Annotated in this window: 53 protein-coding genes (2 of these 53 running past the window's edge); 36 read left to right on the plus strand and 17 right to left on the minus strand. The window is 71.9% G+C overall.

The genetic code is table 11. The features are described 5' to 3' along the window. Both AB5J73_RS35495 and AB5J73_RS35500 read right to left on the minus strand, forming a co-directional pair. Positions 1–380 carry the beginning of a glycoside hydrolase family 2 TIM barrel-domain containing protein gene (locus AB5J73_RS35495; RefSeq protein ID WP_370963179.1) on the minus strand. Its footprint begins 1,936 nt before the window's first position, so only the first 380 of its 2,316 coding nucleotides appear in the window; the start codon lies at positions 378–380; its stop codon lies off the left edge, out of view. A 65-nt stretch (positions 381–445) separates the two neighbouring features. Further along, the gene (locus AB5J73_RS35500; protein ID WP_370963180.1) at positions 446–1,483 is read right to left on the minus strand and encodes a LacI family DNA-binding transcriptional regulator; all 1,038 of its coding nucleotides are present in this window, start codon (positions 1,481–1,483) and stop codon (positions 446–448) included. Between the two features lie 150 nt (positions 1,484–1,633). Between AB5J73_RS35500 and AB5J73_RS35505 the strand changes: the two genes are divergently transcribed. From AB5J73_RS35505 to AB5J73_RS35545, 9 genes are read left to right on the plus strand one after another with little or no spacing between them, the layout of a single operon-like run. Next, positions 1,634–3,151 carry a sugar ABC transporter ATP-binding protein gene (locus AB5J73_RS35505; RefSeq protein WP_370963181.1) on the plus strand — a complete coding sequence of 506 codons (1,518 nt, stop codon included), beginning with the start codon at positions 1,634–1,636 and terminating at the stop codon, positions 3,149–3,151. Then, positions 3,148–4,188, plus strand: coding sequence for an ABC transporter permease (locus AB5J73_RS35510; RefSeq protein WP_370963182.1), 1,041 nt, complete (start codon positions 3,148–3,150; stop codon positions 4,186–4,188). Before AB5J73_RS35505 ends, AB5J73_RS35510 begins: the two co-directional genes overlap by 4 nt. Further along, positions 4,181–5,176, plus strand: a complete 996-nt coding sequence (locus AB5J73_RS35515; protein WP_370963183.1) for an ABC transporter permease — start codon at positions 4,181–4,183, stop codon at positions 5,174–5,176. Before AB5J73_RS35510 ends, AB5J73_RS35515 begins: the two co-directional genes overlap by 8 nt. A 5-nt stretch (positions 5,177–5,181) precedes the next feature. Continuing rightward, the gene (gene rhaS, locus AB5J73_RS35520; protein ID WP_370963184.1) at positions 5,182–6,243 is read left to right on the plus strand and encodes a rhamnose ABC transporter substrate-binding protein; all 1,062 of its coding nucleotides are present in this window, start codon (positions 5,182–5,184) and stop codon (positions 6,241–6,243) included. Next, a complete protein-coding gene (locus AB5J73_RS35525; protein WP_370963185.1) occupies positions 6,243–6,578 on the plus strand; it encodes an L-rhamnose mutarotase in 336 nt (111 codons plus the stop codon). The genes rhaS and AB5J73_RS35525 overlap by 1 nt, the downstream gene beginning before the upstream one ends. Then, positions 6,575–7,738 (plus strand): L-rhamnose isomerase, encoded by a 1,164-nt coding sequence (gene rhaI / locus AB5J73_RS35530; RefSeq protein ID WP_370963186.1) that lies wholly within the window; start codon positions 6,575–6,577, stop codon positions 7,736–7,738. The genes AB5J73_RS35525 and rhaI overlap by 4 nt, the downstream gene beginning before the upstream one ends. Positions 7,739–7,740: 2 nt before the next feature. After that, complete coding sequence (locus AB5J73_RS35535) at positions 7,741–9,759, plus strand: bifunctional aldolase/short-chain dehydrogenase (RefSeq protein WP_370963187.1); 2,019 nt, start codon at positions 7,741–7,743, stop codon at positions 9,757–9,759. Positions 9,760–9,767: 8 nt separating this feature from the next. Then, on the plus strand, positions 9,768–11,189 hold the full coding sequence (locus AB5J73_RS35540; RefSeq protein WP_370963188.1) for an arabinose isomerase: 1,422 nt from the start codon (positions 9,768–9,770) through the stop codon (positions 11,187–11,189). A gap of 44 nt (positions 11,190–11,233) precedes the next feature. After that, the gene (locus AB5J73_RS35545) at positions 11,234–12,592 is read left to right on the plus strand and encodes a rhamnulokinase family protein (protein WP_370973433.1); all 1,359 of its coding nucleotides are present in this window, start codon (positions 11,234–11,236) and stop codon (positions 12,590–12,592) included. Here AB5J73_RS35545 and AB5J73_RS35550 read toward each other — a convergent pair. Continuing rightward, positions 12,582–12,926, minus strand: coding sequence for a hypothetical protein (locus AB5J73_RS35550; RefSeq protein WP_370963189.1), 345 nt, complete (start codon positions 12,924–12,926; stop codon positions 12,582–12,584). The genes AB5J73_RS35545 and AB5J73_RS35550 overlap by 11 nt on opposite strands. A 158-nt stretch (positions 12,927–13,084) precedes the next feature. On the opposite strand from AB5J73_RS35550, the gene AB5J73_RS35555 reads away from it, so the two are divergent. Then, a complete protein-coding gene (locus AB5J73_RS35555) occupies positions 13,085–13,840 on the plus strand; it encodes an NPP1 family protein (RefSeq protein ID WP_370963190.1) in 756 nt (251 codons plus the stop codon). 35 nt (positions 13,841–13,875) lie between these two features. On the opposite strand, the gene AB5J73_RS35560 is transcribed toward AB5J73_RS35555, so the two are convergent. The 3 genes from AB5J73_RS35560 to AB5J73_RS35570 all read right to left on the minus strand — a co-directional run bounded on the left by AB5J73_RS35560 (position 13,876) and on the right by AB5J73_RS35570 (position 15,883). Next, on the minus strand, positions 13,876–14,322 hold the full coding sequence (locus AB5J73_RS35560) for a hypothetical protein (protein ID WP_370963191.1): 447 nt from the start codon (positions 14,320–14,322) through the stop codon (positions 13,876–13,878). Between the two features lie 128 nt (positions 14,323–14,450). Continuing rightward, the gene (locus tag AB5J73_RS35565; protein ID WP_370963192.1) at positions 14,451–15,059 is read right to left on the minus strand and encodes a response regulator; all 609 of its coding nucleotides are present in this window, start codon (positions 15,057–15,059) and stop codon (positions 14,451–14,453) included. Further along, positions 15,056–15,883, minus strand: a complete 828-nt coding sequence (locus tag AB5J73_RS35570) for a sensor histidine kinase (RefSeq protein WP_370963193.1) — start codon at positions 15,881–15,883, stop codon at positions 15,056–15,058. The genes AB5J73_RS35565 and AB5J73_RS35570 overlap by 4 nt, the downstream gene beginning before the upstream one ends. Before the next feature lie 13 nt (positions 15,884–15,896). Here AB5J73_RS35570 and AB5J73_RS35575 point away from each other — a divergent pair, with 13 nt between their 5' ends. Further along, on the plus strand, positions 15,897–16,049 hold the full coding sequence (locus AB5J73_RS35575; protein WP_370963194.1) for a hypothetical protein: 153 nt from the start codon (positions 15,897–15,899) through the stop codon (positions 16,047–16,049). 84 nt (positions 16,050–16,133) lie between these two features. On the opposite strand, the gene AB5J73_RS35580 is transcribed toward AB5J73_RS35575, so the two are convergent. Then, entirely contained in the window at positions 16,134–16,514 is a 381-nt protein-coding gene (locus tag AB5J73_RS35580; protein WP_370963195.1) for a hypothetical protein, read from the minus strand. A gap of 120 nt (positions 16,515–16,634) precedes the next feature. On the opposite strand from AB5J73_RS35580, the gene AB5J73_RS35585 reads away from it, so the two are divergent. The 4 genes from AB5J73_RS35585 (at position 16,635) to AB5J73_RS35600 (ending at position 21,398) form a co-directional block, all read left to right on the plus strand. Then, positions 16,635–17,666, plus strand: coding sequence for a LacI family DNA-binding transcriptional regulator (locus AB5J73_RS35585; protein WP_370963196.1), 1,032 nt, complete (start codon positions 16,635–16,637; stop codon positions 17,664–17,666). A 16-nt stretch (positions 17,667–17,682) separates the two neighbouring features. Beyond that, a complete protein-coding gene (locus tag AB5J73_RS35590) occupies positions 17,683–17,808 on the plus strand; it encodes a hypothetical protein (RefSeq protein WP_370963197.1) in 126 nt (41 codons plus the stop codon). After that, complete coding sequence (locus tag AB5J73_RS35595; protein WP_370973435.1) at positions 17,809–18,063, plus strand: DUF664 domain-containing protein; 255 nt, start codon at positions 17,809–17,811, stop codon at positions 18,061–18,063. Positions 18,064–18,182: 119 nt separating this feature from the next. Beyond that, positions 18,183–21,398 (plus strand): TIM-barrel domain-containing protein, encoded by a 3,216-nt coding sequence (locus AB5J73_RS35600; protein ID WP_370963198.1) that lies wholly within the window; start codon positions 18,183–18,185, stop codon positions 21,396–21,398. A gap of 90 nt (positions 21,399–21,488) precedes the next feature. Here AB5J73_RS35600 and AB5J73_RS35605 read toward each other — a convergent pair whose 3' ends face one another. Both AB5J73_RS35605 and AB5J73_RS35610 read right to left on the minus strand, forming a co-directional pair. Next, the gene (locus tag AB5J73_RS35605) at positions 21,489–22,028 is read right to left on the minus strand and encodes a DUF305 domain-containing protein (RefSeq protein ID WP_370963199.1); all 540 of its coding nucleotides are present in this window, start codon (positions 22,026–22,028) and stop codon (positions 21,489–21,491) included. Beyond that, a complete protein-coding gene (locus AB5J73_RS35610; protein ID WP_370963200.1) occupies positions 22,025–22,957 on the minus strand; it encodes a DUF1996 domain-containing protein in 933 nt (310 codons plus the stop codon). The genes AB5J73_RS35605 and AB5J73_RS35610 overlap by 4 nt, the downstream gene beginning before the upstream one ends. Before the next feature lie 215 nt (positions 22,958–23,172). Here AB5J73_RS35610 and AB5J73_RS35615 point away from each other — a divergent pair, with 215 nt between their 5' ends. Continuing rightward, positions 23,173–25,299, plus strand: coding sequence for a discoidin domain-containing protein (locus AB5J73_RS35615; protein ID WP_370963201.1), 2,127 nt, complete (start codon positions 23,173–23,175; stop codon positions 25,297–25,299). A 9-nt stretch (positions 25,300–25,308) separates the two neighbouring features. On the opposite strand, the gene AB5J73_RS35620 is transcribed toward AB5J73_RS35615, so the two are convergent. Further along, positions 25,309–25,659, minus strand: coding sequence for a VOC family protein (locus AB5J73_RS35620; protein WP_370963202.1), 351 nt, complete (start codon positions 25,657–25,659; stop codon positions 25,309–25,311). Between the two features lie 358 nt (positions 25,660–26,017). On the opposite strand from AB5J73_RS35620, the gene AB5J73_RS35625 reads away from it, so the two are divergent. The 4 genes from AB5J73_RS35625 (at position 26,018) to AB5J73_RS35640 (ending at position 29,095) form a co-directional block, all read left to right on the plus strand. Further along, positions 26,018–26,545 carry a helix-turn-helix transcriptional regulator gene (locus AB5J73_RS35625; protein ID WP_370963203.1) on the plus strand — a complete coding sequence of 176 codons (528 nt, stop codon included), beginning with the start codon at positions 26,018–26,020 and terminating at the stop codon, positions 26,543–26,545. Positions 26,546–26,961: 416 nt separating this feature from the next. Further along, positions 26,962–27,396, plus strand: coding sequence for an XRE family transcriptional regulator (locus tag AB5J73_RS35630; RefSeq protein ID WP_370963204.1), 435 nt, complete (start codon positions 26,962–26,964; stop codon positions 27,394–27,396). A 19-nt stretch (positions 27,397–27,415) separates the two neighbouring features. After that, positions 27,416–28,006, plus strand: coding sequence for a hypothetical protein (locus tag AB5J73_RS35635; RefSeq protein ID WP_370963205.1), 591 nt, complete (start codon positions 27,416–27,418; stop codon positions 28,004–28,006). 9 nt (positions 28,007–28,015) lie between these two features. After that, positions 28,016–29,095, plus strand: coding sequence for a hypothetical protein (locus AB5J73_RS35640; RefSeq protein ID WP_370963206.1), 1,080 nt, complete (start codon positions 28,016–28,018; stop codon positions 29,093–29,095). Positions 29,096–29,144: 49 nt separating this feature from the next. On the opposite strand, the gene AB5J73_RS35645 is transcribed toward AB5J73_RS35640, so the two are convergent. After that, the gene (locus AB5J73_RS35645; RefSeq protein ID WP_370963207.1) at positions 29,145–29,657 is read right to left on the minus strand and encodes a 2'-5' RNA ligase family protein; all 513 of its coding nucleotides are present in this window, start codon (positions 29,655–29,657) and stop codon (positions 29,145–29,147) included. 16 nt (positions 29,658–29,673) lie between these two features. Next, on the minus strand, positions 29,674–30,093 hold the full coding sequence (locus AB5J73_RS35650; RefSeq protein WP_370963208.1) for a hypothetical protein: 420 nt from the start codon (positions 30,091–30,093) through the stop codon (positions 29,674–29,676). Between the two features lie 154 nt (positions 30,094–30,247). Here AB5J73_RS35650 and dinB point away from each other — a divergent pair, with 154 nt between their 5' ends. After that, complete coding sequence (gene dinB, locus AB5J73_RS35655; RefSeq protein WP_370963209.1) at positions 30,248–31,438, plus strand: DNA polymerase IV; 1,191 nt, start codon at positions 30,248–30,250, stop codon at positions 31,436–31,438. A 65-nt stretch (positions 31,439–31,503) separates the two neighbouring features. On the opposite strand, the gene AB5J73_RS35660 is transcribed toward dinB, so the two are convergent. Beyond that, the gene (locus AB5J73_RS35660; protein WP_370963210.1) at positions 31,504–32,355 is read right to left on the minus strand and encodes a class I SAM-dependent methyltransferase; all 852 of its coding nucleotides are present in this window, start codon (positions 32,353–32,355) and stop codon (positions 31,504–31,506) included. Between the two features lie 218 nt (positions 32,356–32,573). Here AB5J73_RS35660 and AB5J73_RS35665 point away from each other — a divergent pair, with 218 nt between their 5' ends. The 3 genes from AB5J73_RS35665 to fdhD all read left to right on the plus strand — a co-directional run bounded on the left by AB5J73_RS35665 (position 32,574) and on the right by fdhD (position 35,504). Beyond that, a complete protein-coding gene (locus tag AB5J73_RS35665) occupies positions 32,574–32,984 on the plus strand; it encodes an Lsr2 family protein (protein WP_370963211.1) in 411 nt (136 codons plus the stop codon). A 377-nt stretch (positions 32,985–33,361) separates the two neighbouring features. Continuing rightward, on the plus strand, positions 33,362–34,672 hold the full coding sequence (locus tag AB5J73_RS35670; protein ID WP_370963212.1) for an OFA family MFS transporter: 1,311 nt from the start codon (positions 33,362–33,364) through the stop codon (positions 34,670–34,672). A 1-nt stretch (position 34,673) separates the two neighbouring features. Next, positions 34,674–35,504 (plus strand): formate dehydrogenase accessory sulfurtransferase FdhD, encoded by an 831-nt coding sequence (gene fdhD, locus AB5J73_RS35675; RefSeq protein ID WP_370963213.1) that lies wholly within the window; start codon positions 34,674–34,676, stop codon positions 35,502–35,504. On the opposite strand, the gene AB5J73_RS35680 is transcribed toward fdhD, so the two are convergent. Genes AB5J73_RS35680 through sucC form a run of 3 tightly spaced genes read right to left on the minus strand, consistent with a single transcriptional unit; the run spans position 35,495 to position 38,772 of the window. After that, on the minus strand, positions 35,495–36,742 hold the full coding sequence (locus tag AB5J73_RS35680; protein ID WP_370963214.1) for a LysR family transcriptional regulator: 1,248 nt from the start codon (positions 36,740–36,742) through the stop codon (positions 35,495–35,497). The genes fdhD and AB5J73_RS35680 overlap by 10 nt on opposite strands. Position 36,743: 1 nt before the next feature. After that, a complete protein-coding gene (gene sucD / locus AB5J73_RS35685; protein WP_370963215.1) occupies positions 36,744–37,625 on the minus strand; it encodes a succinate--CoA ligase subunit alpha in 882 nt (293 codons plus the stop codon). Between the two features lies 1 nt (position 37,626). Then, a complete protein-coding gene (gene sucC, locus AB5J73_RS35690) occupies positions 37,627–38,772 on the minus strand; it encodes an ADP-forming succinate--CoA ligase subunit beta (protein WP_370963216.1) in 1,146 nt (381 codons plus the stop codon). 267 nt (positions 38,773–39,039) lie between these two features. Between sucC and AB5J73_RS35695 the strand changes: the two genes are divergently transcribed. The 5 genes from AB5J73_RS35695 (at position 39,040) to AB5J73_RS35715 (ending at position 47,071) form a co-directional block, all read left to right on the plus strand. Further along, positions 39,040–40,776, plus strand: a complete 1,737-nt coding sequence (locus tag AB5J73_RS35695; RefSeq protein WP_370963217.1) for a thiamine pyrophosphate-binding protein — start codon at positions 39,040–39,042, stop codon at positions 40,774–40,776. A gap of 14 nt (positions 40,777–40,790) precedes the next feature. Beyond that, a complete protein-coding gene (frc, locus tag AB5J73_RS35700; RefSeq protein WP_370963218.1) occupies positions 40,791–42,020 on the plus strand; it encodes a formyl-CoA transferase in 1,230 nt (409 codons plus the stop codon). Next, positions 42,021–44,147 carry an acetate--CoA ligase family protein gene (locus AB5J73_RS35705; protein ID WP_370963219.1) on the plus strand — a complete coding sequence of 709 codons (2,127 nt, stop codon included), beginning with the start codon at positions 42,021–42,023 and terminating at the stop codon, positions 44,145–44,147. Positions 44,148–44,250: 103 nt separating this feature from the next. Beyond that, complete coding sequence (locus AB5J73_RS35710; protein WP_370963220.1) at positions 44,251–45,630, plus strand: OFA family MFS transporter; 1,380 nt, start codon at positions 44,251–44,253, stop codon at positions 45,628–45,630. A gap of 61 nt (positions 45,631–45,691) precedes the next feature. Further along, on the plus strand, positions 45,692–47,071 hold the full coding sequence (locus AB5J73_RS35715) for an OFA family MFS transporter (RefSeq protein ID WP_370963221.1): 1,380 nt from the start codon (positions 45,692–45,694) through the stop codon (positions 47,069–47,071). Between the two features lie 27 nt (positions 47,072–47,098). Here the strand turns inward: AB5J73_RS35715 and AB5J73_RS35720 are convergent, their stop codons facing one another. After that, positions 47,099–47,836, minus strand: coding sequence for a GntR family transcriptional regulator (locus AB5J73_RS35720; protein WP_370963222.1), 738 nt, complete (start codon positions 47,834–47,836; stop codon positions 47,099–47,101). Between the two features lie 181 nt (positions 47,837–48,017). Here AB5J73_RS35720 and AB5J73_RS35725 point away from each other — a divergent pair, with 181 nt between their 5' ends. The 7 genes from AB5J73_RS35725 to gcl form a co-directional block, all read left to right on the plus strand. Beyond that, complete coding sequence (locus AB5J73_RS35725) at positions 48,018–49,013, plus strand: 2-dehydropantoate 2-reductase (RefSeq protein ID WP_370963223.1); 996 nt, start codon at positions 48,018–48,020, stop codon at positions 49,011–49,013. Positions 49,014–49,026: 13 nt separating this feature from the next. Then, positions 49,027–50,949 (plus strand): molybdopterin oxidoreductase family protein, encoded by a 1,923-nt coding sequence (locus tag AB5J73_RS35730; protein ID WP_370963224.1) that lies wholly within the window; start codon positions 49,027–49,029, stop codon positions 50,947–50,949. Position 50,950: 1 nt separating this feature from the next. Next, entirely contained in the window at positions 50,951–52,696 is a 1,746-nt protein-coding gene (locus AB5J73_RS35735) for an NAD(P)H-dependent oxidoreductase subunit E (RefSeq protein ID WP_370963225.1), read from the plus strand. Beyond that, positions 52,693–53,550: a 2Fe-2S iron-sulfur cluster-binding protein gene (locus AB5J73_RS35740; protein ID WP_370963226.1), complete on the plus strand. Its 858-nt coding sequence runs from the start codon at positions 52,693–52,695 to the stop codon at positions 53,548–53,550. Before AB5J73_RS35735 ends, AB5J73_RS35740 begins: the two co-directional genes overlap by 4 nt. Before the next feature lie 140 nt (positions 53,551–53,690). Then, on the plus strand, positions 53,691–54,497 hold the full coding sequence (locus AB5J73_RS35745; protein ID WP_370963227.1) for a hydroxypyruvate isomerase family protein: 807 nt from the start codon (positions 53,691–53,693) through the stop codon (positions 54,495–54,497). Continuing rightward, on the plus strand, positions 54,494–55,381 hold the full coding sequence (locus AB5J73_RS35750) for a 2-hydroxy-3-oxopropionate reductase (protein WP_370963228.1): 888 nt from the start codon (positions 54,494–54,496) through the stop codon (positions 55,379–55,381). Before AB5J73_RS35745 ends, AB5J73_RS35750 begins: the two co-directional genes overlap by 4 nt. A 1-nt stretch (position 55,382) precedes the next feature. Then, a protein-coding gene (gene gcl, locus AB5J73_RS35755) for a glyoxylate carboligase (protein ID WP_370963229.1) crosses the window boundary here: on the plus strand, positions 55,383–56,667 show its 5' portion. It continues 404 nt past the right edge of the window; only the first 1,285 of its 1,689 coding nucleotides appear in the window; it begins with the start codon at positions 55,383–55,385; its stop codon lies beyond the right edge, outside the window.

Below are 56,667 nucleotides of genomic sequence, written 5' to 3' on the forward strand. Positions count from 1 at the left end.
TGGTGGGTGGCCAGGAGCGTCCCGTTGAGGTGGACCGCCGCGTTCGTCATGACGCCGTCGAAGCGCGCCCGGTACCGGCCGGCCGCGCTCGCCGTGAAGTGCTTGCGGTAGACCCACCGGTCCTGCCACGACGCCGGGTCCCAGCCGGTCCAGGAAAGCGGTGTCACGCAGTGGGGCAGCTGGACCGGGTCGAGGTCGGTCTCGTCGAACCCGGCGTCGGCGCAGCCGTCGGTGTACCGCCCGAACAGCCAGAAATCGGTCAGCAGCCCGGTTTCCGGGTCGGGCGCGGCCAGTCCCGACGAGCCCGCGACGGCGGCGCCGAGCAGCGCGGCCCCGCTCGCGGCGAGGAACCCGCGCCGCGAAAGCCGCGGACCGGCCATGGCGACCTCCGTACTCCGGCTGGACGTCCCCAGTGTGTCCCACCGGGACACTCGCCGGCACGGGTTCAGCGCAACGTCGAAGCGCGGACCACCAGTTCGGGCGTGAAGACGACCTGCCGGTGCTCGTGCTCCGGCTCGGTGGTCTCGGCCAGCAGCAGCTCCGCGGCGGTGCGGCCCAGCCGCCGCCGGGGCTGGCGGACGGAGGTGAGCGGGACCGCGGCGGCCGCGGCGAACTCGATGTCGTCGTAGCCCACGATCGCCAGGTCGTCCGGGACGCCCATGCGCAGGTTCGCGCAGGTCTGCAGCAGGCCGAGGGCGACGAGGTCGTTGGCGCAGAACGCGGCGGTGGGGCGGAGCGCGGCGGGCAGTCCCGCCAGCCGTTCGCCCGCGCCGCGGCCGTCGGCCACGGTCAGCGCCGTGGTGGTCAGGTCGACCAGCCGGTCCGGGGCGAGGCCCGCGGCGTCCAGCGCCTTCAACGCGCCGAGCCGCCGGTCGCGGACCTGGCCCACCGTCGTGTGGTTGCCGATGAACGCGATCCGCTCGTGTCCCTGCTCGATCAGGTGCCGCACGGCGATCTCCCCGCCGTAGACGTCGTCGACCGCGACCGAGCAGTGCGTGGTGCCGCCGGGCGTGCGGTCGACGACGACCACCGGCGTGCCGCGCCGCGCGATCTCGTGCAGCAGCGGGGCGTCCGGGGCGACCGGGGTGATCAGGATGCCTTGCACGCGCTGCTGTTCGAGGCGGCCGAGGTAGGCCGCCTCCCGCGACGGCTGGTGCGCGCTGTTGCAGAGGAACAGCGAGAGGTCGCCCGCGTCGGCGGCGTCCTCCATGCCGGCCGCGACGTCGGTGAAGAACGGGTTGCTGCCGTCGAGCATGACGTAGGCCAGCACGCGGCTGCGCCCGGCCCGCAGCTGCCGCGCGGATTCGTTGCGCACGAAGCGGAGTTCGGCCATCGCGGCTTCGACCTTCGCGCGGGTCGCGGGGCTGACCCGGTCGGGCCGGTTGAGCACGTTCGACACCGTGCCGAGGGAGACGCCGGCCGCCGCGGCGACGTCCTTGATGCCCGCCGCCCTCGGCTCGGCACCGGACTCCTGGACCGTCATCGGACCCCCTCATTGAAACGTAATATCGCCACCAACTGCCGGTGTACGAAGCCGTTCGGCCACGGTTCGGCCGATTCATTGACTTGCTCTTCCGTCGCATAGTAGCGTCACCGCGCCAGGTTTGTGAAACCTTTCAATCCGGAGGTCGCGATGACGCGGCAGGACCCGGGCCCAGCCCCTCTGCTGGAGGTGCGCGGCGTGACGAAGTCGTTCGGCGCCGTCGCGGCGGTCGCCGGCGTGAGCTTCGGCCTGTACGCCGGCGAAGCCCACGCGCTGGTGGGGGAGAACGGTGCCGGCAAGTCCACGATCGTGAAGATGCTCGCCGGGGTGCACAAGCCCGACGACGGCACCTTGCTCCTGGACGGCCGGCCGGTCGAGTTCGGCTCCCCGGCCGCCGCGAAAGCCGCCGGCATCGCGGTGATCTACCAGGAACCCACGCTCTTCCCCGACCTCTCGGTCGCGGAGAACATCGTGATGGGCCGCCACCCCCGCGCCGGCCTCGGCCGGATCGACCGGGCGGCGATCCGCGCCGAGGCCGAGCGCCTCTTCGCCCGGCTCGGCGTCCGGATCGACCCGGCCCGCCCCGCGCGCGGCCTCTCCATCGCCGACCAGCAGATCGTCGAGATCGCCAAGGCGCTCAGCGCCGACGCCCGCGTGCTGGTGATGGACGAGCCGACCGCGGCACTTACCCAGATCGAGGTCGAGCGGCTCTTCGCCGTCGCCAGGACACTGCGCCAGGAAGGCGCGGCGATCATGTTCATCTCCCACCGCTTCGAGGAGATCACCGCGCTCTGCCAGCGCGTCACGATCATGCGCGACGGCCGGCACGTCTCCACCGACCTGCTCGAAGACGTCACGGTCGACGAGATGGTCAAGCGGATGGTCGGCCGCGACCTCGACGCGCTGTTCCCCAAGCAGGACGTCGAACCCGGCGCGGTCGTCCTCGAAGTCGAGGGACTGGCCAGGGCAGGCGTCTTCCGCGACATCTCCTTCTCGGTGCGGGCGGGCGAGATCGTCGCGTTCGCCGGCCTGGTCGGCTCCGGCCGCTCCGAGGTAGTCCAGGCCGTCTTCGGCGTCGACGAGCGCGACGCGGGCGTCGTCAAGGTGAGCGGGAAGAAGCTCAAGCCGCACTCGTCGCGGGCCGCGATGGGCGCCGGCATGGCCCTCGTGCCCGAGGACCGGCGCCAGCAGGGCCTGATCATGGACCTGTCGATCGAACGGAACGTGACGCTGCCGCGGTCGCGCGCCCTGGCGAAGCTCGGCTTCCTGACCGGCGCGAGCGAACGGCAGGAAGCCCGCCGCTGGACCGAACGCCTGCGCACCAAGTACCGCCGCCTCGGCGACCCGGTCGGGACGCTGTCGGGCGGCAACCAGCAGAAGGTCGTGCTGGCCAAGTGGCTGGCGATGGCGCCGAAGGTGCTGATCGTGGACGAACCGACCCGCGGCATCGACGTCGGCACGAAGGCCGAGGTGCACCGGCTGATGTCGGCGCTGGCCGCCGAAGGCGTCGCGATCGTCATGGTCTCCTCGGAACTGCCCGAGGTGCTCGGCATGGCCGACCGCGTCCTCGTGATGCGGGAAGGCCGGATCGTGGCCGAGCTCCCGCGCGCCGACGCGACCGAAGACGCCGTCATGTTCGCCGCGATGGGCCAGGGAGCCGCCGCATGACCGCGACCAAGGAGGCACCCGTGACCAGGGAGCCGGCTGTCCACTCCGGACGATCGTGGGCCGCGAACGTCTTCAAGGCGCGCGAATCCGGCATCGTCCTCGCCCTGATCGTGCTCGTTGCGTTCACCGCGACGCAGAACTCCCGGTTCCTGTCCGGGCAGAGCATCCGCGACATCCTGCTGGGCACCGCGATCCTGGCGGTGCTCGCCGTCGGGCAGGCGGTCGTGATGATCACCCGCAACATCGACCTGTCGGTCGGCTCGGTGCTCGGCCTGTCGGCGTTCGCGGTCGGCACGCTGATGAAGGACAACCCGGGCCTGCCGGTGCTCGTCGCCGTGCTGGCCGGCCTCGCCGTCGGCGCGGTGTGCGGGCTCCTCAACGGCGCGCTCGTGCGGTTCGGCCAGGTGCCCGCGCTGGTCGTCACCCTCGGCACGCTCTACGCCTTCCGCGGCGTCAGCTACTTCTGGGCCGGCGGCCAGCAGATCAACGCCGACAAGCTGCCGGCGTCCTTCCTGGACTTCGGCACGGCGTCGGTGCTCGGTGTGCCGTGGCTGGTCCTCATCGCGCTGCTGGTGCTGGTGGCCGCCGGGATCGTGCTGCGCAGCTACCCGGCCGGGCGCGAGCTGTACGCGATGGGGTCGAGCCCGCAGGCCGCGGAGCTGGCCGGCATCCGGGTCGGGCGCAACACCATCGCCGCGTTCCTCGTCAGCGGCGCCCTCGCCGGGCTCGCCGGCGTCCTGTTCGCGGCCCGGTTCGGCACCGTGGACGCGGCCGCCGGCACCGGCTACGAGCTCAACGTCGTCGCCGCGGCGGTCGTCGGCGGGGTCGCGGTGTTCGGCGGCAGCGGCTCGGTCTGGGGCGCCGGCCTCGGCGCGCTCCTGCTGACCGTCATCGGCAGCGCTCTCGCCGTCCTCGACATCAACCAGTTCTGGCAGCAGGCGATCGTCGGCGCGCTGATCCTGCTGGCCATCGGCGCCGACCGGCTGGTCGCCGTGCGCGTCGCCAAGGCACTGAAGAAGAGGGATTCCCATGTCTGACCAAGGGAACCGGCTCGGCCGGCTGTTCAGCTGGGACGCCGCCGTGGTGCTGGTGACGGTGATCGTCCTGGTCGTGGCCTCCGGCGCGGTCGAGAACTTCGGCACCAGCCGCAACTTCACCTTCCTGCTGCTCGACCTGCTCCCGATCGCGCTGGTCGCGCTGCCGATGACGTTCATCATCGTCACCGGCGAGATCGACCTGTCGGTGGCGAGCACGCTGGGGCTGACGTCCGCGGTGCTGGGCTCGCTGTGGGACGCGGGGCTGTCGATCGAGACGATCATCCCGCTGTGCATCGTGCTCGGCGCGGTCCTCGGCGCGCTGAACGGCTTCTTCGTCACCGTGCTGAAACTGCCTTCGCTCGCCGTCACCATCGGCACCCTGGCGCTGTACCGCGGCCTGGCCTTCGTGGTGCTCGGCGACGGCGCGGTCGCCGACTTCCCCCGGGCCTACACGAGCTGGGTCACCGGGACCATCGGCGACGGCCCGGTCCCGAACGTCCTGATCCCGCTGGTCGTGGCGGCGGTCATCTTCGGGGTCGTGCTGCACGCGACCCCGATCGGCCGCGGCGTCTTCGCGGCCGGGGCCGGCGAACAGGCGGCCCGGTTCGCCGGCATCCGCACCGGGCGGCTCAAGTTCTGGCTGTACGTCGTGAGCGGCGCGGTCGCGGGGCTCGCCGGGGTGCTGTGGACCCTGCGGTACTCCAGCGCCCGCGCCGACAACGGCTTCGGCCTCGAACTCGCCGTCGTGGCCGCCGTGCTCCTCGGCGGCGTGTCCATCTTCGGCGGCAAGGGCACGCTGCCCGGCGTGCTCGCCGGGGTGGTCCTGCTGGCGTCCCTGCAGAACGCGCTGCGCCTGCAGGACGTGTCCAACGAGGCCCTCAACATCGTGACCGGCGTGCTCCTCATCGTGTCGGTCCTGCTCCCCAACATCGTGTCCTCGGCCCGCACGGCAGTGCGGCGCCGTCGGCAGGTAACTCCGGAAAGGTGACGAAGATGTCCCGACGGTTCCTCACCGGCGCAGTGTCGGCCGGGCTGGTGCTGGTCCTGGCCGCCTGCGGCGGCACGACCAAGAACGACAACGCCGGTTCCGGCGCGAGTGCGTCCACGGCCGCGGCGAACCCGAACGCCGCGGCGCAGGAGGGCGTCAAGATGGCGTTCCTGCCCAAGCAGCTCAACAACCCCTACAGCGACATCGAGGTCAGCGGCGGCAAGGAGGCGCTGGGCGAGCTGAAGGGCGAGTACAAGCTGGTCGGGCCGAACGACGCCAGCGCGTCGTCGCAGGTCAGCTACATCAACACGCTGATCCAGCAGCAGCAGGACGTCATCGGCATCGCCGCGAACGACCCGAACGCCGTGTGCCCGTCGCTCAACCAGGCCCGCAGCGCCGGCATCAAGGTCGTCGCGTTCGACTCCGACGCGGCGAAGGACTGCCGCGACGTCTTCATCAACCAGGCCACCACCCAGGGCATCGGCGAGGCGCTGGCGAAGCAGGCGAAGGACCTCTCCGGCGGGTCCGGCGAGATCGCGGTCCTGTCCGCGACGCCTAACGCCACGAACCAGAACGCCTGGATCGAGGTGCTGAAGAAGGAACTGGCCAAGCCGGAGTACGCGGGCATCAAGCTGGACAAGGTCGCCTACGGCAACGACGACGACCAGAAGTCGTTCCAGGAGGCCCAGGGCCTGCTGCAGTCGTTCCCGAACCTCAAGGTGATCGTCTCGCCGACCACCGTGGGCATCGCGGCGGCCGCGCGCTACGTCAGCTCGTCGAGCTACAAGGGCAAGGTCGCGGTGACCGGCCTGGGTACGCCGAACCAGATGCGCGCCTTCGTCAAGGACGGCACCGTGAAGCAGTTCGCGCTGTGGAACCCGGCCGACATCGGCTACCTCGCCGCGTACGCCGGGGTCGCGCTCAAGTCCGGCCAGATCACCGGCAAGGAAGGCGAGAAGTTCAAGGCGGGCAAGCTCGGCGACTACACGATCGGCGCGAGCGGTGAGATCGTCCTCGGCCCGCCGACGACGTTCGACGCGAACAACATCGACAAGTTCAACTTCTGATGCCACGGTACTGCTTCTGCCTCCAGGTCAAGCCCGACCGGAAAGCCGAGTACGCCGAGCGGCACCGAGCGGTGTGGCCGGAGATGCGGCAGGCCCTGCACGACACCGGCTGGCGCAACTATTCGCTGTTCCTCCGCGACGACGGCCTGCTGATCGGGTACGTCGAGGCGGACGACCTCGAAGCCGCGCGGGCCGCCATGGCGGAGACCGACGTCAACACCCGCTGGCAGGCGGAGATGGCGGAGTTCTTCACCGGTCTTGACGGCGCCGCGCCGGATGAAGGGTTCCAGCTGCTCGACGAGGTCTTCCACCTCGACGTCCGGGAAGGACAGTGATCGCCGTGGATGTCAAAGCGGCCCTGCGGGCCCAGCGCATCGAGACGCCGTCGTGGGCGTACGCGAACTCGGGCACCCGGTTCAAGGTGTTCCCGCAACCCGGCGTCCCGCGCACGGCGGAGGAGAAGATCGCCGACGCCGCGACGGTGCACCGGTTCACCGGGGTCGCGCCGAGCGTGGCGCTGCACATCCCGTGGGACCGCGTCGACGACTTCGGTGCCCTGACCGCGTACGCGCGGGACCTCGGCATCGAGATCGGCGCGATCAACACGAACGTGTTCCAGGACGAGGACTACAAGCTCGGCTCGGTGACCAACCCGGACGCCGGGATCCGCCGCAAGGCGACCGACCACCTCCTGGAAGCCATCTCCATCATGGACGCGACCGGGTCGCGGGACCTGAAGCTGTGGTTCTCCGACGGCATCAACTACCCCGGCCAGGACGACATCCGCGACCGGCAGGACCGGCTCGCGGCGGCGCTTCGCGAAACGTACGAGCGGCTCGGGGAAAACCAGCGGATGCTGCTGGAGTACAAGCTCTTCGAGCCCGCGTTCTACGCCACCGACGTCCCGGACTGGGGCACGTCGTACGCCCACTGCGTCGAGCTGGGGGAGAAGGCGACGGTGTGCATCGACACCGGCCACCACGCCCCGGGCACGAACATCGAGTTCATCGTGGCGTTCCTGCTGCGGGCCGGGAAGCTGGGCGCGTTCGACTTCAACTCGCGCTTCTACGCCGACGACGACCTGATGGTGGGCGCGGCGGACCCGTTCCAGCTGTTCCGGATCATGTACGAGATCGTCCGCGGTGAGGCCCTCGACCCGTCGTACGGGATCGCGTTCATGCTCGACCAGTGCCACAACATCGAGGCCAAGATCCCGGCGATCATCCGGTCGGTGATGAACGTCCAGGAGGCGACGGCCAAGGCTCTGCTGGTCGACCGCACCGCATTGCGCGCGGCCCAGCAGGCGGGCAACGTCCTGGAGGCCAACGCCGTGCTGATGGACGCCTACAACACCGACGTCCGGCCGCTGCTGGGCGAGCTGCGCGCGGACGCCGGGCTCGACCCGGACCCGGTCGCGGCCTACCACCGCAGCGGGTACCAGGAGAAGATCGTGGCCGAGCGCGCCGGCGGCACGCAGGCCGGGTGGGGAGCATGAGCATGACCGTCCCGGAAGAACTCGTCGCGCGCAGCAACGCGCTCGGCGCCGACCCCCGGAACACCAACTACGCCGGCGGCAACACCTCCGCCAAGGGTTCGGTCACCGACCCGGTCACCGGCACGCCGGTGGACCTGCTGTGGGTCAAGGGTTCCGGCGGCGACCTCGGCACGCTGACCGAGGCCGGTCTCGCGGTGCTGCGGCTGGACCGGCTGCGGTCCCTGGTGGACGTCTACCCGGGGGTCGAGCGCGAGGACGAGATGGTCGCCGCGTTCGACTACTGCCTGCACGGCCGGGGCGGCGCGGCGCCGTCGATCGACACGGCGATGCACGGTCTCGTGGAGGCCGCGCACGTCGACCACCTGCACCCGGACTCGGGCATCGCGCTGGCCACGGCGGCCGACGGCCCGGCGCTGACGAAGGAGTGCTTCGGCGACCGCGTGGCGTGGGTGGACTGGCGCCGGCCGGGGTTCCAGCTGGGCCTCGACATCGCCGCGGTGAAGGCCGCCAACCCGCAGGCCATCGGTGTCATCCTCGGCGGGCACGGCATCACCGCGTGGGGCTCGACCTCGGAGGAGTGCGAGCGCAACTCCCTGGAGATCATCCGCACCGCCGAGGAGTTCCTGGCTTCCCGGGGTGCTCCGGAGCCGTTCGGACCGGTCGTTCCGGGGTTCGGGGCGCTGCCGGAAGCCGAGCGGCACGCACGCGCCGCGGCGCTGGCCCCGGTGATCCGCGGGCTGGCTTCGACCGACCAGCGCGTCCTCGGCCACTACACCGACAGCGACGTCGTGCTGGAGTTCCTTTCGCGCGAAAAGCTCGGTGCCTTGGCGGCCCTCGGTACGTCGTGCCCGGACCACTTCCTGCGCACCAAGGTCCGGCCCCTGGTGGTGGACCTTCCCGCGACCGCGCCGCTCGAGGACGTCGTCGCGCGGCTGAAGGAACTGCACGCTTCCTACCGCGACGAATACCGCGCCTACTACGAGCGGCACGCGGTGGCCGATTCGCCGGCGATGCGCGGCGCGGACCCGGCGATCGTGCTCGTCCCCGGCGTGGGGATGTTCTCCTTCGGCCGCGACAAGCAGACCGCGCGGGTGGCGGGGGAGTTCTACGTCAACGCCATCAACGTGATGCGCGGCGCGGAGGCCGTTTCGTCGTACGCGCCGATCCCGGAGAGCGAGAAGTTCCGGATCGAGTACTGGGCGCTGGAAGAGGCGAAGCTGCAGCGGATGCCGAAGCCGAAGCCCCTGGCCGGGCGGATCGCACTGGTGACCGGGGCCGGGTCGGGCATCGGCAAGGCCATCGCCGTCCGGCTCGCGGCCGAGGGCGCCTGCGTGGCGATCGCGGACCTGAACACCTCCGCAGCGGCCGAGGTGGCCGCGGAGATCGGCGGCATCGCGGTCACCGCCGACGTCACCGACGCCGGCGCGGTCCAGGCCGCGGTGGACGCGACCGTGCTCGCCTTCGGCGGCCTCGACCTGGTGGTCAACAACGCCGGGCTGTCCATCTCGAAGCCGTTGCTGGAGACCACCGAACGCGATTGGGACCTCCAGCACGACGTGATGGCGAAGGGGTCCTTCCTGGTCGCGCGGGCGGGCGCGAAGGCGATGATCGACCAGGGCATCGGCGGGGACATCGTCTACATCTCGTCGAAGAACGCGGTGTTCGCGGGCCCGAACAACGTTGCCTACGGGGCCGCGAAGGCCGACCAGGCGCACCAGGTGCGGCTGCTGGCCGCCGAGCTCGGCGGGCACGGGATCCGCGTCAACGGCGTGAACCCCGACGGCGTCGTCCAGGGCTCGGGCATCTTCGCCGGGGGCTGGGGCGCCCAGCGCGCCGCCGTCTACGGCGTCCCGGAGGAGAAGCTGGGCGAGTTCTACGCCCAGCGCACGATCCTCAAGCGCGAGGTGCTGCCCGAGCACGTCGCGGCCGCGGTGTTCGCCCTGACCGGCGGCGACCTCACCCACACCACCGGGCTGCACGTGCCGGTGGACGCCGGGGTGGCCGCCGCGTTCCTCCGGTAGGAGATCCGATGACACTCGACCGCATCACCCCGCGCCGCACCCGCGTCGGCCTCGTCTCCGGCGGGCTCGGGGCGTACTGGCCGCAGTTCCCTTCGCTGCTGCCGCAACTGGAGGCGTCGGCGCGCCGCGTCTCTTCGCGACTGTCCGAACTGGACTGCGAGGTCGTCGACGCCGGGTTCGTCTCGGACGCGGCCGAAGGCGCGGCCGCGGCGGAGAAGCTGCGCGTCGCCGGGTGCGACCTGATCATCGGGTTCCTCACCACGTACCTGACGTCCAGCATGCTGGCACCGGTCGCGCAGCGCTCGGGCGCGCCGGTGCTGCTGCTCAACCTGCAGCCGACCGAGTCGATGGACCACGAGTCCTTCGACACCGGCGCCTGGCTTGCTTACTGCGGTGCCTGCCCGCTGCCGGAGATGGCCAACGCGTTCCGCCGGCTGGGCGTCGAGTTCCGGTCGGTGTCCGGGTACCTGGAAGACCCCCGGGCGTGGACCCGGATCGAACGCTGGATCAAGGCGGCCGGAGTGCGCGCGGCGCTGCGCCACGGCCGCCACGGCCTGCTCGGGCACCTCTACCCGGGCATGATGGACGTCGCCACCGATCCGACCCTGGTCTCGGCCCAGCTCGGCGGGCACGTCGAGATCCTGGAGGTCGACGACCTGCGGGTGCGGGTGGAGAAGGTGTCCGACGACGAGACGGCGTCGCGGGTCGAGCTGGCCCGCGAAGTGTTCACCGTGGACGATTCCGTCGTGGCCGAAGACTTCGCTTGGGGCGCCCGGGTTTCCGTGGCGCTCGACCGGCTCGTCGAGGACTTCTCGCTGGATTCGCTGGCCTACTACCACCGCGGTCTCGACGGCGAAACGCACGAGCGCGTCGGCGCCGGCTTCATCCTCGGCGCGTCCCTGCTCACCGCGCGCGGCATCCCCGCGGTCGGCGAGTACGAGCTGCGCACGTCGCTGGCCATGCTGATCATGGACCGGCTCGGCGCCGGCGGTTCGTTCACCGAGCTGCAGGCGCTGAACTTCCACGACGGCGTCGTCGAGATGGGCCACGACGGCCCGGCGCACCTCGGGATCAGCGCCCGCAAGCCGCTGCTGCGCGGCCTCGGCGTCTACCACGGCAAGCGGGGCTGGGGCGTGTCGGTGGAGTTCGACGTCAAGCCCGGCCCGGTCACCCTGTGCGGGCTCGGCCAGCGGCGCGACGGGACGTTCTCGCTGATCGCGTCCGAAGGCACGGTCGTACGCGGACCACTGCTGCGCATCGGCAACACGACCTCCCGCGTCGACTTCGGCTGTGACCCGGGCGAGTGGACCGACGCCTGGTCGGCCAGCGGCATCGCGCACCACTGGGCCCTGGGCACCGGCCACCGCGCCGCCGAGCTGACGGCCGTCGCGGACCTGCTCGGCCTGGAGCTGACCGTGGTGCGCCCGTGAAGCGCGTCGCGGCCGTCGACCTGGGTGCGTCCAGCGGGCGCGTGATGGCCGGCACCGCCGGCCCGTCGACGCTGAGCCTCGAGGAGGTGCGGCGCTTCCCGAACGGCGGCGTCCGCGCCGGCCCGGCGCTGTACTGGGACGTCCTGGGGCTCTACCGCGAGACCCTGACCGGGATCCGCGACGCGGGCGCGGTGGACGGCGTCGGCATCGATTCGTGGGCGGTCGACTACGGCCTCCTCGACGACCGCGGCGCCCTGCTCGGCAACCCGATCTGCTACCGCGACCCCCGCACGGACGGCATCCCGGCGAAGGTGGCGGCGACGGTGTCCGCCCGCGAGCTGTACGACGTCACGGGGTTGCAGCAGCTGCCCTTCAACACGCTGTACCAGCTGCTGTCCGAGGGCGACCGGCTCGAGGCGGCGTCGGCGATGCTGCTGATCCCGGACCTGCTGAACTACTGGCTGACGGGCTCGATCGGGGCGGAGCGCACCAACGCGTCGACCACGCAGCTGTACGACGTGCGCGCGCGGACGTGGGCGCTTTCGCTGGCCGCACGCGTCGGGATCCCGCCGGCTTTGCTGCCCCCGCTGCGCGACCCCGGCACGGTGGTCGGCACGGCTTCGGAGCTTTCCGGGCTCCCCGTGATCGCGGTGGGCTCCCACGACACCGCGTCGGCGGTGGTGGCGGTCCCGGCGTCTCCGGGGGAGAACTTCGCCTACATCTCGTCGGGCACGTGGTCGCTGGCCGGCCTGGAGCTGCCCACACCGGAGCTGAGCGACGCGGCCCTGGCGGCGAACTTCACGAACGAGGGCGGCGTCGACGGCACGATCCGCTTCCTGCGCAACGTGATGGGCCTGTGGGTGCTGTCGGAGACGCTGCGCACGTGGTCCACTTCGGACTTGCCCCCGCTGCTCTCCGCCGCGGCTTCTTCACCGGCGCTGGCGGCGGTGGTGGACATCGACGCCCCGGAGTTCCTGCCACCGGGCGACATGCCCGCCCGGATCGTCGCCGCCTGTCACGCGACGGGGCAACGCCCGCCATCGGACCGGCCCGCGATGGTCCGCTGCATCGTGGACAGCCTGGCCCTGGCCCACCGCCGCACGATCCGCTCGGCCGCCCAGCTGACCGGACGTCAGGTGGACGTGGTCCACCTGGTGGGCGGCGGCGCCCGCAACGAACTGCTCTGCCAGTCGACGGCGGACGCGTGCGGGGTTCCGGTCCTGGCGGGCCCGGTGGAGGCGGCGGCGCTGGGGAACGTGCTGGTCCAGGCCCGGGCGCTGGGGGAGGACTTGCCGGACCTGGCAGCGATGCGGGCGCTGGTGCGGGAGACGCAGGAGATCCGGCGCTACGAGCCGTCGGGCACGGGGGACTGGGACGCCGCGGAGGCCCGGCTCAAAGGTTGATGTTGCCGTGCACGTCGCCGGCCTGGATGACCTTCCCCGTCACGTTGCCGGTCACCGTGTTGTGCACGCCGCCGTACGTCGCCCCGCTCTCCGGGAGCTTCCGCCACTCCGTCCGCAGCTCCTCGGCGAACTCCCGGTCCTGGGCCTCGGCCGTCTCCAAGCGCTCGGCCAGCGCGCGGATCGGCTGGGTGTCCGTCGGGGCCACCGACGCCGCCTCCAGTTCCGCGAGGGCCGCGGGGTTCTTGGCGAACTTGCGTTTCACCACGTCGTACAGGCCGGTCGCACCCTTCGCCGCCAGGGCGGCGGCGATGGAGATCAGGATCGGTTCGGGCATGCTCCCAACCTAGCCGTGGCCCGGCCGGGGAACCAGGGTTGCGCGTTCGTGCCCCACGGAAAGCGGCAGCCGGGCAGACTCCTGCCACCGCGGTTGCCGATCCGGGGCAACCCCGCGAGCCTGGTCGGAAATTCACCGACCCACGATCAGGAGCCGCGATGGCACCCCGCACCCTGGCCGCCGCTGCCGCCGGCGCGCTGGCCTTCTCCGTCCTCTTCCCGGCCACGGCTCGGGCCGACCCGCCCGGCGCCCTGCCCGTCAACGCGACCGACTTCGAAAAGACGTTCCAGCCGGCCTTCGACTACGACCGGGACGGCTGCTACCCGACCCCCGCCATCGGCCCCGACGGCACCCTCGCCCCCGGGCTGGCGCTGGGCGGGGACACCAACGGCCACTGCCGCGACTCCTGGGACCTCGACACCACCAACTCCTACTCGCGCCAGAAGTGCGACAACGGCTGGTGCGCGGTGATGTTCACCCTCTACTTCGAAAAGGACCAAGCCTCGCTCGGCCCGGGCAGCGCCGGTCACCGGCACGACTGGGAGCACGTCGTCGTCTGGGTCAAGGACAACCAGGTCGAGTACGTCGCCACCTCCCAGCACGGCGGCTTCGCCGTCCACGACCGCGCGAGCCTGCGCTTCGAAGGCACGCACGCGAAGGTCGTCTACCACAAGGACGGCGGCTCGACGCACTGCTTCCGCGCGGCCAACGGCAACGACGACCCGCCCGAGAACCACCAGGGCACCTGGCAGTACCCGGCGCTCGTCGGCTGGGACGGCTACCCGGCCGGCCTGCGGGACAAGCTCGTCCAGGCCGACTTCGGGAGCGCGACCTTCGGCATCAAGGACGACCAGTTCGCCGGCAACCTCGCCAAGGCCAAGCCGGCCGGGATCCCGTTCGACGAGAACTCCTAGGGCACGCGCCGGCCGCGAACGGCCGGTGGCTTCGGTCAGGTTCGCTTGCGGCGCGCGATCTCGTCGGAGAGCTGCCGCACACGGGCGGGGTCGGCGTCCCGGGCCACGGCGACGTAGTGGTCCATGACGGCCGGCCGGTAGCGCACGGGCAACGTCTGTCCCGGGGCGAGCCGGGTGAGCTCGGTGATCGTGAGGTCTTCGTCCGCGATACCGCGGAACGAGCGGCCGTCGGCGGTCTCCACGTCGAACATCAGGACCACGCGCGGATTGCTGTTGACCTCCCGCCAGTCGACGAGAACGCCGAGCGCGAGCGCACCGGTACGCAGTTCCGCGTTGCGCTTCCTCGCGTCACCGCTCAGGAGCGGGTTCGGGGCGACGCCCGGGAAGGCGGGCCCGACGCCGAGCGATTCCCGGCCGAGGTCAGGCCTGAGCTGCTCCAGCACATTGTCGAGGTGGCCGGGCTTCTTCTTCCGACCGAACACCCTGCCCCCTCCGCACGCCGTGCCGGAAGTTCGGCCTGGCCTTCGTCCTCGCCGCGATCATACGTTGCGGCCCTTCCCGGCCTCCGCTGCATCGCCCGGTCCCGAGGGGGCCAGCCGTCGGACCCGCGCTAGAGCCAGCCCCGCTCGTCGGCGATCCGGACCGCCTCCACGCGGTTCCGTGCGCCGGTCTTCGTGATCGCCGCGGAGACGTAGTTGCGGACCGTGCCTTCGGACAGGTAGAGCCGGGACGCGATCTCGGCGATCGTCGCGCCGGTCCGCGCGGTGATCAGGACGTCGCGTTCGCGGGCGGTGAGCGGGGACTCGCCCGCCGCCAGGGTGGCGACCGCCAGCGCCGGGTCCACCACCCGCTCGCCGGCCCGGACGCGGCGGATCGCGTCGGCGAGCACCTCGGCCGGCGCGTCCTTGACCACGAACCCGGCCGCGCCCGCCTCCATCGCGCGGCGCAGGTAGCCGGCCCGGCCGAACGTCGTGAGCATGACGACCCGGCAGTCCGGCACCTGCGCGGCGAGCACCGCCGCGGCGGCCAGGCCGTCGAGGCCCGGCATCTCGATGTCGAGCAGCGCGACGTCGGGCCGGTGTTCGCGGGCCGCGGCGACGACCTGGTCGCCGCGGCCGACCGACGCGACCACCGCGAAGTCGTCCTCGAGCGCGAGCAGCGCGCACAGCGCCTGGCGGACCAGTTCCTGGTCGTCGGCGAGCAGCAGCCGGATGGTCACACCGTCACCCGCAACCGCCAGCCGCGCGGATCCGCCGGTCCCGCGGCGAGGGACCCGCCCGCCGCCGTGACGCGTTCGCGGAGCCCGGCGAGCCCGGAGCCGTCCGCCGGCGAGCCGCCCACGCCGTCGTCGGCGACCTCCACGGTGGACGCCGACAGCGTCACCGCGCACCGGCTCGCCCGCGCGTGCCGGGCCACGTTCGTCAGCCCTTCGCGCACCACCCAGCCGAAGAGCTCTTGGTGCGCGGGCGCGACGACGTCGGTGGCCGTGGGCAGGTCGGCGGTGACCCCGCAGGCGCGCAGCAGCTCGCGGCCGCGGGCGAGCTCGCCGGCGAGCGAGACTTCCCGGTAGCCCGACACGGCCGCGCGGACCTCGGTCAACGCCTGGCGGGCCAGCGTTTCCACCGCGGTCATCTCCTCGCCCGCGCGGGCGCCGTCGGCGTCGAGGAGCCGCCGGGCCAGGGTGCTCTTCACGGTGATCGCGGTGAGCGAGTGGCCGAGCAGGTCGTGCAGGTCCCGGGCGATCCGGGCGCGTTCGGCCTCCGACGCCAGCCGCGCGACCTCCGCGCGGGCCGCGACCAGCGCCGTGTTGGCCCGGATCGCCTCGGCGAACGCGCCGACCATGAGCACGGTGAACACGAGCGCGACCGCCTGCGTCCAGCCCGGCCCGCCCGGCCACGGCACGACGACGGCGGCGAGCGCGGCCACCGCCACCAGGACGACCGCGACGTACCGAGGGAGCCGGGGCACGGCGAGGGAGAGGACGACCGCGGCGAGGAAGAACGCGTCGGCGTGGGCGAAGGGGAGCGCGACGGCGAACAGCACGGCACAAGTACCCGTGAGCACCCAGAACGGCCGCGTGGCCCGGCGCGCCGCCGCGGCCGCGGCGAGGAGGTACCCGGCGGCGAACGCGGCCACGACCCCGCAGCCCACCACCGCGGTGGTGCCCGCAGAGTGCTGCAGCACGCCCGCCAGCGTCACCGCCGGGTAGACGAGCATGCCCGCGTCGAGCAGCCGCAGCCGCCAGCCGCGCACCCAGCGCTGCACGTCCGTCGCCCCGTCCACCGGCACGACGCTACCGCGCCCGCCGCCGGGTGATCAGCACGGTGACGCCGAGGAGGAGCAGGCCGCAGACGCCCTGTTCCAGCCGCAGCCACAGCGGGAACAGCCCGGGCAGCGCGACGATGACGGCGATCGCCACGAGCATCACCGCCGAGACGATCCGCAGCCGCAACAGCCCCTTCCGCGAGCCGCGGGCGGCGCTGCGGGCGAAGCCGAACGTCAGCAGCGAGCTGGCGACGACGAGCGTGGCGCGCACCCACACCGCGTCGGTCACCACCGCCGGGTGGTTCCGGAACAGGACGATCACGGCGAGCGTGAGCACGGAGAGCGCGGCGTAAGCGCCGGTGAGCAGCAGCACCGGCCGGAACCCGGCGGTGAGAGTCGTGGTGGTCATGCCGGAAATGCTCGTGCGCGGGCCGCCGCCGGGGCAGTGCCGTCCCGCACCGGGCCGTCATGACATTTGTCATCGGCGCGGTACTGGGAGAGCGCTCTCACAGCGTGCTACAAAGGACGGGTGACGACGCAGCCGCCCACCCTGGAGGACGTCGCGCGGGTCGCCGGCGTCTCGCGGGCCACGGTGTCCCGCGTGGTCAACAGCGTCCGCAACGTCGACCCGAAGCTGCGCGAGACGGTCGAGCGCGCGATCGCCGACACCGGCTACGTCCCGAACCGGGCGGCGCGCTCGCTGGTCACCCGGCGCACGGGCGGGATCGCACTGGTGGTGTCGGAGCCGGAGCGGCACGTCGAAGCGTTCACCGGCGGCGTCTTCGGCGACCCCTTCTTCGGCCGCGTCGTCGAGGGGGTCGTCTCCTGCCTGCGGCCGCACGGGCTGCACCCGCTGCTGATGCTCGTCGACAGCGACACCGAACGCGCCAAGCTGGTCCCGAAACTGCGCCAGGAGCAGGTCAGCGGCGTCCTGCTGATTTCCCTGCACCCGGCGGAAGACCCGCTGCCGAGCACGCTGACCGACGCGGGTGTGCCCACGGCGCTGTTCGCGCGGCCCGCCCGCCCGGCGCCGGTGTGCTACGTCGACGTCGCCCACCAGGACGGCGCCCGGCTCGCGGCCGAGCGGCTCGTTTCGCGCGGCTGCCGGCGCGTCGCGACGATCGCGGGCCCGGCGGGCACCCCGGCCGGCCAGGACCGGCTGGCCGGGTTCCGCGACGCCATGGCCCGCCACGGCCACGCGTACGTGGCGGTCGCCGAGGGCGATTTCACCGAGCACGGCGGCGAACGGGCGATGGAACGCCTGCTGGCCGAGGAACCGGCCCTCGACGGGCTCTTCGTGGCCAACGACCTGATGGCCTACGGCGCGCTGACGGTGCTGCGCGAAGCCGGCCGGCGCGTCCCGGCCGACGTGGCGGTGGTCGGCTTCGACGACAGCCGGGTCGCGCTGAGCTGCCGGCCCCGGCTGACGACGGTCCGCCAGCCGGTCGAGGCGATGGGCGCGGCGATGGCCCGGATGGTCCTGGACCGGATGGCCGACCCGGACCTGCGCGCCGAATCGGTGATCTTCGACCCGGAACTGGTGGTTCGCGACTCGGGCTGAGCACCGCGGTGGGCCCGTGGCCGAGACCCGGCGGAAACCGGTGCCGCGCAACGACGGCGGCGAGCTCGACACCGCGACGGCGTTCCTGACCTTCGCCCGCGAGTCCGTCCTGAAGAAGACCGACGGGCTGACCGATGAGTAGCTGCGCGAGGTCCTCGTCGGGTCCGGCACCACGCTGCTCGGGCTCGTCCACCACCTCACGCTCGCCGAGCGGGTCTGGTTCGGGCACCACGTCGCCGGCGGCGAAGACCCCGGCGACGTGGACATGACCGTCCCCGTCGAGGGCACCGCCCACACCCTCCGGTGGGTGCTCGCGCACATGACGTCCGAGACCGCCCGGCACGCGGGGCACGCCGACATCCGGCGCGAGCAGCTCGACGGCGTCACCGGCCGCTGATCTGTCCGGACAGTTCCGCTCACTGGTCTGGACATCACCCACTGGGTTGTGCTCAGATCGGCGTGGCTTTTCCAACGTTGTAAAACCGCGAGTCCCCTTACCGGAACGGAGTTTCCGCCGTGCGGACGAGAACAGCGAGAGCCCTCCGGCTGACGTGCGTGGCCGCCGTCGCCGCGGCCACGGTGACCGTCGCGACCCCCGCCACCGCCGCCCCGCGGGGCCAGACCGTCACCGCCGGGAACGCGCGCTTCCAGGTGCTGTCGCCGACGGTGATCCGGACCGAGTACGCCGGCGACGGCCGCTTCACCGACGCCGCCACCTTCAACGCCGTCGGCCGCGGCGCGTTCACGCCGACGCCGTACAGCTCCACGGTTTCCGGCGGCGTGCTCACGATCCGGACGAGCGCCACGACCCTGACCTACCGGCTGGATTCGGGCCCGTTCGACGGCGGGAACCTCGAAGTCCGCACGACCGCCGGCACGGCCCCGGTGCTCGCCGCGCCCTGGCGCCACCTGACCTGCCGGACCGGCGCGCTGTGCGAGGCCGAAGACCTGACCGCCGACGGGCTCGGCGTCGCCACCGACCACCGCGGCTACACCGGCGAAGGCTTCCTCGCCGGCTTCGAAAGCACCGGCACATCGGCGACGGCGGACGTCGAGGCCACGGCCGCCGGGACGTACTCCCTGGCCGCCCGCTACGCCAACGGCCAGGGCGGGGACGGCCAGCACGTCACGCGCACCCTGAGCGTTTCGGTCGACGGCGGCGCGCCGCGGCAGCTCACCCTGCCGGTGACGGCCGACTGGGACACCTGGGCGGTCGCGTCCGTCCCGCTCACCCTCGGCGCCGGCCACCACAGCGTCCGCCTGCAGCGGACCGCGGCCGACTCCGGCAACGTCAACGTCGACGCCCTCGCGGCGCTCCCGGCCGGTGCGGCCTTCCCGCCCGCGTCGGCCCGTGCCTACACCGGCTGCCCGGCCGGTGTGAGCTGCGAGGCGGAAGCCGGGCTGCGGACCGGCTCGGCCGTCGTCGCGACCGACCACCCGGGCTACGCCGGGCGCGGCTTCGTCGCCGAGCTGAACCGGGGTTCGGCGCTGACGCAGCGGATCACCGACGTCGCCACCGCCGGCACGTACCTGCTGCACGTGCGGTACGCCAACGGCACCGGCGGCGACGGGCGCCACGAGACGCGCACCGCGTCCGTCGCGGCGAACGGCGTCACCCGCACGCTGAGCCTCCCGGTCACCGACAGCTGGGACGCGTGGAAGAGCGCTTCGGTCCCGGTCGACCTGAAGGCCGGCGCGAACGACGTCGTGCTCGGCTGCCCCGACGACGCCAGCTGCCACGTCAACATCGACACCGTCGCGGTCACGGCGTCGGGCGCGGCCGCCCCGCAGCCGCACCTCGCGCTCGGCGGGTACCGGCGCGGCCTCGACGGCGTGAACGGCGACAACGGCACGCCGTCGCTCACCGAAGGGCTCTTGCACCAGGACGGCTGGTACCTGCTCGACGACAGCCCTTCGGCCTGGTACGACACCGCCACCCGCAAGGTCACGCAGCGACCGTCGCACGGCGGGAGCCCGTACCAGGACGGCTACGTCTTCACCTTCGGGCACGACTACAAGGCCGGGCTCCGCGACCTCGCGACCCTGACCGGGCCGCCCGAGCTGCTGCCGCGCTGGGCGTACGGCGTCTGGTACTCGGAGTACATCGACCGCACCGCGGCCGACTACCGCGACACGATCCTGCCGCGCTTCCGCAGCGAGGGCGTGCCCCTCGACGTGCTCGTCACCGACACCGACTTCAAGGCGCCCGACACCTGGAACGGCTGGCAGATCGACACGGACAAGTTCCCCGACCCGGCGGGCTTCTTCGCGTGGTCGAAGGCCCAGGGCCTGCACAACACCCTGAACACCCACCCGAGCATCATGGGCTCGGACCCGCAGTTCGCCCGCGCGCAGGCGACGGCGAAGGGCAAGCTGGCCAAGTCCGGCTGCGGCACCGACTGCTACGTCTTCGACTGGGGCGACCCCGACCAGCTGACGGCCTACCTCGACCTGCACGCCGGGATGATGCGGCAGGGCAACGACTTCTGGTGGCTGGACTGGTGCTGCGACGGGTCGAAGTCGAGCCTGCCGGGCGTCACCCCGGACGCGTGGATCAACCAGCAGTACGCCGACCTGGCCGCCCCGGCGACCGGCCGCGGCTTCGTCACCTCGCGGGCCTACGGCTCGCTGCAGGCCGGTGGCTACGGCGGCCCGATCGGGCTGTCGACGGGACCGTGGGCGGACAAGCGCAGCACGCTGCACTTCACCGGTGACACGTCCTCGACGTGGGGCACGCTGCGGATGGAGGTCGGGATCACCCCGGCCGAGTCGGCCGCGACGGGGATGTCGGCGATCAGCCACGACATCGGCGGGCACAACGACACGACCGGCCTGCGTGGCAGCGAGACCTACACCTCGGGCGGGCAGCAGCGGCAGACGGCCAAGCTGCCCGACGACATGTACGCGCGCTGGGTGCAGCTCGGCACGTTCCAGCCGATCGACCGCCTGCACAGCAACCACAGCGACCGGCTCCCGTGGCAGTACGGCGACGCGGCGAAGGCGTCGGCGACGAAGTTCCTGAACCTGCGGGAAAACCTGGTGCCCTACACCTACACGCTGGCCCAGGAGGCCGCGACGACGGGAGTTCCCGTGGTGCGGCCGACGTACCTGGAGTACCCGGACGAGCCGGCCGCCTACGCGGCGGCCTCGAGCGAGTACTTCTACGGGCCGGACCTGCTGGTGGCGCCGGTGACCACGCCGGGGACGTCGGCGACGACACCGGTCTGGTTCCCGCCGGGGCAGTGGACGGACTACTTCAGCGGCAAGACCTACGCGGGCGGGACGACCCAGCAGGTCACTTCGGACCTCGGCACGATGCCGGTGTTCCTGCGCGGTGGCGGCATCACCGCGACCCGGACGGCGGATGTGCCCGACGACGTCCAGAGCCCGCTGGACAAGGTGACGGTGACGGTCGCGCCGGGCGGCTCCGGGTCCTTCTCGCTGTACGAGGACAACGGGACTTCGTCGGCGCAGAGCTCGACCACGAAGATCACCTACGCCGAGCGCGGCGGGTCGCGGACGGTGACGGTGGCGCCGCCGCAGGGCCGGTACCGGGTCGCGGACCGCGAGTGGACGGTGAAGTTCCTCGGCGTTCCCGCGGCTCCCAGCCGGGTGAAGGTCGGTGGCGGGTGGGCCCCGGCGTCGGCGTGGAGCTGGGACGCGGCCACGCAGACGTTGACGGTGAAAGCCCCGGCCCGCCCGGGCCGGGCCCCGGTCACCGTGTCGTACTGAGCCTCCGGCGGGCTGAAGGGGACGTTCCTCTCGTCTGGTGAGCTGAAGGGGACTTTCCTCGCATGTGATGCGAGGAAAGTCCCCTTCAGCTCACTTCGGCAGCAGCGCGGTTTCGCGGGTTCCTTCGGCGCTCAGTTCCCCGGCGAGCGCCCGGGTCTCCGGGTCGGCGCCGGAGGTCTGCTCGCCCCGGGCGAGCACGACGACCTGTGCCGCGTTCGCCCGCAGCAGCGCGATCAGGCGCCGGTCGAACTCGGGGCCGGTGTCGGTGCGCAACGCCGCCAGGTCGGCCGGCGTGACCATGCCCGGCATCCGATGTCCACTGTGGACGTCGGCGTCCGGCAGCCCCGCGCGGTCGCGCACCGCCTCCAGCCGCGTCAGCAGGCGTTCCGACGGCGCCACCACGGCGTTCGCCGCCGCTCGCACCGCCGCGCTCCCGGCCCGCTCCGGGGCGAGCCGGGCCGCGGTGAGCGCGTTCGACGTCATCGGCACCACGAGCTGCAGCCAGGCCACGTCCGTCGGGTTGAAGGCGGTGGTGGCCGGACTGATGGCCGGCCCGGGGGCGGGGCCGGTGGTGGCGCACCCGCCCATGGTCAGCACCACCACCGCCGCCCCCAGGGCCAGCCCCCTCACGGGCGGCCGGGCAGCCGGTAGTTCGGCCCGAGCACGGTGCCGCGGTCGGGTTTGTACAGGTCGAACCCGCGCGGGTCGCACTGCAGCCCGCCGTTGATGCAGTGGGTCACCAGTGCGGCCAGGGTTTGCGGGTCCCACGCATTGAAGAAGTCGTAGTGCCACGAGTACCCGCGCCCGCTGGCCAGGTGCACCCCGGACATGTTCCCGCTGACCGGGAACGCCATCTTGAACTCCAGCATCGGCACCGCCACCGGGTGGTCGGCGGGGCACGTCAGCGTGGCCCGGTCCGGGTACGCCATGTGGCTCTTGTGGTCGGCCGAGTCGAGGTGGACGCCGTCCCAGCAGCTCGGCGCCTGGTAGCGGATGTTGAGCTGGCTGCCGGCGACGCAGTTCACCGGGATGTCCCAGTTGTGGAAGCTGTCGCCGCACTCCCAGCCCTCGATCGCGCCGGGGGCGTGCTGGAACTCGTCCTGCGTCGCGGTGACGCTGCCGGCGACGTACCGCAGCCCGGGCGGGAACGGCACCACCTTCGGGTAGTCGAGGATGCCCGACTTGTAGTAGACGACCTGCGCGAAGTTCGGCAGCACGACGTCGTTCCCGTTGAGCACGGTCGGGAACCAGTACGCGGACAGGTCGTCCGGGGCCAGGCAGGTCGTGTTCCCGACGCCCGCGGCCTGCAGCGACTGCAGGGTCGTGGCCGCGTTGGTGGTCTTGTTGCCGAGGAACGTGTGGTCGTGCGAGGCGCCGGGCAGGCCCGGGAAGACGATCGGGTCGTCCGGCTGGTGGTGGCTGGGGGAGCAGTTGACCTGGAACTCGTGGTGGGTCACCAGGTCGTCGGCTCCGGCGGGCGACCAGGTGGCCGCGGTCAGGAAGGCGCCTGCCAGCACGGTGGCGGCGGTGCAGGCGAGGAGCGCGGCTTTCGTTGCCAAGGGTCCTCCACGGTGAGGTGCCAAGGATGGGAGAGCGCTCTCCAAGAGCATGCGCACCGGGGTGCCACCGTGTCAAGGAGCACCCGGATACCGTGGCGGGAAGGCATTGTCCGATTCGAGACGGGATCCTTGACAACGCGGGCCGCGGTGCCGAACCATCGATCGCGCCGGAGAGCGCTCTCCAACCTCCGTCCCCTTGTCGTACGGGAGTCATCGTGGACCTACCGTCGCTCCGCCGCGCCGTCCCGGCGCTGGTGGCCCTGCTGGTGCTGGGGTTGCTCGCCGGCCCCGCCCCGGCGCACGCCGCCACCCTGCTTTCCCAAAGCAGACCGGTGACCGCGTCCAGTGCCGAAGGCGCGGGCACCCCGGCGTCGGCGGCCGTCGACGGCGACCCGGGCACGCGCTGGGCGAGCGCCTGGAGCGACCCGCAGTGGCTGCAGGTCGACCTCGGCGCGCCCGCCGACATCAGCCAGGTCACCCTGAACTGGGAGGCCGCCTACGCGACTGCATACGAAATCCAGATTTCCGACAACGCCGCGAATTGGCAGACTGTATACAGTACGACCACGGCGGTCGGTGGTCTGCAGAATCTCGCGGTCACCGGGCACGGCCGTTACGTCCGCCTCTACGGCACGCACCGCGCCGGCGGCTACGGCTATTCGCTGTGGGAGTTCCAGGTCAGCGGCACCCCGGGGACGCAGAGCGGACCCGGCGTCACGCGGGTGACCGGCGCGCAGGGCAACTGGCAGCTGACGGTCGACGGTATGCCGTGGACGGTGAAGGGGCTGACCTGGGGGCCGCCGGTCAGCGAAGCGGCGACGCGGATGCCGGAGCTGCACGCGATCGGCGTCAACACCGTCCGGACCTGGGGTACCGACGGCACTTCGCAGCCGTTGCTCGACGCCGCCGCGGCCAACGGCATCAAGGTGGTCAGCGGCTTCTGGCTGCAACCCGGCGGCGGTCCGGGCAGCGGCGGCTGCGTCGACTACACCACCGACACGAGCTACAAGAACACGATGCTCGCCGAAATCCAGAAGTGGGTTACTGCATACAAAGCACACCCGGGCGTGCTGCTGTGGAACGTCGGCAACGAGTCGATCCTCGGGATGCAGAACTGCTACTCCGGCACGCTGCTGGAGCAGAACCGGATCGCCTACACGCGGTTCGTCGACCAGGCGGCGCAGGCCATCCACGCGATCGACGCGAACCACCCGGTCACTTCGACCGACGCGTGGACCGGCGCCTGGCCGTACTACAAGGCGTATGCGCCGAACCTCGACCTGTACTCCGTGAACTCCTACGCCCAGGTGTGCCAGGTCAAGCAGGACTGGCTGGCCGGCGGCTACACGAAGCCGTACCTCATCACCGAGACCGGGCCGGCCGGCGAGTGGGAGGTGCCGAACGACGTCAACGGCGTACCCACCGAGCCGACCGACCAGCAGAAGCGCGACGGCTACGCCAACGCCTGGAACTGCGTGCTGGCCCACCCGGGCGTGGCACTCGGCGCGACGCTCTTCCACTACGGCACCGAAGGCGACTTCGGCGGCGTCTGGTTCAACATCACCACCGGAAACGAGAAGCGGCTGTCCTGGTACGCCGTCCGCAGGCTCTACAGTGGACAGACCGCGGGCAACACGCCGCCGGTGATCTCGTCGATGAACTTGAGCCGCACCACCGACGTCCCGGCGGGCGGCACGTTCACCCTGACCGCGGCGGTGTCCGATCCGGACGGTGACCCGATCGGCTACACCATGGGGTACAACAGCAAGTACATCAACAACGCGTCCGGGCTGATCCCCGCGCAGTTCACCGGGAACGGGACGTTCACCGTCACCGCGCCGCAGCAGCTCGGCGTCTGGAAGATCTACCTGTACGCCCGGGACGGCCACGGCAACGTCGGCATCGAAACGCGCTCGCTGCGCGTGGTCGCACCGCCGGTGCCGGGCACGAACCTCGCCCGCGGCGCGGTGACGACGGCCTCGACGTACCAGGCCGACGGTCCCGGCGCGCCGTACCCGCCGCAGGCCGCGACCGACGGCAACCCGGCGACCCGCTGGGCGAGCGCCTGGGCCGACCCGCAGTGGCTGCAGGTCGACCTCGGCCGGAGCCAGGCGTTCGACCACGTCCAGCTGGTCTGGGAGGCGGCGTTCGGGAAGGCCTACGAAATCCAGGTCAGCGACGACGCGGCGAACTGGCGGCCGGTGTACGCGACGACGGCCGGGGACGGCGGCGCCGACGACCTCGCGGTCGCGGCCACCGCGCGCTACGTCCGCGTGCACGCCACCCAGCGCGGCACCGGGTACGGCTACTCGCTCTACGAGTTCGGCGTCTACCGGTCGTGACCCGCCGCGTCAGGCCGGGATCAGGCAGAAGAGGTGCCCCTCGGGATCGGCGAGCACCACCCAGTCGGTGCCGCCCGGCTGGAAGTCCGGCCGGGTGGCACCGAGACCTTCGAACTCGGCGATCGCGGCTTCGAGGTCGCCGACGGTGAGGTCGAGGTGCGCGTGCTTCGCCGCGTCCGGCCAGCCCGGGCCGCGGTAGCCCTCGACGCGCTGGAAGGCGAGCCCGACCGGGCCGCCGCCGAGCTGGGCGGAGTCCGCGTCCTGGTGCGTCACCTCCTGGCCGAGGGCCTTGGCGTAGAAGGCGGCGAGCGCGGCGGGGTCGGCGCAGTCGAGGACGACGGTGGTGAGTTCGGCGGGCATGGGGTGGCTCCTTTCGTCGTGCGGGAGCCTGCCCGCCGGACCGGGGCGCGGTCTTGAAGATCTTTGCGGGCCGGAAAACGTCGTACCCCCGGCGTACCGTCCGGGCCGTGCGTGAAGCAGTCGAAGTCGTGGCCCGCCCCGGGTACGCGGTGAGCGTGGTGGAGTGCGCCGACGACCACACCGGGTGGTCGCCGGCCGAAGTGTCGTCGGCGTACCGGATGGTGCTCGTCCGGCGTGGCCGGTTCCGCCGCCGTGCCGGGGGAGTGGTGGCGGACGCCGACCGCACGGTGGCCTACCTCGCTTCGCCCGGCGACGAAGAGTGCTTCGCGCACCCGGCGGGCGTGACAGCTGCACGTCGGTGCGGTTCGGTTCCGGGTTGTGGTTCCGCCTGGCGGGCGATCGTCCGGTGCGTTCGCCGGTGTACGTCGACGGCGCGCTGGAGCTGGCCCACCGCCGGGCCGTCGCGTCGGCGGCCGACCCGGATTACGCGCTGGCGGAAGAGCTGCTGGTCCTGGCGGGCCGGGCGGTCACCCGGGCGGTGGCCGGTCCGGCGCCGGCGGACGACCGCGAGCTGGTAGCGCGGGCTCGGGAGGCGATCGGAGCCGATGATCCGGCGGCGGGCGGGCTCTTCTCGCTGGCCGAGGCGCTGGGGGTGTCGCCGTACCGGTTGAGCCGCGCGTTCCCGCGCGAGCTGGGGGTTTCGGTGACGCGGTACCGCAACCGGGTCCGCGTCGGCCGGGCGCTCGACCGGCTGGCGGCGGGGGAGCGGGAACTGGCGGTGCTGGCCGCGGATCTCGGGTTCGCCGACCAGGCCCACTTGACGCGCACGGTCCGCGAGCACACCGGCGTGACGCCGGGGGTGATGCGCCGGCTTCTGGCTGACTAGGCGAGGAAACGCGGGCCGTCCGCTCGTACGCGGACTGCCCGCGTCTTCCGGTTGTACGTCCGGACCCCGCCGAACTGGGTGGTCAGGTGTCTGGGGCTCGACGGCGCCGTCCCGCGCCCGGCGGTGCCGGTCCGGCGCGGGCTCGGTTCGCGCGGACGTGGCCTCGAGGGCTGTCATGCTCGCGCGAACCTGGGCACCCGGCCGGCAAGGATCGCGCGGCGGGCACGGAGTTAGGCGCGTGGTCACCCCCAGCGGCCACGTGAGTCACCCCGTGGCCGCAGCGCCACCCCGGGTTCTGTGTCATGTTTCCGAAACACCGAACGGGAGTATCGTAGTCTTTCCGGGACAGGCTGTGTCAAGTTTTCGGGACAGCTAGGCTGACGGGTGTCACGTTTCACGGCTGAGGGTGGTGTGTGGTGAGCGAGCAGCGCAGTTTCGCCGAACGGCTGGCGCAGTTGATCGCGACCGTGCACCCGCCGGACCGCAAGCCGTACTCCTACCGGGAGATCGCGACCGGCGTCGCCGAGCAGACCGGCGTCTCGATGTCCGCGACGCACGTGCAGCAGCTGGCCGTCGGCGCGCGCAAGGACCCCAAGCGCTCGCACATCCAGGCGCTCGCGCAGTTCTTCGGCGTGCCCGTCACGTACTTCTTCGACGACGAGGTCGCCGGCGAGGTCGACAAGCAGGTCGAGGACGTCGTGGCCTGGCGGGACACCGAGGCGCGGCACCTGGCGCAGCGGGCGATGCGGCTGTCCCCGCGCGACCGCGAAACCGTGACCGCCCTGCTCGACCAGCTCAGCAGCTACGACGAAACCCGGCGCCGCGAGGGACGGCGCCGGAAGCCCGAGTGAGGCGCGGCGGTCGGTTACGATGACCTCGTCCGTGATCGCGCCCCGGTGCACCCGGTCGGCGCCCGCTGAGCGGGGAGGACCCATCGACGAGCGCGGTCTGGCCGACCTCCGCGACCGGGCGCGGGAGCGCGTCCGGACGGTGCTCGCCGCCGTCCCGCTGCCGCGGCCGTGGTCGATGAACGGCTGGGTGGACCGCCTCGAGGCCTGGCGCGGGCGCGAGATCGACCTCGTCCCGATCGTCCACCGGCCCGGGCAGCCGTCCGGCGCCTGGCAAGCGCGTCCGGGCTACGACCTGATCGCCTACACCGAGCACACGTCGGCGCTGCACCAGGACCACATCATCGCCCACGAGCTCGCCCACATGCTCTGCGCGCACGCCGGGACCTGCCTGATGGCCGAGTCCGAAGCCGCCGAGCTCGCCCCGGACCTCGCGCCGGCGGCGTTGTCGCACCTGCTCACGCGCGTCACGAGCGGCACCGAGGAGTACGAAGCCGAGCTGATCGCCGTCCTGCTGATGAGCGCGGCGACCAGCGAGCCACCCGCCGTTCAGCCGGGCGCGTCCGGCCGGGCGGCCGATCAGGCTAGGCGGCTGGCGGCACTCCTGGGATAGTCGCCTCCCGTGATCGACATTCTGTTCCTCGGGGTCGGGGTCTTCGCGCTCGCCGTCGGAATCTGGCGGGCCGTCCGCGCCCGGCGCACCGGCGCGGGCGCGGGACTGGCCGTTTCGCTCATCGCGCTGGGCGCCGCGTTCTGCTTCCTGTCCAACCGGGCGCAGCAGTTCGAGAGCGAGATCCACCCCAGCCTCGGCCGCCTGCTGTCGAACCTCGCGACGATGGTCGCCGCCTACGGGATCGGGCTGACCGTCGCGGAGATCAGCGGCACCCGCGACCGCGGCCGCCGCACCCGGCTGGTCGCGCTCGGCGTCGCGCTGACGCTGCTGGTCGTCACGTTCTTCAGCACGCCGGGGCTGCCCCGCGGGATCGGCCTGTTCGACGAGCTGTACCGCACGCACCCGACGCTGGTCGTCTACGTCTTCGCCTACACCGTGTACCTGGGGCTCGCGGTCATCGACATCGGGATCGTGGCCGCGGTGACGATCCGGGCGAGCGGCGGGGCGCTGCGCGCCGGGCTGGCGTTGCTGCTGCTGGCGTCGGCGTTCGCGATCGCCTACCTCGCGGGGAAGGTCGTCGCGACGATCAACGCGCTGCAGGCCGAGCACCCGGCGAAGGCGTTGTGCCGCGGGCCGTTCTCGACGCTGCCGTGCACCCTCGACGTCGGTTTCCCGGCCGTGTCGGTGCTGCTGATCGTGCTGGGCCTGACGATCCCGGCGGTCCCGGGCCTGGCGGCGGCCCGCCGCGACGCGCGGACGCTGCGCCTGCTGCGTCCCCTGCGCGCGCACCTGACGCGGCGCTACCCGGAGATCGTCCGCATCGACCCGGGCGGCCCGTCCCGCCGCGAGCGCCTGCTGACGGCGATGAGCGAAACCAACGACGGGCTGATCCTGGCGGGGGCCACCCCGGACCTCCCGCCCGCGGCGGCGGCGCGCCTGGTCCGCGACCTCCCGGACGAGCCCCGGGAGACCCCGCCACCCACCGCACCCGCCGAACCGTTCGCCGCGGACGTGGCCCGGCTCCGCGCGATCGCCCGCGCCTACCGCAAGCTGGAGGGAACGGCGGCGCCCGAGCCGAGCCCGCGCTGAACGGCCGGCGAGGAGTCGGCGGCGGCCGGCTTCCCGGCGCGCTTGTCGTTCAGCCGCCGAAGGAGGCGGAGAGCCGCGGTTCCCAGCCCCGGTCCGTGAGCGCGACCAGTCGCAGCTCCGCCGCCCGGTCGTGCACCGGAAGCAGTGGCCGGACCTCGGCGGCCACCCGCTCGAGGACGTCGGCCGTACCGCCCATCGCCACCGTCACGTGGGCGCCGGGGCGCGGACCGAACCGCCCGCCGTACGGCTGGATCTCGGGCCAGCGCGCGCAGACCGCGTCGGTGACCGGCTGCAGCGCGGGTGCCGGGATCGCCGCGAAACCGGGAGCCGTCACGAACTCCGTGAGCGGGACGTCGATCGGTGGGAACGTCCCCGCGAGCTCGCGTGCCGCGTCGAGGACCGCGTCGGTCAGCTCGGCGTCGGGCAAGAAGGGGTAGAGCGCCGTCACGTGGGCGGGCAGGCCGGGGCGGACCAGGGCGGGGTCGACGCGGCGGGCCGCGTCCAGGACCGGCTCGGCGGCGGGCAGCAGGATCACCAGTGCGGTGGTTCCGGGTTCGGGCACCCCCGCATCATGGCAGTCACGCGACGGCGGCCTCCGGGAACCGGCCCGCGCGGGCCAGGGAAAGGCTGCGCCGGCAGAGCTCGACGAGCTCCTCGTTGGCGCGGCTGCGCGGGACGCGGCCGCACAGCCCGCAGCGGATGGTCACCTCGCCGGCCAGTTCGTCCACCGCGACCAGCGCCTGGTGGTCGCAGCGGCGGCACCAGCGGTAGCCGATCGCCGGGTTCGTGTGCACCGGCGACGACACGCACTCGTGCAGCCAGCGGCGGTGCGTGCGGCAGGTGACGCGGTCGGTCGGATCGAGCCCGCCGTCGTCTTCCACGCGGTCTTCGCGTGCCAGCGTCGAAGCCAGCAGCGGCTGCCGCGCGGCGGCGGGCCGGTCTTCGGGGTTCGGCGTGGCCCACGCGTGGTGGTCGCCGCACCGGCACTTATCGGTCATTTCGCCCCCAGGGTCGGGTCGTTCGCTGACTCGAGTGTGAGCGCGGCCACGGACGGCGGACAACCGGAAAAGCGCTCTGTGTCGACCGGCGGCACGCCACTCGCGACGGACGGGTGAGCGGACTTCGGCGCTCAGTTATGCGAACATATGTTCTATGACCGACGAGGGGCCCATCCTGCACGCCGATCTCGACTCGTTCTACGCGTCGGTGGAGCAGCGCGACGACCCGGCGTTGAAGGGGCGGCCGGTGATCGTCGGCGGCGGGGTCGTGCTCGCCGCGAGTTACGAGGCCAAGGCCTACGGCGTGCGCACGGCGATGGGCGGCGCGCAGGCCCGCAGGCTGTGCCCGCAGGCGGTCGTCGTGCCGCCGCGGATGTCGGCGTACCTGGCCGCCAGCCGCGCGGTGTTCGAGGTCTTCCACGACACGACGCCGTGGGTGGAAGGCATCTCGATCGACGAAGCGTTCCTCGACGTCGGCGGGCTGGCCAGGATCGGCGGGCGGCCGAGCCACATCGCCGAACGGCTCCGCGTCGCCGTCGCCGAGCGGGCCGGGCTGCCGATCACCGTCGGGGTGGCGCGGACGAAGTTCCTCGCCAAGGTCGCCAGCCGGGTGGCCAAGCCGGACGGCCTGCTCGTCGTCCCGCACGACGGTGAGCTGGAGTTCCTCCACCCGCTGCCGGTTTCGGCGCTGTGGGGCGTCGGCAAGGTCACCACGGAGAAGCTGCACGCGCGGGGGATCCGGACGGTCGGCCAGCTCGCGACGTCCGAGCAGGTGGACCTCGACGGCTTGCTCGGCCGCGGCCCGGGCCGGCACCTCCACGCGCTCGCGCACAACCGCGACCCGCGCCGCGTCGAAGTCGGCGTGCGCCGCCGGTCGATCGGCGCCCAGCGGTCGCTCGGCCGCGGCAGGCGGACCCCGGCCGAACTGGACGTCGTGCTGGTGGCGCTGATCGACCGCATCGCCCGCCGCCTGCGGGCGGCCCACCGCGTCTGCCGGACGGTCACGATCCGCCTGCGCTTCGCCGACTTCGAGCGCGCCACCCGCTCGCACACCCTGGCCGACCCGACCGCCGGCACCGGCGTGCTGCTCGCCGCGGCGCGCGAACTGCTCGTCGCCGCCCTCCCGCTGATCGCCGACCGGGGCATCACCCTGCTCGGCGCCGCGCTGTCCAACCTGGCCGACGACGACCCGTTCCAGCTCACCCTGCCCTTCGAACGCCAGCGGGCGACCGAGCTCGACACGGCGCTGGACGCGGTGCGCGACCGCTTCGGCAAGGCCGCGGTCACCCGCGCGGTCCTGCTCGGCCGCCCGGACGACCTCGAGGTGCCGATGCTCCCCGACTGAGCCGAGAGCCGGCGGCCGCGGTTCCTCGCGATGCCGAACGGCCGCCGATGTCCGGCCAGAGAAGGTCAGCGGCGGGCGTGGTTCAGCGCGGACAGCGCGACGGGCCGCAGCGCGTCGGTGCGGTTCCACAGCTCCGCGGGGATGCTCTGCCGTTGCCCGGCCTGTTCGAGGACGGCGAACCCGGCCGCCCGCAGGAGATCCGCGAACGCGGTCGGGGAGAGGACCGTGTGCCACGGCTCACCCCCCGCCGCGGCGACCGGCCCGACCGCTTCGGCGTAACCGTTTCCGGCCGCGTCGCGCAGTTCCGCGGGGAGCAGGTGGTCCGCCACGATTTCCGATCCCGGCGCGAAACGGCCCAGATCCGTCAATGTGGCGGCAATCGACTCGCGCGTCAGGTACATGGTGACACCGAGCCAGCTCACGAACACGGGCCGGAACAGGTCCAGTCCACTCTGGACGAGCCGTTCCCGGAGCGGATCCGCTTCGAAGTCGACCGGCACGAAGGTGAGCGAAGCCGGTTCGGCGACCCCGGCGGCGGCGAGCAGTTCCCGTTTGACCACCTGTGTCGCCGGGTGGTCGACCTCGAACACCCGGAAACGTCCGGGCGCTGTCCGATACGCGAACGAATCGAGGCCGGCGCCCAGAATCAGATACTGGTCTATACCGGAATGGGAGAGCCGCTCTTCGGTGAACCGGCTCCGGCAGAGCGCCTCGGCGCGGGCGCCCGCGAGGATCGGATGGGTGCCGTGGAGCCGGTGGTACGCCAAGAGTTCCTCCGCCTCGCCGCCCAGGAGAGCGGCGGCCAAGGAGTCCACGAAGATGTACGGTTCGGCGTCGACGAGCAAATGCGCCGCGCGGGCGGCCGCGGCGGTGAAGGCGGTGCGGCTCGCAATACCGGTAAACCGGGGGTCAGTCATCCCGCCACGGTACCGATTTGATTTCGAGCATATCACAAAATTGATTTTTCGGCAAGGTGCAGCCCATTCCGACTCCGTTGCGGTCACTCTGGACCCGGGCGACCCGCTCGCCCGGGCGGCCATTGTGGACGCTTGACGGGTGTCGCGCGTGCCGGACGTGATTCGACAGGTTAGGGTCTGTCCGACCGTGTTCTGGAGAAGATGAGGAACGACGAACCATGGCGCAACGGGTGCAGGTCCAGATGGTGGACGACCTCGACGGGAGCGAGGCTTCGCAGACCGTCCCCTTCAGTCTCGACGGGGTGACCTACGAAATCGACCTGTCCGAGGACAACGCCTCCGCGCTGCGGGACGAGCTCGCGCGCTACGTCGGCGCCGCGCGGCGCATCGGCGGCCGCAAGGTCCGCCTCGCGACCGGCCAGTCGCTGTCCGGCTCGGGCGGCTCGGGCACCGACCGCGAGCGCAACCGGCAGATCCGCGAATGGGCCCAGGCCAACGGCTACGAGGTCGCCGAGCGCGGCCGCCTCTCCAGCGAGATCATCGCCGGCTTCGAGGCCGACCAGGCCGCGGCGGCCGAGCCGGTCGACGCCAAGCCGGCGCGCAAGCGGGCCCCGCGCAAGAAGTCTTGAGCGGGCTTCGCGAAACTTCCTGACGCGTAGCGGAATCGTCGCAGTGCGTGCTCACCGCCGGTCCGCTCGCGAGGGTTCCGGCCGGAGCGCCCCGAGGCGACGTCGAGTGCGATCACCGCACCCGACGTCACTTCGGGGCGCTTTTCTGCGTCCGTAGGTGTTCGTTGTGGACGCCGGACGCGGTTCGGCGGGTGTCAAAGCTTGTCGATGGTGCCTTCGATGGCCAGACTGGCAGTGCTCCGCGCGGCCGGTACCGCGTGGGAGCACCGGCCCGGTGGCCGCCTCCTCCCTCGATGGCCACCGGGCCGCCTTCTTGCCTCAATCCGTCGCCTACCGCATACTGCATACAATCTGCAGTCTGCGAGGAGGCGGTCGCCATGGCCGAGATCCGCGAGCTCCGGGACGTCTACGGCCGGCGGTACCGCGTCGGGGAAACCGACCGGGAGCTGCTCGGCAGGCCGCGGGCGTGGATCACCTGGCTGGCCGCCGCGGCCATGCTCGCCGCCGGGGTGCAGCAGTACGGCTTCGGCGCGATCGTCCCGGCGCTGAGCCGGGCGCACGGCTGGACGTTCGGCGGGATCGCGCTGTCCTTCGCGGTGTGGGCGATCTGCCAGGCCGGGGTCGCTTTCCCGGCGGCCTGGCTGCGTGACCGCGGGGTGCTGCCCGCGCCGGCCGCGATGGCCGCCGGCGCGGTCCTGTGCGCCGCCGGGCTCCTGACGCTCGGCCACGCGAGCAGCCTGGTCACGGTGTTCCTCGGCTACTCCGTGCTCGGCGGGCTCGGCACCGGGCTGGTGTACGCCACGTGCGTCGGCGCGGTCCTCGCTTGGTTCCCCGAACGCACCGGCCCGCGCGCGGGCGTCGTGAGCGGTGCTTTCGCCTTCGGCAGCGTGCCCTTCGTCGTCCTCGCCGCCGCGCTGCCGGCTGCGAGAGCGGTGCTCTTGGACGTGACTGCCGCACTCGTTCTGGTCGTGATCGCCGGCTGCGGCGCGGTGCTGCGCTACCCGCCGCGGCACTGGTGGCCCGCCACGCCGGAGCCGCGCGCCTGGGCACTGGACCGGGCGCACAACCGGCGGCCGGCCGTCCGGCACTACCGGCCGGCGGAACTCCTCCGCTGCGCCACGACGCGCGCGCTGTACCTCGTGGTCGTGCTCGCCGCCGCCGTGCTGCTGTTCGACCTGGCCTACCTGGCCACGTTCGTCGCCGAACGCAGCGGCCCCGGACTCGCGGCGGCCGCGGTGGCGTTGCTCGCCGCGGCGACGGGCGGCGGCCGTGTCCTCATCGGACGGCTGGCCGACCGGCTCGGCCGCCACCGGATCCTGCGGTTCGCGCTCGTCGCGGGCGGGCTCGCGCAGTTCGTGCTGTTCTCTTCGGGCGGGCACCGGCACGCGGCCGGCCTGCTGCTGGGCGCCGCGCTGGCCGGGCTCGGCAACGGGTGCTGCTACACGCTGCTGGTCGGCCTGGTGCGCGAGTACTTCGGCGAGGAGTCGGTCGCGCAGAACTTCGGGATCCTCTACAGCGCCAAGGCGGCCGGCGCCGTGGTCGGGATCGGGCTGGCCGCCCTCGTCGTGGCGTCGCACGGGTTCGCCGGGGCGTTCGCCGTGGCCGGCGTGCTGAGCCTGGCCGCGGGGGTGCTGTCCGGGCGGCTGACCCAGCCGGGCCGTCCCGAGTCGCTGCTGCCGGCGGCCTGACATGGGCCGGATGACGAGCCAGCGCCGGGTGCTGCGCGTCCGCGACGGCGTGCAGACCACGCGGCCGGACACGCTCACCGTCGAAGAGCCCCTCGAGATCCGGGTCGGCGGCACGGCGCTGTCGGTCACGATGCGGACCCCGGGCGACGACTTCGACCTCGCCGCGGGCTTCCTCGTCGGCGAAGGGGTGGTCCGCGCGCCCACCGACATCCGGGCGATCCGCTACTGCGCCGGCGCGACGGCCGACGGCGGCAACACCTACAACGTCCTCGACGTGGCGCTGGCCGACGGCGTCGCCCCGCCGGACGCGTCGGTGGCGCGGAACTTCTACACGACGTCGTCGTGCGGCCTGTGCGGCAAGGCGAGCCTGGACGCGGTCCGCACGACCGTGACGTGGCCGGTCGCCACCGACCCGTTCACGACGGACCCGGCGGCGCTGGCCGGGCTGCCGGACGAACTCCGTGCGGCGCAACGGGTTTTCGACCGGACGGGCGGCCTGCACGCGGCGGGGCTGTTCGACGGCGACGGGAAGTTGCTGTGCCTGCGCGAGGACGTCGGGCGGCACAACGCGGTGGACAAGGTCGTCGGCTGGGCCACGCGTGCCGGGACGCTCCCGCTGGCGGGTACGGCGCTGATGGTGAGCGGGCGGGCGTCGTTCGAGCTGGTGCAGAAGGCGGTGATGGCGGGGATCCCGTTGCTGGCCGCGGTTTCGGCGCCGTCGTCGCTGGCGGTGGACCTGGCCGCGGAGCTGGGGCTGACGCTGGTGGGGTTCCTGCGCGGGACGTCCATGAACGTCTACACGCGACCGGACCGCCTCGGTCTTCAGAGCTGACGGAGCACCACCCCGACGGCGGCCCCGGCCGGACTCCGGTGCACGGCGGCGAGCTGCCACGGGGGAGGCCGGTCGAACCGCCGGACGGTGAGCTCGGGAAACCGCGCGGCCGCGGAGGCGGGAAGAACGCAGGCGGCGAGCCCGGCCCGCACGATCCCCGCGGCGGTGGCGAGATCATCGACTTCGACCGTGACCCGGCGGCGGGGAAAGGCCCGGTCGACGGCTTCGCGGATCGCCCAGCCGAGCGGGAAGTCGACGAGGGCCAGCCCGGAGAGGTCCACGGGAGCGGACCGCGACCCGCCGGGCGCGGTGGCGAGCACGAGCTCTTCGGCGGCGAGCGGGGTGGTGACGAGCCCGGTGCCGGGGAACACCCCGGCTGCGCCACCCGGGTCGGCGGGAGTGGTGTCGGTTGTGGGTGCCGGATCGCCCGCAGTGGCGGGGGTGGTGCGGTCGGTCATGGGTGCCGGGTTGCGTGCGGCGGTGGGGGTGGTGCGGGTTGTGGGTGCCGGGTTGCGCGCGGCGGCGGAGGTGATGTCGGTTGTGGGGGTCGGGTTGCCCGCAGTGGCGGGGGTGGTGCGGTCGGTCATGGGTGCCGGAGTGCGTGCGGCGGTGGGCGTGGTGTCGGTTGCGGGTGCCGGGTTGCCGGCGGCGCCGAGGCCAGGGTGGTACGTCGCGGCCTGCCGAGCGGCGGTGGTGTCGCGGATTGCGGGAGCGGGGCTGGCTGCGGGGGCCGAGCCGGCGCCGACTGCGGGAACCAGCCCGCGCTCGGCACCGAGGTCCGGCCGGTGCGCAGCGGCCGGCCCGCCGGAAATCGCCGTCACCGCCAAATCCACTGTGGACTCCGCCACCGCGCACCCCGCCTCCCCGGCCGGCAGCCGCCGGACTTCGACCGCCAAACCCGGGTGGGCGTCCCGCAGCTTCACCAGCACCCGGTGCAGGTCCGCCAGCATTCCCGGGCACACCCCCACCCGCACGCACCCGGCCACCGGGGAAACCACCGCCCGTGCGTGCTCGGCCGCCTCCAGGGCCGCCCGCGCGGCGGGGACGAAGGCCTCGCCGGCGGGGGTCAGGACCACCCGGTGCGTGGTGCGGTGGAACAACGGCGTCCCCAGGTCGCGCTCCAGCGCGCGGACCACTGTGGACACCGTCGACTGCACCGTCCGCAGCCGCTGGGCGGCCGCCGTGAAACCGCCCTCCTCGGCGACCGCCACCACCACCGCCAGCTGACGGAGTTCCATCTCAGCCGAGCACTTCGCGGACCAAGGCCGCCGTCTCGCTCGGTGTGCGGCCCACGCGGATGCCGGCCGCCTCCAGTGCCGCCTTCTTCGCCGCCGCCGTGCCCGATGAGCCGGAGACGATCGCGCCCGCGTGGCCCATCGTCTTGCCTTCCGGTGCGGTGAAGCCGGCGACGTAGCCGACGACCGGTTTGGACACGGTGGCCCGCACGAACTCCGCGGCCCGTTCCTCCGCGTCGCCGCCGATTTCGCCGATCAGCACGATCACGTCGGTCTCCGGGTCCTTTTCGAACGCTTCGACGGCGTCGATGTGCGTCGTCCCGATGATCGGGTCGCCGCCGATGCCGACGCACGTCGAAAACCCGACGTCCCGCAGCTCGTGCATGAGCTGGTAGGTCAGCGTGCCGGACTTCGACACCAGGCCGATCCGGCCCGGGCCGGTGATGTCGGCCGGGATGATGCCGGCGTTGGCGCGGCCGGGGGAGATGATGCCCGGGCAGTTCGGGCCGATGATGCGCGTCCGGCCGCCCGCCGCGACGGCGTGCGCCCACAACCGCGCGGAATCGTGCACCGGGACGCCTTCGGTGATCACCACCGCGAGCCCGATCCCGGCGTCCACCGCCTCGATCACCGCGTCCGCGACGAACGGCGGCGGTACGAACAGCACGCAGACGTCGGCGTCCGCCGAAGCCACCGACTCCGCGACGCTGGCGAACACCGGCAGCGAACGACCGGAGAGCTCCACCGCCTGGCCGGCCTTGCGCGGGTTCACCCCGCCGACGACGTTCGTCCCGGCGGCCAGCATCCGCCGGGTGTGCTTGGCGCCTTCGGAGCCGGTGATGCCGGAGACGACGATCCGGCTGGTTTCGTCCAGGAAGATGGCCACGTCAGACCTCCGCGATCGCGAGCTTCGCCGCCTCGCGGGCGGCGTCGTCCATGGTGGCCACCACGGTGACCAGGGGGTGGGCGGCTTCGGCGAGGATCCGCCTGCCTTCGCTGACGTTGTTCCCGTCGAGCCGGACGACCAGCGGCTTCGTCGCGCGCGAGCCCAGGACCTCCAGCGAGCGCACGATCCCGGTCGCGACGGCGTCGCACGCGGTGATGCCGCCGAAGACGTTGACGAACACGCTGCGCACCTGCGGGTCACCGAGGATCACCGTCAGCCCGGCGACCATCACCTCGGCCGAGGCGCCGCCGCCGATGTCGAGGAAGTTCGCCGGGCCGCGCCCGCCCGCCTCGGCCGCGGCCGACGCCACGACGTCCAAAGTGGACATGACGAGCCCGGCGCCATTGCCGATCACGCCGATGTCGCCGTCCAGCTTGACGTAGTTGAGGCCCTTGGCGTGCGCCTCCCGTTCGAGGGGATCGCCGTCGGTGGCTTCGCCGAACGAAGCGGATCGCCGGAAGGCCGCGTTGTCGTCGAGGGTGATCTTCCCGTCCAGCGCGACGATCCCGGCCGGCGTGCTCGCCAGGGGATTGACCTCGACGAGCGTGCAGTCTTCGGCGACGAACACGTCCCACAGCTTCTCGACGACCCCGGCCACCTCGGCCCGGACGCCGGCCGGGAACGCCGCCGCCACCTCGGCCGCGTCGACGCCCGCCAGCGGGTCGACCGGGACGCGCCGGAGGGCGGCCGGGTCGGTGGCCGCCACCTCTTCGATCTCCATCCCGCCGCGGACCGAGGCCATGGCCAGGAACGTCCGCCCGGCGCGGTCGAGCAGGAAGGAGAGGTAGTACTCCTCGGCGATCTCGCTCGCTTCGGTCACCAGGACGCGGTGGACGGTGTGGCCCTTGATGTCCATCCCGAGGATGTCGTCGGCCGCCTGCTCGGCGTCGTCGGCGGTGTGCACCACCCGGACGCCGCCCGCCTTGCCGCGGCCGCCGGTCTTCACCTGCGCCTTGACCACGACCGGGCCGCCGAGGGCCACGGCCGCGGCGCGGGCTTCCGCCGGATCGGCGGCGACGCGGCCGCGGGGGACGGGTACGCCGTGCTTCTCGAAGAGCTCACGGGCTTCGTGTTCGAAGAGGTCCATGCGGGGCGTCCTTTCCGTGACGGGGCAGGGCAAGGGCGTGAAGTGGTGGTCCGCGGGGGCGGGATCGAGGCCCGGGAAAAACCCTGCGGATAGCCCTGGACACGGGCTGCTCGAGGAGTGACTATATGCCTACCCCATACGGTATGCAATCTACAGTCTGCCGCGAAGAGGCCGCTGACCTCGGAGGACGCCGGCAGCGGCACGAGCGGACCCGGAAACGGACCGCCGGACAAGAGAGATCCGGCGGCGGACCAGAGGAGTTGAGCGATGGCGCTGACCACGACCGGCACGACCGCGGGGGAGAGTGCCCGTGCGACGAACGGCGCCGAGCCCGCGCCGGCCGAAATCTCCGGCGGGCACCTGGTGGCGAAAGCCTTGAAGGCCGAAGGGGTCGACACGATCTTCACGCTGTGCGGCGGCCACATCATCGACATCTACGACGGCTGCGTCGACGAAGGCATCGAGGTCATCGACGTCCGGCACGAGCAGGTGGCGGCGCACGCGGCGGACGGCTACGCGCGGATCACCGGCAAGCCCGGCTGCGCGGTCGTCACGGCCGGGCCGGGCACCACCGACGCCGTCACCGGAGTCGCGAACGCGCTGCGCGCGGAGAGCCCGATGCTGCTCATCGGCGGCCAGGGCGCGCTTACCCAGCACAAGATGGGGTCCCTGCAGGACCTCCCGCACGTGGACATGATGGCGCCGATCACCAAGTTCGCCGCCACCGTGCCGCACACCGCCCGCGTCGCGGACCTCGTCTCGATGGCCTTCCGCGAGGCCTACGCCGGGGCGCCGGGCCCGTCGTTCCTCGAGATCCCGCGGGACGTCCTCGACGCCCGGGTGCCGCTCGCCCAGGCGCGGATCCCCGAAGCGGGCCGCTACCGCGCCTCGACGAAGAACGCCGGCGACCCCGCCGACGTCGAGAAGCTGGCGGACCTGCTGGTGCACGCGAAGAAACCGGCGATCCTGCTCGGCAGCCAGGTCTGGACCACGCGGGCCACCGGGCCGGCGACCGACCTCGTGCGCACGCTGAACATCCCGGCGTACATGAACGGTGCCGGCCGCGGCACGCTGCCCCCGGGCGACCCGCACCACTTCCAGCTCTCCCGCCGGTACGCCTTCGACAACGCCGACGTCATCGTCATCGTCGGCACCCCGTTCGACTTCCGGATGGGCTACGGCAAGCGGTTGTCCAAGGACGCCACCGTCGTCCAGATCGACCTGGACTACCGCACGGTCGGCAAGAACCGCGACGTCGACCTCGGCATCGTCGGCGACGCCGGCCAGGTGCTGGCCGCCGTGGCCGAGGCCGCGTCCGGCCGCACCGACAACGGTGCCGTCGGCCGCAAGGCCTGGCTCGAAGAACTCCACGCCGTGGAAGACAAGGCGAAGCAGAAGCGGCTGCCGCTGCAGCACTCCGGCGCGAGCCCGATCCACCCGTACCGGCTGGTCCACGAGATCAACGAGTTCCTCACCGAGGACTCGATCTACATCGGCGACGGCGGGGACATCGTCACCTTCTCCGGCCAGGTCGTCCAGCCGAAGTCGCCCGGCCACTGGATGGACCCCGGTCCACTCGGGACGCTCGGCGTCGGCATCCCGTTCGTGCTGGCCGCCAAGCACGCGCGCCCGGACAAGGAGGTCGTCGCGCTCTTCGGCGACGGCGCCTTCAGCCTGACCGGCTGGGACTTCGAGACGCTGGTGCGGTTCGACCTGCCGTTCGTCGGGATCGTCGGCAACAACTCGTCGATGAACCAGATCCGCTACGGCCAGGCCGCGAAGTACGGCCTCCCGCGCGAGCGCGTCGGCAACACCCTCGGCGACGTCCGCTACGACGAGTTCGCGCGGATGCTCGGCGGCTACGGCGAAGAGGTCCGCGACCCCGCCGACATCGGGCCGGCGCTGCTGCGGGCGCGGGAGTCCGGCAAGCCGTCGCTGATCAACGTCTGGGTCGATCCCGACGTGTACGCCCCCGGAACCATGAACCAGACCATGTACAAGTGAGCGGAGGCCAACGCATGGGCAAGGCACTGGAGGGCGTCCGCGTCCTCGACATGACGCACGTGCAGTCCGGTCCGTCGTCGACGCAGCTGCTGGCCTGGCTCGGCGCGGACGTGATCAAGCTCGAGACGCCCGGCCGGGGCGACATCACCCGCGGGCAGCTGCGCGACCTGCCCGGGGTGGACAGCCTCTACTTCACGATGCTGAACGCCAACAAGCGCAGCATCACGCTCAACATGAAGAGCGAAGAGGGCAAGGAGATCTTCGAGAAGCTGGTGTCCGGTGTGGACGTCCTGGTCGAGAACTTCGGCCCCGGCGTCGTCGACCGGTTCGGCTACCCGTGGGAGAAACTGGCCTCGCTCAACCCGCGGCTGGTCTACGCCTCCATCAAGGGGTTCGGGCCCGGCCGCTACGCCGACTTCAAGGCCTACGAGGTCATCGCGCAGGCGATGGGCGGCGCGATGAGCACCACCGGCTTCGAAGCCGGGCCGCCGACCGCGACGGGCGCGCAGATCGGCGACTCCGGCACCGGCATCCACCTGGTGGCCGCCATCCTCGCCGCGCTCTACCAGCGGACCTCCACCGGCCGCGGCCAGCGCGTCCAGGTCGCCATGCAGGACGCCGTGCTCAACCTGTGCCGGGTCAAGCTGCGCGACCAGCAGCGGCTCGCCCACGGCCCGCTCGGGGAGTACCCGAACGACCAGTTCGGCGACGAGGTCCCGCGGTCGGGCAACGCCTCCGGTGGCGGCCAGCCCGGCTGGGCGGTGAAGTGCGCGCCCGGCGGGCCGAACGACTACATCTACGTGATCGTCCAGCCACCCGGCTGGGCCCCGCTCGCCCGGCTGATCGGCAAGGGTGAGCTGGCCGAGGACCCGGCGTGGGCCACCCCCGAGGTCCGGCTGTCCAAACTGGACAAGATGTTCGCCCTCGTCGAGGAGTGGACCGAGAAGCACACCAAGTGGGAAGTCATGGAGAAGCTCAACGCCTGCAACATCCCGTGCGGCCCGATCTTGTCCACGAAGGAGCTCATCGAGGACGGCACCCTGGCCGAGCTCGGCTCGGTCGTGGAGGTGGCGCACCCGGAACGCGGCGCCTTCAAGACCGTCGGCTGCCCGCTGAAGCTGTCCGACTCGCCGGTCGAGATCGAGCGGTCACCGCTGCTCGGCGAGCACAACGACGAGGTGCTGGGCGAACTCGGCTACGGCGAGGCGGAGCTCGAGAAGTTCCGCGCGGCGGGGGTGATCTGAGTGGCGGATCGCGCGGCGGTCGAAAAGATCCTCGACCAGGTGACGGCCGAAGGGCGGTCCTCGCTGACCGCGCCCGAGGGGCGTGCGGTGTGCGAGGCGTACGGCATCCCGACCCCGGCCGAGCGGCTGGCCGGCTCGGCGGACGAAGCCGCGGCCCACGCGGAAGCCATCGGGCTGCCGGTGGTGCTCAAGATCGTCTCGCCGGACATCCTGCACAAGACCGAGGCCGGCGGCGTGCTCGTCGGCCTGGCGGACGCCGAAGCGGTGAAGGCCGGCTTCACGAAGATCCTCGAGAACGCGAAGGCGTACAACGCCGGGGCACGCGTGCTCGGCGTCCAGGTGCAGCAGATGCTCACCGAGGGGCAGGAGGTGATCATCGGCTCGGTCACCGATCGGACTTTCGGCAAGGTCGTCGCCTTCGGGCTGGGCGGTGTCCTGGTGGAGGTGCTCAAGGACGTCACCTTCCGGCTGGCGCCGACGACCACCGGGGAAGCGCTGTCCATGCTCGACGGGATCCAGGCCGCCGAGATCCTCCGCGGCGTCCGCGGCGCGGATCCGGTCGACCGCGACGCGCTCGCCGCGGTGATCACCGGCCTCGGCCAGCTGGTCACCGACTTCCCCCAGCTGTCCGAAGTGGACCTCAACCCGGTGCTCGCGACACCACGGGGGGCCACCGCGGTCGACGTCCGCATCCTGGTCGACCCGGACGCGGCGAAGGAACCGGTGCGGTTCACCCAGGAGGAGATCCTCGCCTCGATGACCCGGATCATGAAGCCGGCGTCGATCGCGGTGATCGGCGCGTCGGCCGAAGCCGGGAAGATCGGCAACTCGGTGATGAAGAACCTGGTCGACGGCGGCTACGCGGGCGAGATCCACCCGATCAACCCCAAGGCCACCGAGATCCTCGACCGCAAGGCGTATGCCAGCATCACCGACGTCCCCGGGGACGTCGACGTCGCGGTGTTCGCCATCCCGGCGAAGTTCGTCCCCGCCGCGCTGGAGGAGGTCGGCAGGAAGGGCGCGGCCGGCGCGATCCTCATCCCGTCCGGCTTCGGCGAGACCGGCAACATCGAGCTGCAGGACGAGGTCGTCGCGATCGCGCGCAAGCACGGCGTGCGCATCCTCGGCCCGAACATCTACGGCTACTACTACACACCGGAGAACCTGTCGGCGACGTTCTGCACCCCGTACGACGTCAAGGGCGGCGTGGCCCTGTCGTCCCAGAGCGGCGGCATCGGGATGGCGATCCTCGGCTTCAGCCGGTCCGCGAAGATGGGGGTCTCCTCGATCGTGGGCGTGGGCAACAAGGCCGACATCGACGAGGACGACCTGCTCACGTTCTTCGAGCACGACGAGAACACCGAGCTCATCGCCATGCACCTGGAAGACCTGAAGGACGGGCGCGCGTTCGCGGAAACGGCCAAGCGGGTCTCGAAGCGCAAGCCGGTCGTGGTGCTCAAGGCCGGGCGGACGTCGCAGGGCGCGAAAGCGGCGAGCTCGCACACCGGCGCGCTGGCCGGCGACGACAAGGTCTACGACGACATCCTGCGCCAGAGCGGCGTGGTCCGGGCGCCCGGGCTCAACGACATGCTCGAATACGCCCGCGGCATCCCGCTGCTGCCGGCGCCGAAGGGCGAGAACGTCGTCATCATCACCGGGGCCGGCGGCTCGGGCGTGCTGCTGTCGGACGCCTGCGTCGACAACGGCCTGCAGCTGATGGAGATCCCGCCGGACCTCGACACGGCGTTCCGCGCGTTCATCCCGCCGTTCGGCGCGGCGGGCAACCCGGTGGACATCACCGGCGGCGAACCGCCGTCCACCTACCGCAACACGATCGCACTGGGCCTCGAGGACGACCGCGTCCACGCCCTGATCCTGGGCTACTGGCACACCATCGTCACCCCGCCGATGGTGTTCGCGGAGCTCGTGTCCGAAGTGGTCGGGGAGTACCGGGCGAAGGGGATCCACAAGCCGGTCGTCGCGTCGCTTTCCGGCGACGTCGAAGTCGAGGAGGCGAGCGCCTACCTCTACGACCACGGGGTCGTCGCCTACCCGTACACGACCGAAAAGCCCGTGGCGGTGCTCGGCGCGAAGTACCGCTGGGCGCGGGCCGCGGGCCTGCTCTGAGCATCATCCACAGGGGCTGGCCCGACCTCCAGGAAAGGACGATGATCCACCCGCACGACGGCAGCAGAGGGACGTGAGTCAACGGTGACGAAAGAGAACTCTCATGACCGCAGCTACGTACCAGGAGATCACTGACCCGAACGGGCGGGTCTACCGGGTCGGCGAATCCGACCGGGACATCATGGGCAGACCCCGGTGGACGATGGTCGTCCTGCCCTGGGTGGCCATGATGGCCATCAGCTCCTCGGAATACGCGTTCACTTCGGCCGAGGACACGCTGTCCGCGGCGCACGGCTGGCACGGCGCGCACATCTTCTGGCTGCTGGCCGTCTGGGTGTTCTTCCAGGCGGCGGTGGCGTTCCCCGCGGGCAAGATGCGGGAAAGCGGCAGGCTGTCCGCCCGCTCGGCGATGCTGCTCGGCGCCGTGGGCACCGTGCTCGGCTACGTGGCGCTGGCCTACTCGCCCAGCGTCTTCTGGGCCTACGTGGGCTTCGGCCTGTTCGGCGGCGGTGGCGCCGGGTTCGTCTACGCGACCTGCATCAACATGGTCGGCAAGTGGTACCCGGAGCGGAAGGGCGGGAAGACGGGCTTCGTCAACGGCGGGTTCGCCTACGGCTCCGTCCCGTTCATCTTCATCTTCACGAACTACCTCGACCTGGGCAACTACGGCAGCATCCTGCCCGCGGTCGGGCTGTTCCTCGCCGCCGCCGTGGCGGTCAGCGGGCTGTTCTTCCGCGACCCGCCGAAGAACTGGTGGCCGGCGCAGGTCGACCCGCTGAAGGTGTCGGACGACCCGCGCGTGCGCCGGTCGCTGGCGAAGAACCCGCCCGCGGTCAAGCAGTTCACGCCGCGGGAGGCGCTCAAGACCGGCATGCTGCCGCTGATGTGGATCTGCCTGCTGTGCACGGCGGGCGTGAACATCTTCGGCATCTCCGCGCAGGTGCCGTTCGGCAAGGAAATGGGCTTCGCGGGCGGCATCGTCGCGCTCGCGATGAGCCTGAAAGCGGTCATCAACGGCGCCGGGCGCGGGGTGATCGGCTGGATCTCCGACCGGTACGGGCGGCGGCAGACACTGCTGCTGGTCTGCGTGGTGCTGGGGCTGGCCCAGGTCGCGGTGTACCTGTCCGGGTCGCTCGGCAGCATGCCGCTGTTCCTGCTGGCGTCGATGGTTTCCGGGTTCGGCGGCGGGGCGATCTTCCCGCTGTTCGCCGCGCTGACCGCCGACTACTTCGGGGAAAACAACAACGCCAGCAACTATGGCCTCGTCTACAGCTCGAAACTCGTTTCGGGGATCGTCGGCGCGGGCCTCGGGAAGATGGTCATCGACGGGTGGGGCTACGGCGCGGCCTTCTACCTGGCGGCCGGGACGAGCCTGCTAGCGGCGGGGCTCGCGTTGTTCTTGCGCCAGCCCGGCCGGAAACCCGGCGGGATGCGCGACGGGCTCGCCGAAACCGAGCTCGTGGCCCGGCCCGCCACCGGCTGACGTCCGGCGCGCCACGGCAGCAGAGAGAGACACGGGTCAACGCTGACGAAAGAGAACTCTTATGACTGCAGCTCGATACCAGGAGATCGTCGACGAGAACGGACGGGTGTACCGGATTGGCGAGACCCCGCACGACATCATGGGTCGCTCGCGCAGCTGGATGGTCTGGCTGCCCTGGATCGCCATGATGGCGGTCAGCGTGTTCGAGTACGGCTGGGGCGCCGTCGAAGGCACCCTGGAGGAGAAGTACGGCTGGACGCTGTCGGACGCGTTCTGGCTGGCTAGCGTCTGGGCCGTGTTCCAGGCCGCGGTCGCGTTCCCGGCCGGGCGGCTGCGGGAGAAGAACATCGTGTCGGCGAAGACGGCCATGCTCGCCGGCGCGGTGTGCAGCGGCATCGGCTACTTCACCATTTCCCACAGCGGCAACCTCGCGCTGGCGTTCGCCGGCTACTCGGTGCTCGGCGGGATCGGCGCCGGGCTGGTGTACGCGACCTGCATCAACATGGTCGGCAAGTGGTACCCCGAGAAGCGGGGGGCGCGGACCGGTTTCGTCAACGGCGGGTTCGCCTACGGCGCGGTCCCGTTCATCTACGTGTTCGCCGCGTTCCTCACCCCGGCCAACTACTCGGTGATCCTCGACGTCATGGGCGTCTACATGCTCGTGGCCGTCGGGATCTGCGGGTTCTTGTTCAAGGACCCGCCGAAGAGCTGGTGGCCGAAGGACGTCGACCCGCTGAACTGGGTCCGCGACCGGCGGGCCAAGAGCGGCGGCCTGGCGAAGAACCCGCCCGCGGTGAAGCAGTTCTCGCCGGGGGAGGCCGTCCGGACCGGGATGCTGCCGCTGATGTGGGTGTGCCTGGTGATCATCGGCGGCGTTTCGCTCTTCGGCATCAACTTCCAGGTGCCGTTCGCGAAGGTGAGCCACTTCGGCGCGTTCGTCGCGGCTTCGTCGGCCGGGGTGCTGGCGATCGTGAACGGCACCGGCCGCGCGGTCGTCGGCTGGGCGTCGGACAAGCTCGGGCGGCGGCAGACGCTCACCCTGGTGCTGGTGATCGCGGCCGGCGCGCAGTTCGGCGTGCTCTACGCCGGGAACACGCACAACCTGTTCCTGTTCATGGTGTTCGCGTTCCTGACCGGCTTCGGCAGCGGCGCGTTCTACCCGTTGTTCGCCGCGCTGGTGCCGGACTACTTCGGCGAGAACAACAACGCGTCGAACTACGGCCTGGTCTACAGCGCGAAACTGGTCGGTGGCGTCGGCGGCGGCGGGCTCGCCGCGGGGGTCATCAGCGTGTGGGGCTACACCGGCGCGTACGTCCTCGCCGGGTGCATCGCGCTCCTTTCGGCGGTGCTGACGCTGTTCCTGCGCCAGCCCGGCCGGAAGCGCCACCAGCTCGCCGAAACCGAGCTGGTGGCGCGACCGTCGGCCTCGGCCGGCGGTTAGCCGGAGAGCGCCCCGGTCCTGCCGAAATCAGGATCGGGGCGCCTCCGGACGTTCGTGGTAGGCCTGGCGGGTCCGTTCGGTGTGCTTGGCCATGATCTGTTCCGCCGCTTCGGTGTCGCCGTCGGAGATGGCGTGGATCAGCTCGTCGTGCTCGTTCCACGCGTCTCGTCCCCGGGGCCGGGCGATCGGCGTGTAGTACCAGCGGACCCGGCGGTCGACCAGGCCGATCAGCTCGGCGAGCACCGCGTTCCCCGACAGCTTCGTGATGAACGCGTGGAGGGCGGCGTTGGCCGCGACCAGGCCTTCGGTGTCTTCGGCGTGCAGGGCCTGGACGCCCACCTGCTGCAGGTCCCACAGCTGCCGGATGTCCTGCGGGGTCGCGTTGGCGGCGGCGAGCTTCGCGGAGTGCGTTTCCAGCACGCTGCGGACGCTGAGCAGCTGGTCGGCCTCCTCGTCGGTCGGGAGGTGGACGAACGCGCCCTGGGCGGGCCGGAGGTCGACCCAGCCTTCGCTCTGCAGCCGCTGCAGGGCTTCCCGGACCGGCTGCCTGCTGACGCCGAGGTATTCGGCGAGGTCGGCTTCGACGAGGTGCTGCCCGGGTTCGAGCGTGCGGTTGATGATCAGCTCGGCGAGGGCCTCGTAGACGACCTGCCGCAGCGGCGCCGGTCGCTCGACGCGCTTGGCGGGGGTCGAGCCGAGCGCGCCCTTGGCCGTGCGGCGCCCGGACGGGCCGCGGTCTTGGAGCGGGGAAGCAGGCTGGCTCACGGGACACCTCGGAGGGGAGAGGAATGCTGATCTGCTCACAGGATACAGGTTTTGGTATGCAAAATCCCGGAACCTCACCCGGTCGGGAGATTTTCCCGTGCGTTCCCCCAACCCCTGGTCCGGGCGGCGGATCCAGGATACTGTATGCAATCACGTGCTGGACCGAAGCGGGAGGCACATCATGAAGGTGGCTGTTCTCGGGGCCGGGGCGATCGGCGCCTACGTCGGGGCCGCGCTCCACCGCGGCGGGACCGAGGTGCACCTGATCGCCCGGCGGGCCCACCTCGCGGCGATGCGCGAGCACGGCGTCCGCGTGCTCAGCCCGCGCGGCGACTTCACCGCGCACCCCCACGTCACGGACGACCCGGCGGAAGTCGGCGAAGTCGATTTCGTCTTCCTCGGCCTCAAAGCCAACTCCTACGCCTCGTGCGGGCCCCTGCTCGCCCCGCTGCTCGGGCCGGAGACGGCGGTCGTGGCCGCGCAGAACGGCATCCCGTGGTGGTACTTCCACGGCCTCGCCGGACATCCGCTGGAAGGGCGGCGGGTCGAGACCGTCGACCCCGGCGGCTCGGTGACCGCGGTGCTCGGGCTGCGACGGGCCGTCGGCTGCGTCGTCTACTGCTCGACGGTCATCGAGGAGCCGGGCGTGATCCGGCACCTGGAAGGCACCCGGTTCTCCCTCGGCGAGCCGGACGGCGAGATCTCCGCGCGCTGCAAGGTCCTGAGCGCGGCGATGATCGCCGGCGGGCTCAAGGCGCCGGTCGAACCCCGCCTGCGCGACGACATCTGGATCAAGCTGATGGGCAACGTCGCCTTCAACCCGTTGTCCGCGCTGACCCGGGCGACGATGGCGCAGATGTGCGAGCACGACGACACGCGCGCGCTCGTCGCCACGATGATGACCGAAACCCTCGCCGTCGCCCGGGCCGCCGGCAGCGACCCGAAGGTCTCGGTCGAGAAGCGCATCGACGGCGCCTGGCGCGTCGGCCACCACAAGACGTCGATGCTGCAGGACCTCGAAGCCGGCAAGCCCCTGGAGATCGACGCCATCATCGGCGCGGTCGTCGAACTGGCGGAGCTGACCGGCGTGCCCGCCCCGGCGCTGCGCCACGTTCACGCCGCCATCGGCCTGCTCGGCCACACCAGCACGACGCCCGTCCCCGTCGGGTCGCACTGAACCGGAGGTACCCGTGAAGCGCAAGAAGACCGAGCCGTACGTCCGGCTCACCCAGCCACTCGTGCGCGACTCCGGCGTGCTGCGGCCGGCGACCTGGACCGAGGCCCTCGACCGGGCCGCCGCCGGGATCCGCCGGACCCTCGAAGCCAAGGGGCCCGAGGCGTTCGGGATGTTCTCGTGCGCCCGCGCGACCAACGAGATGAACTTCGTCGCGCAGAAGTTCACCCGCGCGGTGATCGGCACGAACAACGTCGACTCGTGCAACCGCACCTGCCACGCGCCCAGCGTCGCCGGCCTGGCGCGGGTGTTCGACAGCGGCGGCGGCACGTCGTCCTACCAGGAGATCGAGGACGCCGACGTCATCGTGATCTGGGGCGGCAACCCGCGCGAGGCGCACCCGATCTTCTTCCAGCACGTGCTCAAGGCCGTCCACAAGGGAGCGAAGCTCTTCGTCGTCGACCCCCGCCGGACGAGCACCGCGAGCTGGGCGCACCGGCAGCTGCAGCTCGAGGTCGGCACCGACATCCCGCTCGCCCACGCGATCGCGCGGGAGATCATCCACTCCGGACTGGCGAACACGGCGTTCATCGAGCGGGCCACCGAAGGGTTCGCCGAGTTCGCCGCGTCGGTCGAGCCCTGGACCCTGGAGGTCGCCGAGAAGACGACGGGCGTACCGGCCGAGCTGATCAAGGAGCTCGCCCACACCTACGCGCGGGCCGACCGCGGGCAGCTTTCGTGGACGCTCGGGATCACCGAGCACCACAACGGCACCGACAACGTCCTGGCGCTGATCAACCTGTCGCTGCTGGCCGGGCAGGTCGGCCGCTACGGCGCCGGCCTCAACCCGCTGCGCGGGCAGAACAACGTCCAGGGCGGCGGCGACATGGGCGCCATCCCGGACCGGCTGCCCGGCTTCCAGGACGTCCTCGACGCCGGCGTCCGCGCGAAGTTCGACGCGGCCTGGGGTTCGGCCATCCCGCCGCACAAGGGCCTCAACCTCACGCAGATGCTCGACGCGATGGAACGCGGCGACCTGACCTGCGTGTACATCATCGGCGAGAACCCGGTCCAGTCCGAAGCGGACTGCGAGCACACGATCAAGCGGCTGGCCAACGTGGACCACCTCGTCGTGCAGGACATCTTCCTCACCAAGACCGCGCAGCTGGCCGACGTCGTGCTGCCGGCTTCGGCGGCCTGGTGCGAAAGCGACGGCACGTTCACCAACTCCGAACGGCGGGTCCAGCGCGTCCGCAGGGCCCTCGAACCGCCGGACGGCGCGCGCGACGACATCGAGCTGCTGTCGGAGCTGGCTCGCCGGCTCGGGCACGACTGGCACCACACCGGCGGCGAGGAGGTGTGGGACGAGCTGCGCTCGCTCTCGCCGATGCACGCCGGGATGTCCTACGCGCGGCTGGAAGAACTCGGCGGGATCCAGTGGCCGTGCTACGCCGAGGACACCCTGGAGCCGACGTTCCTGCACGGCAGGCTGTGGGCCGAAGACCCGGCCGAGCGCGGCCGCCCGGCGCCCTTCACGGTGATCGAGCACAGCCCGCCGGTCGACCTGCTCACCGAAGAGTTCCCGATCCGGCTCACCACCGGGCGGCGGCTGGACTCCTACAACACCGGCGTCCAGTCGAGCGGGTTCCCGTCCCCGCTGCGGCAGGGCGAAACCCTGGACCTGTGCCCGGAGGACGCCCGCGCCCTCGGTGTCACCCCGGACGAGCTGGTCCGCATCACCTCCCGGCGGGGCGAGATCGTCGCACCGGTCCGGCTCGACAAGGGGCTGAAACCGGGGCTGGCGTTCATGACCTTCCACTTCCCGGACGAAATCGACGTCAACGTCATCACCATCGAGGCGACCTGCCCGATCGCCGGGACCGCGGAGTACAAGGCCGCGGCCATCCGCGTCGAGAAGCTCTCGGAAGTGGGAGCCTGAAGTGGACCTCAAGCTCCTGGACGCCGTCGCGTCGCGTGAAGAGGAGGAGGCGGTCGCCGGGTTCGCCGGCGGCGGCCGCGACCAGCTGCTGCCCGCGCTGCACGCGGTCAACGACCGGGTCGGCTGGCTCAGCCAGGGCGCGCTGAACCTGATCTGCGAGACGCTGCACGTGCCGCCGGCCGACGCGTACGGCGTGGCCAGCTTCTATTCGCTGTTCGCGCTCGCGGAGCGCCCGGAACGGGTCGTGCACGTGTGCACCGACCTGGCGTGCCGGGTCAACGGCGCGGAAACCGTGTGCGAGGTCCTCACCGAGCACGTCGGCGCCGCGGGGAAGGCGCGCGGTGGGGTCACGTGGCTGCGCAGCCCGTGCCTCGGCGTCTGCGAACGGGCCCCCGCGGCGCTGGCGTTCCAGGCGGGCGACCCGGCCACCACCGAGCTTGTCGCCCCGGCCACCGGCGCGTCGGCCGTGCTGGCCGCCCAGCGCGCACCGTCCGCTTCGGACGGTGCGCCGCCGCTGCTCCACCAGAAGGACGGACTGCGGCTGCTGCGCCGGGTCGGCGTCGTCGACCCGTCCAGTTTGGACGGCTACCGCGCGACCGGCGGGTACGCGGCCCTGCGCACCGCCCTGCGGATGGGGGAGGCCGCGGTGCTGCGGGAGGTCACCGACGCCGGCCTGCTCGGCCGCGGCGGGGCGGCGTTCCCGACCGGGCGGAAGTGGGCGGCCACGGCCGCGCAGCCCGCCGGGCCGCACTACCTGGTGTGCAACGCCGACGAGAGCGAACCCGGCACGTTCAAGGACCGGGTGCTGCTCGAAGGCGACCCGTTCGCGCTGGTGGAGGCGATGACGATCGCCGCGTTCGCGATCGGCGCCCGGCAGGGGTACGTCTACCTGCGCGGTGAGTACCCGCGGGCGCTGCGGCTGCTGCGCAACGCACTGGCGGTCTGCCGGGAACGCGGCTACCTCGGCGTGGACATCATGGGCCACGAGGGTTTCTCGTTCGACATCGAGATCCGGCGCGGGGCCGGCGCGTACATCTGTGGCGAGGAAACGGCGATCTTCAACTCGATCGAAGGTTTCCGCGGCGAGCCCCGGACGAAGCCGCCGTTCCCGGTCGAGAAGGGTCTGTTCGGCAAGCCGACCGTGGTCAACAACGTCGAAACCCTGGTGAACGTGCCGCTGATCCTCACCGAAGGCGCGGCCGCCTACCGGGCGATCGGCACCGAGGCCTCGGCCGGGCCGAAGCTGTTCTGCCTGTCCGGCAACGTCGAACGGCCCGGCGTCTACGAAGTGCCGTTCGGCACGACGCTGCGGGAGCTGCTCGCGCTGGCCGGTGGCGTCCCGGAAGGCCGCTCGCTGCGGGCGATCCTGCTCGGCGGCGCGGCGGGCGGGTTCGTCCGGCCCGACGAACTGGACCTGCCGCTGACCATGGAGGACGCCCGCGCGGCGAAGACGACGCTCGGCTCGGGTGTCGTCCTGGTCCTCGATGACCTGGCCGACCTCGGCGGGTTCCTGCTGCGGATCGCGGAGTTCTTCCGCGACGAGTCGTGCGGGCAGTGCGTCCCGTGCCGGATCGGGACGGTCCGCCAGGAGGAGGCGATCCGGCGCGTGCTCGCGGCCGGTTCGGAGGAGCGGCCGCTGCTGCGGGAGGTGGGTGGGGTCATGCGGGATTCGTCGATCTGCGGCCTCGGCCAGACCGCGTGGAACGCCATCGAATCCGCGATCGACCGGCTGGGGGCCCTGCGATGACCATTGTGGACATCGGAATCCCGAAGCGGCTGGTCGAGTTCACCGTGGACGGCGCGCCGGTCCGGGTACCCGAGGGCTCGACGATCCTCGACGCGTGCACGGCGGCGGGCAAGGAGATCCCGACCCTGTGCTACGGCGACACCCTGGAGCCGGCGAACGCCTGCCGCGTCTGCATGGTGGAGGTCGAGGGCTCCCGGACACTGGTGCCTTCGTGCTCGCGCAAGGCCGAACCGGGCATGGTGGTGCACACCGATTCCGAGCGCACCCGGATCAGCCGCAAGGTCGTCCTCGAACTGCTCGGTTCGGCGACGGACCTTTCGACCACCCCGGACGTGGACCGCTGGATGGCCGAGACGGGCGCGGAACCGTCCCGCTTCGGCCCGGACGCGGCGACCGTCGCGCAACCGGCCATCGTGGACAACGAGCTGTACGTCCGTGACTACGAGAAGTGCATCCTCTGCTACAAGTGCGTCGACGCGTGCGGTGAGCAGTGGCAGAACTCGTTCGCCATCACCGTGGCGGGCCGGGGGTTCGACGCGCGGATCTCGACGGAGTTCTCGAACCCGCTGCCCGACAGCGCGTGCGTGTACTGCGGCAACTGCGTCGAGGTCTGCCCGACCGGGGCGCTGAGCTTCAAGCGCGAGTACGACAAGCGCGAGGACGGCACCTGGGACGAGTCCCGCCAGACGGCGACGACGACCGTCTGCACCTTCTGCGGGGTGGGCTGCAACCTGACGCTGCACGTCCAGGACAACGAGATCGTGAAGGTGACTTCGCCGCACGAGAGCTCGGTGACGCACGGCAACCTCTGCATCAAGGGCCGGTTCGGCTGGCAGCACGTCCAGAACCGGTAGCGCGCCCATCCCGCGCGGAGGCGCCGTGGCTCGACGAGTCGCGGCGCCTCTGTCGTTCCCGGACGTTGACCCCGCCGCAGGTCACCGGCTATTCTCGATATGCGAAAGAAAAATTCCGGATAGCGAAATTAGAGGTCGCGATGCCCGAGCACTCCCTGCCGTACGTCGTCAACCTGTCGCTGCTGTTCAAGGAGGTCCCCCTCCTCGAGCGCGCGGCGGCCGCGCGGGCGGCGGGCTTCACCGACGTCGAGTACTGGTGGCCGTTCGAGGCCGCCGTACCCGCGCGGGACGAGGTGGACGCCTTCGTGAAGAGCCTGGACGGCGTCCGGCTGCGCGGGCTGAACTTCTACGCCGGGGACATGGCGGCGGGGGAGCGGGGCCTGGTCTCCTGGATCGGCCGCGAAGCCGAGTTCGCCGACAGCCTCGTCGTCGCGCTGGACATCGCCGAACGCACTGGGTGCCGCAGCTTCAACGCGCTCTACGGCAACCGGCTGGACGGCGAAGACCCCGTCAAGCAGGACGACCTGGCGCTGGTGCACCTCGCCGGCGCCGCGGAAGCCGCCGCGAAGATCGGCGCGCAGCTGGTCCTCGAACCGCTCTCCGGCGCGGACCGCTACCCGCTCAAGACCGCCGCGGACGCCGTGGCCGTGCTCGACGACCTCGGGCGCGACAACGTGCGGCTGCTGGCCGACCTGTACCACCTGGCAGTCAACGGCGACGACCTGGACGCCTTGGCGACGCGGCACATCGCCCGGATCGGGCACGTGCAGATCGCCGACGCACCCGGGCGCCACCAGCCCGGCACCGGCTCGCTGGACATCGAGGGACACCTCGCGAAGCTGCAGGCCGCGGGCTACGACGGGTTCGTCGGGATCGAGTACGTCCCGGAGCCCGGCACGCTCGCGTCGCTGGACTGGCTGCCGATCACCCGAAGGGGACGAGCATGAAACTGGGATTCATCGGACTGGGCGTGATGGGCGCGCCGATGGCCGCGCACCTGGTCGCGGCCGGGCACGACGTCGCGGGCTACGACGTCACCCCGGCCGCGGGGGAGAAGCTCGCGGCCGCCGGCGGGCGCGCCGCGACCGGCGTCGCCGACGCGGTGGCCGGCGCGGACGTCGTGATCACGATGCTGCCGAACCACCCGCAGGTCGAGGCGGTCGTGCTGGCCGGCGGCGGCGTGCTCGACACCGCCGAGCCCGGCGCGCTGCTGATCGACATGAGCACCATCCGGCCGGAGACGTCGATCGCGATCGCCGAAGCCGCGCGGGACAAGAAGATCCGCGTCCTCGACGCCCCCGTTTCGGGTGGCCAGGCCGGGGCGGAGCAGGCGTCGCTGTCCATCATGGTCGGGGGCACCGAAGAAGACTTCGAGTCGGCCAAGCCGGTGCTCGATGCCGTCGGCAAGACCATCGTGCACGTCGGCCCGCACGGCGCCGGCCAGGTCGTCAAGGCCGCCAACCAGCTCGTCGTGGGCGGGATCTACGGCCTCGTCGCCGAGGCGATCGTGCTCCTCGAAGCGTCCGGTGTGGACGCCGCCACGGGCTTGGACGTGCTCGCCGGGGGACTGGCCGGCAGCCGGATCCTCGAGCTCAAGCGCAAGTCCATGGTGGACCGCCAGTTCGCGCCCGGCTTCCGGATCGACCTGCACCACAAGGACATGGGGATCGCGCTGGCCGCCGCCCGGCAGGCCGACGTCGCGCTCCCGCTCACCGGGCTGGTCGCCCAGCTCGTCGCCGCCGGCCGCGCCATGGGGTACGGCTCCCTGGACCACTCGGCCTTGCTGAAGGTCGTCGAACAGTTGTCGGGCCGCGTCCCGGCGGAGGTGTGACATGCCCCGAATCCCCGCCATGCAAGCGGTCGTCGACGTCCTGGAAAGCGAAGGCGTCGACACCGTCTTCGGCTGCCCGGGCGCCGCGATCCTCCCGCTGTACAACGCCCTGCAAGGCCGGGCGATCGAGCACCTGATCGTCCGCCACGAAGAGGGCGCGACGCACATGGCCGACGGCTGGGCCCGGACGAACGGCAACGTCGGCGTCGCCATCGGCACGTCCGGCCCGGCCGGGACCAACATGATCACCGGGCTCTACACCGCGCACGCGGACTCGATCCCGATGATCTGCATCACCGGCCAGGCCGCGACGACGAAGCTGCACCAGGAAGCCTTCCAGGCGGTCGACATCGTCGAGATCGCCAAGCCGGTCACGAAGTGGGCGGTGCAGGTCAAGGAGGCCGCGCAGCTGCCCTGGATCTTCCGCGAAGCCTTCCGGATCGCCCGCTCGGGCCGTCCCGGGCCGGTGCTCATCGACCTCCCGATCGACGTCCAGAAGCAGGACATCGAATGGGACTCGTCGATCGACTCACCGCTGCCGGTGACCCGGGTGACGCCTGCCGCGGCGCGGGTCGAGCGGGCTCTCGACCTGCTGCTGGCCGCCGAGCGCCCGATCATCCTGGCCGGTGGCGGCGTCGTCCTCGGCGAGGCGAGCGAGCGGCTGCGAGCGGCGGCCGAGCGCCTCGACGTCCCGGTGCAGGTGACGCTGATGGGCAAGGGCAGCTTCCCCGAGGACCACCATCTGTTCGCCGGGATGGCCGGCATCCAGACGTCGCAGCGCTGGGCGAACGCGGCTTTCCTGGAGTCGGACCTGGTGCTGGCGCTGGGCGCGCGGTTCGGCGACCGGCACACCGGCGAGCTGTCGGTGTACCGCGGTGACCGGAAGTTCATCCACGTCGACATCGAGCCGACCCAGCTGGGCAAGGTGTTCGGCCCGGACCTCGGGATCGTCTCGGACACCCGCGAGTTCCTGGACGCGCTGCTGACGGCGCTGGAGCACCGCGAGCCGAAGCCGAGGCGCGAGTGGGTCGGCCGGATCGCGGAACTGAAGGAAGCGCTTCCCCGGCGCGAGGACTTCGACACCCTGCCGATCAAGGCGCCGCGGGTCTTCAAGGAGATCAACGAAACCTTCGGCGAGGACACGTACTTCGTCACCGCGATCGGGCTCTACCAGATCTGGTCGGGTCAGTTCCAGAAGGCGCACAAGCCACGCCACTACCAGGTGTGCGGCCAGGCGGGCCCGCTCGGCTGGGAGATCCCCGCCGCGATCGGCGTCAAGAAGGCGC

Source organism: Amycolatopsis sp. cg9, from assembly GCF_041346945.1.
GTDB lineage: Bacteria > Actinomycetota > Actinomycetes > Mycobacteriales > Pseudonocardiaceae > Amycolatopsis.

Coding starts and splice junctions, on each gene's coding strand:
- AB5J73_RS35620 (WP_370963202.1), bottom strand. CDS start 25,659: ATGCCCGCCGAACTCACCACCGTCGTCCTCGACTGCGCCGACCCCGCC.
- AB5J73_RS35535 (WP_370963187.1), top strand. CDS start 7,741: ATGACCGTCCCGGAAGAACTCGTCGCGCGCAGCAACGCGCTCGGCGCC.
- frc (WP_370963218.1), top strand. CDS start 40,791: ATGGGCAAGGCACTGGAGGGCGTCCGCGTCCTCGACATGACGCACGTG.
- AB5J73_RS35740 (WP_370963226.1), top strand. CDS start 52,693: ATGACCATTGTGGACATCGGAATCCCGAAGCGGCTGGTCGAGTTCACC.
- AB5J73_RS35635 (WP_370963205.1), top strand. CDS start 27,416: ATGACCTCGTCCGTGATCGCGCCCCGGTGCACCCGGTCGGCGCCCGCT.
- AB5J73_RS35660 (WP_370963210.1), bottom strand. CDS start 32,355: ATGACTGACCCCCGGTTTACCGGTATTGCGAGCCGCACCGCCTTCACC.
- dinB (WP_370963209.1), top strand. CDS start 30,248: ATGACCGACGAGGGGCCCATCCTGCACGCCGATCTCGACTCGTTCTAC.
- AB5J73_RS35515 (WP_370963183.1), top strand. CDS start 4,181: ATGTCTGACCAAGGGAACCGGCTCGGCCGGCTGTTCAGCTGGGACGCC.
- AB5J73_RS35745 (WP_370963227.1), top strand. CDS start 53,691: ATGCCCGAGCACTCCCTGCCGTACGTCGTCAACCTGTCGCTGCTGTTC.
- fdhD (WP_370963213.1), top strand. CDS start 34,674: ATGGGCCGGATGACGAGCCAGCGCCGGGTGCTGCGCGTCCGCGACGGC.
- AB5J73_RS35540 (WP_370963188.1), top strand. CDS start 9,768: ATGACACTCGACCGCATCACCCCGCGCCGCACCCGCGTCGGCCTCGTC.
- AB5J73_RS35750 (WP_370963228.1), top strand. CDS start 54,494: ATGAAACTGGGATTCATCGGACTGGGCGTGATGGGCGCGCCGATGGCC.
- AB5J73_RS35665 (WP_370963211.1), top strand. CDS start 32,574: ATGGCGCAACGGGTGCAGGTCCAGATGGTGGACGACCTCGACGGGAGC.
- AB5J73_RS35680 (WP_370963214.1), bottom strand. CDS start 36,742: ATGGAACTCCGTCAGCTGGCGGTGGTGGTGGCGGTCGCCGAGGAGGGC.
- AB5J73_RS35550 (WP_370963189.1), bottom strand. CDS start 12,926: ATGCCCGAACCGATCCTGATCTCCATCGCCGCCGCCCTGGCGGCGAAG.
- AB5J73_RS35695 (WP_370963217.1), top strand. CDS start 39,040: ATGGCGCTGACCACGACCGGCACGACCGCGGGGGAGAGTGCCCGTGCG.
- AB5J73_RS35545 (WP_370973433.1), top strand. CDS start 11,234: ATGGCCGGCACCGCCGGCCCGTCGACGCTGAGCCTCGAGGAGGTGCGG.
- AB5J73_RS35510 (WP_370963182.1), top strand. CDS start 3,148: ATGACCGCGACCAAGGAGGCACCCGTGACCAGGGAGCCGGCTGTCCAC.
- AB5J73_RS35715 (WP_370963221.1), top strand. CDS start 45,692: ATGACTGCAGCTCGATACCAGGAGATCGTCGACGAGAACGGACGGGTG.
- AB5J73_RS35555 (WP_370963190.1), top strand. CDS start 13,085: ATGGCACCCCGCACCCTGGCCGCCGCTGCCGCCGGCGCGCTGGCCTTC.
- sucC (WP_370963216.1), bottom strand. CDS start 38,772: ATGGACCTCTTCGAACACGAAGCCCGTGAGCTCTTCGAGAAGCACGGC.
- AB5J73_RS35670 (WP_370963212.1), top strand. CDS start 33,362: ATGGCCGAGATCCGCGAGCTCCGGGACGTCTACGGCCGGCGGTACCGC.
- AB5J73_RS35525 (WP_370963185.1), top strand. CDS start 6,243: ATGCCACGGTACTGCTTCTGCCTCCAGGTCAAGCCCGACCGGAAAGCC.
- AB5J73_RS35505 (WP_370963181.1), top strand. CDS start 1,634: ATGACGCGGCAGGACCCGGGCCCAGCCCCTCTGCTGGAGGTGCGCGGC.
- rhaS (WP_370963184.1), top strand. CDS start 5,182: ATGTCCCGACGGTTCCTCACCGGCGCAGTGTCGGCCGGGCTGGTGCTG.
- AB5J73_RS35650 (WP_370963208.1), bottom strand. CDS start 30,093: ATGACCGATAAGTGCCGGTGCGGCGACCACCACGCGTGGGCCACGCCG.
- AB5J73_RS35725 (WP_370963223.1), top strand. CDS start 48,018: ATGAAGGTGGCTGTTCTCGGGGCCGGGGCGATCGGCGCCTACGTCGGG.
- AB5J73_RS35580 (WP_370963195.1), bottom strand. CDS start 16,514: ATGACCACCACGACTCTCACCGCCGGGTTCCGGCCGGTGCTGCTGCTC.
- AB5J73_RS35710 (WP_370963220.1), top strand. CDS start 44,251: ATGACCGCAGCTACGTACCAGGAGATCACTGACCCGAACGGGCGGGTC.
- AB5J73_RS35500 (WP_370963180.1), bottom strand. CDS start 1,483: ATGACGGTCCAGGAGTCCGGTGCCGAGCCGAGGGCGGCGGGCATCAAG.